The following is a 45591-nucleotide window of genomic DNA, read 5'->3' as shown; positions in this document are numbered from 1 at the left end:
AATTTCGATACACCCTCTTATTGGACGCTTACGAAATTTTATTGCAATAACTTTGATGGAAAATAAGTAATTATATGTGATATCAAAAAGTTTGCATAGAAAAAGAACCACCTCGGTTTGAGATGATCCTTTCATTACTGCCAACTTTCTACTTATTAAGTTTAGGTTTCATAGCGCGACTAGCACGATCTACAATGTTTTGAGGGACACCCGTAAGCACCACCTCAGAAGGCGATTTCCCGCTCGCAAGCATTGTAATTGCTTTTTCAAATAAAGAAAGTCCTTCCTCAACAGCTTTCTGTTCATACTTTTCCATTACTTCACACACGGCATTCAGCCCCCTTTCTTCATGCTTTAAAGCGTTCATTCTTTTCGTAAATGCCGGAAATTTCGAGTTGTTAACTTCCTTTTTAAGGAAACATTCCATATACTCCGAAACTGTAGTTCCGTCTTTTACTTCCGTATTAACAAAAACTCTGTAAAGACCATCATCAACACGATTACCCGTTTCTCGGATTGTACTATCCACATGGTATAGTACACGATCGGCTTTGAAAATATCAAACTGAGAAATGTACACTACAATAATATCTTCAATCTGCTCGAATTTTTCACCTTCCTGAGAATCTTTCACCGCAATACTAGCTGCATTAAATCTCACTCTGCGGAGATGATCATCATTATCCGAGCGTTGTACCTCGACATTACACTTCTTTCCATTTCCCAAGACACATAAAGCATCTAATCGCACCGATCGACCATATAGATTTCTTTCACTGCTTTGCACAACAACGTCTTTAACTACAAGATTCTTATCTTCAAGAAGAATCTGCAGCATTTCCTGACAGAAATTAACGTCATTTGCCAAAACTTCAAAGAATACATCATCTATTGGACGAAGGTCTTTGACTTTTTCCTCTTTTTCTTTGAGGGTAATAACTACCTTTCCTAAATCCATTACCTTCGTTCCTCTCTTTCCCTGCGTAATAGCAGATTTTTAATTATCTATATGAACAGGGAAAGTGATCCAACATTCCCTGATAATTCTCAAGGGAATGTCCCTAATCAAAACAAAGTAACTGAAAGCTACTAATAAATAATTATATCTTTATGATCTTATTATAGCATACGCCGTGAATTTTACAATATACATTCACAGGCAAACAGACTCCAGAGTTCGTAATTTTTTTGCTACAAACTCCACATTTTTCAACTCAAATCTTTACAACTACATTATACAGAAGAACGCTCGTTCGTGCAAGAAGGAGTTAACCTTTAATTTCTCATAAATCAATCTCCATTCAAACCGTATATTTAATTCACACTATAAGTATGAAATAAAAATCATTCCCTGAAGTCGTTTTGCGAAACCACTTCTACAAGATTCCCCTGTTCCGGTTAAAAGATCACCTGACCATTCTGCACCCGGTAATTTACACCGTACCATCCCACATATCCTGTATAGGAGAAATCCAGCATACCACTGCGGATATACCACCAGCCGTATTCATTCTGCGCCAGACCGGTAAAGCCAAAATTCAAAGCACCGTTTTCGATTCTCCACCAGCCATATTCATTCTGCGCAACGCCTGTATAACCGAAATCGACCTGGCCATTTCTGACATACCACCAGCCATATTCACTGTCTACGACACTGTTGCAGCCAAAATCAATCGTTCCGTTGACGATTCTCCACCAGCCATATTCATTCTGCGCCAGACCGGTATAAGTAAAATCAATGCTGCCGTTGCGGATGAACCACCAGCCATACTCACTGTTTACCACACCGTTATAAGCAAAATTCACCATGCCGTTTTCGATTCTCCACCAGCCGCCGGCATTCTGTGCGACTCCGGTATAGGAGAAATCTACCTTACCATTCCGGATACACCACCAGCCACCGGCATTCTGTGCGACCGTATTTCCCATATCCACACGGCCATTTACCACATTCCACCAGCCATATTCACCATTGACAATACCTTCATCCACACTATTTACAGAAAAATCAATCACACCGTTTCGAATCTCCCACCAGCTTCCGCCGTAAGAAACAAAACCACAGTAAGAATCATCTGCGACACCCTCTTCATTAATGTATACCCAGGTGCCATCCTCCTGCATAACAACCGTTTCTTCCTTCTGTACAACACCGTCATTCATATAGTAGCGTACGCCATCTACCTCCACAAGACCGGTATCATGCCGGCGCGTTCCGTCTACATAGTAGACATCCTCGCCATTTTCAGTATAAATACCGGTTTTATAAGCCGGATTCTTCACCTCTGACGTCAGTGCCTTGATGCAGGCATTTCCATATGGATATGCATAAAACTTATTGTGGTACTGATAAAACGTCTTTTCATTTCCCTTGCTGACATCACAGGACCAGATGACCTGGCCTCCATTCTCGATGGACATCTCCAGCTCACACTCTACCGCATTGGTATCCGTCTGGACCACAACAGAAAAAGTCGTTCCCGGCTGCAGCTCCACAGCATTCTCCAGCGGAATGGTATAGATACCGGCATAAGAAGTCTCACCGGTTGTCGTTGCCTTTTCCTGCTTTGTACCGCTGGTCGGATCTTTCGGATCCTTCAGATCTGTATAAACACTGATCGTATAAGATACATTCGCATTGTGCATCATAGATACGTTGACTGCTCTCAGCTCTTCCGCTTCCACACCAGCCTTTGCATCCTGAACCGTAAATACATTCGCAAGCGTATCAAACTCTGTCGGATATGCGTTCAGACCACCATCCAGCTGATAATTATTGTCATACGCATCCGTCGTATCAAAATCAAACGCCCACGCAGCCTCACCGAGTGAAACCGTCTCGTAAGACATCCAGAAATAATCACAGTAAGATCCCCAGCTGTTTCGGATCAGCCACGCACCATTGTGTGCCGGTTTTGCATATCCTGCAAAATTGTCTCTGGAATAATCATCATCCCAGCCAACGATCATAGCCGCATGTCCGTTGCCGCTGGCTTCGGCATCATAGTAGGTATATTCTCCTTTCTGATTCTTCGCCATCGCCTTATCCAGATGATCATACATCACACCTACCGCACCATGATCCATGATCTGTGCCTTCACACCATCCGTATCTTCCTTCAGGCTCATGCAGTATGCATTTTCCAGATGCGCCACATCACGGCTGTAAGCATAACTGTCTTTCAGTCCTGATTGCTCCACTTTCTCAGCATCCGTATACGGAACATCCGCTTCCTTTACCGCGCCGACCCACTGGCTCATTCTCCGGGCTGCCATCTCATAATTACCGCCAAAATTCAGAAAACTGCCTTTCGCCTCTGCACTGTTGTATTCTGCGGTATCCCCTTTTGTGCCGCCCAATGGATCCGTCACAAAATTATAAGTAAAATAAATCAGCTGCAACTCGCTCAGATCAATGTCTTTCTTTGCGATTCCATCACTGATCAGATCAAACTCTGCCAGACCGAGGGAAGAAAATGCCCAGCAGGTACCATATGGATTCTGGTCACGCACTGCCGGATATTCGCGTCTGCATGCATCAATATCTGTCGAATAAGCAGATGGCAGCATCGCATATGCAGCAACGCCTGCTCTGTGTACAGGCACATTCCTATCCAGATCACTTTCTATATATCCCGTGTTTTGTGCCGTTTTCACATTCGTATCATCGGAAACATTTTTCGCCTGTATCTGCATGGTGCTCAGTGGAGACAATGCCAGCACCAAACTTAATAACAGCGCCTCAAATCTTTTTTTTCTCATTTGAACTCCCTCCGTTATCTGTAAAACCATTAATTATTATATTCTTTATCATTCTCATTGTATCAATCTTATCATGGGCAAATCCATGAATCAACATCATCATTGTTTCAAAGCAATGTTATTGTTAATGTTTTACTCCACTTTTCACAAAATTATTCGTAAACAGACATCCTGCCATACACCCCAACCCATTGTGAATCATATCATCCCACTCAAACAGACCACGCATAAAAATCAGCTGACTGAGCTCAATTGTCGCTGACATCAGGATTCCGATCACCAGAGCCTGATACCACTTAATTTTATGATTCGCAATGAGCGGAAGCAGAATCCCTGCCGGCAACAACAAGATAAAATTCAACAGGTTTTCCTTTAACAACTCCCGGTCGTGGTTACAGATTACCTCCCGCCACGACCAGAATGGCAATAATTCATACTGACGGACCGTTCCAATCCTGGTAAATACCGTTGAGCCAAATACAATTCCGAGAAACACCACCAATGCCACGACTGCCAATGCCTGTATGATACGCAGCTTCTTTCTGTATACACACACCGCCATTCCGATGCACACCCCCGTTAATACCAGCCCAAAAGCCAGTATTTCATACCTTGACCATTGCTTATTATACGTTGTCCATATCTGATAAATATCCATCTATACCATAAACTCCTGCACCCTGTTCATTTTTAAACAGTTTCTCCTTTTTTGATTTTTGCTCTTAATATCCAATACGAATTGGGGAACTTTTTCTTAACAAATCACATTGAAATGTTCCCCAATTTATTAAACACAGGAAATACAATCAATGATGACTGCATCATATTGATCTTTGACACCATTGCAGCAGATTTTGTACTGTCTTTTCCTCTTTTCTATCCTCATTATTTCTGTAAACTCATCTTTGCATATGCTGCCAGAGTAAAACCATCCGTAATTTTTCCATCCCGGATCCATTCGCCCAACTGCTCCCAATCCAATGCAATATGTCCTACTATTTCTTCTTCCTGTATCACCTGTGGAGCTTCATTCAACTCTGCCAGAAATACATCTGCCTTTGAACTCATTGCACCACTGTCCGGCACAATTTTTCCGAAACTTTTCCATTTTTCTGCTTGCACACCAAGTTCTTCCCATAATTCTTTTCCCGCATTCTCCTTTGCAGAAATTCCTTCTTCTCCAAAACCTCTTGGGAAACCGTACTGATATTCCCTGAGAGCATGACGATACTGCCGCAGTAAAATATACTTTCCATTATAATATGGAACGATAACAACCGCACCTCTCATAACGCGGTTCATCAGTCTTTCATATGCAAACAGACTTCCATTTTTTGCACGCACAACATCCACAACCATTAAATGGTAATGGCTCTCGTATACAATTCCGATTCTTCTGCCACTTTTTTGTGCAAATGCATACAGTTCCTTCGGGTCAAGTACCAGCGGAAGTTCCTCAGACTGGGCAAAAAGCTCCGTACACGTCCGACTTAATTCCAGATATTTTTCAATCGAATCCATTTCTGTTCCTTTTATTTCCATTCCCTTTCATCCCTATTTCTTACCAACTTCTTGTGAGCAGGTTTTCATTTTTTATTTCAGCCTTTTTCAACTTTCAGGCGTTCCCGACATTTTCTTACGATTTTCAGATCCGCCCACGTTCTTGTCAATTCCTCAATACTGTCTAAAATATCACAACTTGTCCACCAACGGGATATCATACCCGAAATCCACGAACTCAGAATACCAAAAGCTATCACCTGCAAGACCGCCCATCCTATGGTCGCAGCCAATGAAAGCTCCCCTTCTACAGACACAATATCCTGTAGATAGTTCATTCCCAACTCAATTCCTACAAAGATCACCACCCCAATTAGTGCATCTATGATATTTCTTTTTATTCCTTTATGTATACTTTTATCCCACTCTTTCAGCTCTTTCTCCATCCCCACTTCATAACGGCTTCCCGTCTGTAATTTTTCATCTTCAAGAGCCGGTTTCAGTTCCAGCGTTTCCTGCACATTTTTCATCTGCAAAATCCGAATAGCACAACTCCAGTCCGGGAGTTTTCCTTGATAAAGTTCCCACGTTGTACTATCCTTTGCAGGGAAAACATGGCTAGGAGCAATATCCTTCTCCCAGTAATCCTTCAATTTGCTTTTGAACCATTCACGGCAGGATTCTATATCTTCCGGATCATAATGCTTGGAAATTCCATAAATACTGTCTTCCGTTGTAAGATTATAACATAGATCGAGCACCGCTTCTGCATATTCTGCCTTTTCTCCTTTCTCTTTTTCGTGGAGATAAATATGCCAGGCACTCCGATATTCCTGACGATCCTGTGAACTCAAATCTTTCTCAACTCTTTTCAGAATTTCTACTGTATCCTGATCAGTAAGCGGATATGCAATTTCATGAAGATATTCTGTCAGTTTCTTTTGCTTTACCTTTTTAGGTGGATTCAATGAAAATGCATTGACACTCAATGCCAGCAACGTCTTCACATAGCGGATCAAATATTCTATCTTTTCTTCACTATAATTTTCTTCATTATAACCAGATAATTCCCTCAGACACTCCGGGTCACTATAACGCAATGCTGTCAACAACTGTCTCAGCATCACAACATCATCATGTGCAACGGGAACCCCTGAATAAATAAATGCACTCTTTTCAGACTCGGTTTTCTTTGCCTTCTTCAGAAATTCTTCTATCTTTCCCTGAAAATATTGCGACGGAGTACGCAACGCTCCATACTGCGAAATTCGGATCACCCCCATCTGACATAACTCAAAAAATGGTTCAAATGTATTTTCATTTTCAATCGCAGCAAGAAATGCACGAGAATCCGCTAACTGATTCATGGTCAAGATCACCTGGTTCCCATTCAGTATAATTTCCTGGAACATCCGTTCCTGTGCATATTGAATCTCTTCTTTTGAATTTCTTACAGAATCCAGTTCATATAAATAGACACTCTTATTCATTTCAGTTCCACCTTTTGTTTCTCATGCAAATTTAGTTTTTCTTCGATGTATCAATCGGGTTCATGTTTGCAGTTTTGCAAAATACGTTTGTCCTAACGCAATGACCTCTTTTCTTGGATCTCCATGCACAGCCAAAACCATCTAATGCTATGCTTTCTATTCACAGATTCGTTCTTAAAGTATATCACAGGATAATCTCGTAATCTATATTTTTACCTGCTAACTTCTCCTGGCTCTGAATCGCCTTCTGCTTCTGGTGCAGTTGCACTCTCTATTGGAAGTTAACACTGAGACGGCCTTCCACACTACGCGATCCTACCGATTACCATACATCTTCTCATAATAATTCTGGTACTCACCACTAATGATAGTCTCCCACCACTCACGGTTATCCAGATACCACTGAATAGTTTTTTTAATACCATCCTCAAACTTTGTCTCCGGCAGCCAGCCAAGCTCATTATGAATCTTAGTCGGATCAATCGCATAACGCATATCGTGGCCTTTACGATCCGTTACATGTGTAATCAGACTCTCCGGTTTGCCAAGCTCCTTGCAGATAATCTTTACAATGTCGATATTCTTCTTCTCATTGTGTCCACCGACATTATAAACCTCACCAACACGACCGTTATGGATAATCAGATCAATCGCTTTGCAGTGATCCTCCACATACAACCAGTCACGCACATTCAGACCTTCACCATATACCGGCAACGGTTTGTCAGCCAGCGCATTGGCGATCATCAGCGGAATCAGTTTCTCCGGAAAGTGATACGGTCCGTAGTTATTGGAACAACGGCTGATAGAAACCGGTAAACCATAAGTTCTGTGGTATGCAAGTACCAACAGATCTGCTGCTGCCTTGGAAGAAGAATACGGAGAACTTGTATGGATCGGAGTCTCCTCTGTGAAAAACAGATCCGGGCGGTCTAACGGCAGATCACCATACACTTCATCGGTAGAAACCTGATGATAACGCTTGATTCCGTACTTTCTGCAGGCATCCATCAATACAGAAGTTCCTATGATGTTTGTCTCAAGGAAAATTCCCGGATTCTCAATGGAACGATCTACATGACTCTCTGCTGCAAAGTTTACAACCATATCCGGATGTTCTTCTTCGAATAACTGATAAAGCGCATCTCTGTCACAAATATCAGCTTTTACAAAACGGAAATTCGGATTATCCATCACCGGTGCCAGTGTGGACAGATTTCCCGCATAGGTCAATTTATCCAGACAGATGATTCTGTAATCCGGATATTTATTTAGCATATGAAAAACAAAGTTACTTCCGATAAATCCGGCTCCGCCGGTTACTATAATGGTCATTTTATATTCCTCCTGTATCACAACTCCGTTTAGTCTCTCTGGAACAGATCTCTTGTATAAACTTTGCTGCCAAGATTGGCTACAAAATCAATTTCTAACTGATCCTCTTTACTAATATTCCTTGCCATTTATCCTCTTCCTTTCAGAACTTCGCTGATGCAGTTTGCTTTGTATGTGACATGTGCTGCATCGATATCAAATGCGTCTAATATTACTTTCTGTGTATTTGTAACTGCATGATCTAAGCGATATACTTTATCTAATTGTCTGTTCATTTCTATTTTTTCCAATTCCCTGATTGCCGCCGGAACAGTAAGGTAATTCGGCTTCTTTACCAGCTCTTTCGCTTTATTTTTCAAAGCCTGATAAATCTTACAACGTATGATTAGCGCAATAAATCCGATAAATATCTTAGTAGACGCAGATTCTTCAGAAGCTACCCGCAGACAGTTGTTACCAAGATACGATTTATCTGCACGAAATACTTTTTCTGATGCATCTCTGTTCTTATACAGACCAATCGCTTCTTTTGCTTCCATCTTCTCAGATGAGATAATAGCAAAGTATCCACACAAATCCAACTCTTCCCTGATTACCAAAAGGTTAGGTTCTCCATATACAAAATGTCCGGTTTCCTTGTTATAATGCATATGGAAGTATTTATGAAACATCGGTCCGAATTCATGCTCAGTGTCCTGAAATCTTGCAAGATAGTTCTGCATCTCCCGGATATTTTCTTCAAGTCGTGACCGTTCTCCAGCTGCTTTAGCTGCATTGTAGTAAACATGAACATATCTTTTCTTTGTGTCAGCTGCATATACAAATGTTTGGACTGTTTTTCCATACACTCCGAATTCTGATATCTGATGCCCCCAATCGCTTTCAAAACTTCCTTTGTGTTTACGAATCAGGTCACGGATGAATTCCTTACATCCTTTCACCATAATGATGAAACTGAATCCATTATTGTCCATGTATCTCAGATTTTCTTTGCTAAAATATCCTCGATCAAGAATAAATCCAATGTTTCGATAGCCATATCCCTTAACTTTTTCAATCATAAACTGCACCTGAGAAACATCATTAATACTTCCTGGATACTTCTCATACATCAATGGTTCACTATTATTCAGATCATATCCTGCGGCATAGTTAAAGATTGGGAGACCAGCATCCACCTTAGCAGCCCCGTACTCGACCATACTGATATTTCCGGCTTCGCAGTTCTTATTCGTAGAATCATAAGAGACATAAATCCGTTCTCTATGATTTCTTTCTTCATTCCATTTGTCCAGAAATCCTTGCCTTTGATTCTCATTAATACTTCTGAAGAATTCCGAAAGAGTGGAATCACTATAAATTTTCATGTCTTCTGTAAACAACGGATGGTTAAACGCATAGTCCGGATAATACTGTGCTGCATTACTCTCCGTAATGATTGAATATGCTGCAAAATCAAGAATCATACCAGCTGCTTTAGCTCCAAAAACGTCCTCAAGTTTCTGGTTCAATCCAGTATTCTTAACCACCTGATTAATTACCATATATGTACCTGCTTTCAGACAGCTGCTCCTTTCAGAATCCGCTAAAGACTCCGGCACATCCACTTCAGGAAAGTATTTTCTGAAGTTCTCATTCGGTCTCATCTTCGTTTCATCATCATCTGAAATCTTTCCGATTGTCACCCTTTTGACGGTTGTATATTGTTTCGAAGGATCGTAAATTCGATCACATTCATAATAAACATAGCGGGCTTTTCCCTTGTTACGAAATGTAATTTTTCCTTTGATTTTCGGTATATCCACCACGTAATTTAAGTACATAATTTCTTCCTTTTTATAGTTGTATTTGCGACTAAATATAGTGTGTAAAAAAACCTGCACTTTTGCAATAAAAAATGCAGGTTTTTCCTTATTTTTTCAGTATTTTCAGGGTATTCTCAATCCGTATGATTCACTTGAGTTGCACTTTATTATGGAAGTTCACATTTCATGGACGAAGTCCCTTGACGATAGCCTGAAACTCCTGCTCTGTATCCACAAAGTGGTAAGGTGCGTACTCGCCATACGCAGTTGGCCTGCTGATTGTTACAAGCTGTATTCCCTTATACCCAACGGCCTTATTCAATTCCCTCTTTAATTCTACCAGATGCTTTCCATGAGTTGTTTTCAGAGCAAAACAGCCATGTGCATCACGATCTTTCGCTACTAGATAACACATTATTCAGCATCTCCTTAAATTCATGTTCATTCCGAATCAAGCCACTCTCATACTTTTCGCGCATGATTTTTCCTGTCTCTATCGGATAATTTTTCTTATATTTCCACTCAAACCTTCGAATGATACCGATTTCTCGACTCTGAAACAGATATAGCATTGGGGAACAAATTTTGTCATAGACGATAGAATTTTCTCCCCAATATAGATTCGTATTTGATTTACATTGTTTTCCAACAGCGTTCCTTCATAAAGGCGGCGATAAGTCCTGCATCCACCTTTGCTGCTCCGAATTCCACTATATCTATATCTCCGGCCTGACAGTTCTTATTTGTTGAATCATGCGATATATAAATACGTTCGCGTTTGCATCTGTCCGCCTTCCACTGATCCAGAAAATCCTGCCTCTGGTCTTCTTTTATTGACCTCAGAAAATCTGAAATAAACGAATCACTGTAACATTTCATATCCGGAGTAAAAAGCGGGTGATTATAAGCATAATCAGGATAATACTGCGCAGCATTCCCTTCTGTAATAATGGAATGGGCTGCCAGATCAAGCATGATCCCGGCTGCTTTTGCCCCAAATGAATCCTGCAGTTTTATATCCAGTTCAAGATCTTTTGCAGCTTTATTGATGATCATATATGCTCCTGTCTTCAAACAGCTGCTCCTGCATGAAACTGTTTTTTCCTCGGGCTGCTCAACCTCCGGAAAATATTTCCTGAAATTTTCATTAGGTCTCATTTTATTTTCATCTTCCGGCAAAACCTTACCGATAGTAACCCTTTTTACATTTGTATACTGTTTGGATGGATCGTACTCACGGCTGTACTCATAATAAACATAGCGAGCCTGACCTTTGGTTCGAAATGTGATTTTTCCTTTTACATCAGGTATATCAACAACATAATCCAGATACATGAACATCCCTCTTCTTTGTAGTTGTTTTTACGACTAAATATAGTGTAACAATAAAACCTGCATTTCTGCAATAAAAAAATGCAGGTTTTTCCTTATTTTTTCAGTATTTTCAGGGTATTCTCAATCCGTATGATTCACTTGAGTTGCACTTTATTATGGAAGTTCACATACAATAATATATCTAACATATTTCATAGCGTCTTTAACAAAAGTATTTCCAATGCTTTTATTTGATTATACTTATAATATATTATCTTTCACTCAAATTGTCCTTTTCTCATCCCCTGTAAATAATATTGTCACAGTGATATTTCGCTCTCACACTGTCTGTAAAGCCAACCGGGATCGTAGACTTGATAACTATTATCGCATCCGGATTATACTGAATCCTTGTCATATAATTTCTTTAACGCATCCTTTCTCATCATAATAATTCAGGTTCGTCCCTGGAAAAGCCTCTATGAGTGCTAGTCGTATTTCCGGTTCATTACAAAACACCTCCATCCATATCGAAAAAAATCCATCTCCCAAGGCCGTCATAATAATCTGCTTTTTCATATCATTCTGATATTCTTTTGACAGGTCTTTCATATGATTCCAGTTTTCCAGCGAGTTTAATGCTTTTTGATAAGCTATATTTCTTTGTCCAAATCGTCTATCTCTATCTTTTCCCGTAGGAAAATTGCCTAAACCTACAAGTTTATATGTATTACGTGCTCTTTTCAGGTAATCCCCTGTTGAATCCAGTTTTATCAATAACTCTTCATTCACCTTTGGGATACCATTAATGTACGAATATGCGATAGCAGTATTATCTTCATCCGGCCACAAATAGTTTTTTTTATTTTTCGGCATTGTCTGTGCCTTTTTTCGTGTATTACAATATTTACATCCCAGGTTAAGATTATTCCAGTCTGTTAAATCTCCACCTTTGGATTTTGAAACCACATGTTCTACCTCAGGAACATGTGGTATAGAAAATTCACAATAAGAACAATACATTCCTATCCGTCTCTCTAAATATGGCAATGCGTCCTTATATTCATTTATTTTTTTATATGGAGACTCCCCCTTATTTATTGGTCTCATTCTTTTTCACTTTCCATTTCTGTTCCAGATACTGCTGATGTACCCACGCCATATAAGCAGGATTTTCGCTGTATTCAGCCTCCAGTTCCGCCAGTCTTTTTCCCAGTCTGTCTATGTCTTCCTGCGATTTTGCCTGTGTAAGTGCTTCAAAATACAGCTTTGAAGCTTCATATATTTTTCTCTTTTTTTCACTATATTGCGGTAACACAACCCCCATAATATCCTCCGAAATATCTTCAATACTCTCTCCTGAATATTCAGATTCCAGAGGCTGGTCTAATGTGATCAGCTCGCCCTCTTCAAGTGATTGAATAATAAAAGGCGAATGTGTTGCACAGATAAACTGAATTTTAGGAAACAGTTGTTTTAAAATCCCAATAATTCTTTTCTGCCAAGTTGGATGCAAACTTAAATCAATTTCATCAATAAGAACAATACCCGGTGTTTCCTGTAAGGCTTTCTCCTTCAAATATGGATTTAATATACACATTCTTGCTGCAATATCCAAGATTATCTTGATAACGTTTCTATAACCGTCACTCAACATCTGAAATGGAAGAACGGTTCCTTCAGACGTTTTAAGTGCAATAATATCATCCTCATATTTTGTAGAAAATATAATTTTTTCACCTGATTTTAACTCATCTCTAAACGCCTCATTAACCGCCCACAAAATGACCTCATAAGCCGGAAAAATTTTTCCATCATTTTCTTCAACTGCAACAGCTTTAAGCGTATCTATATATCGAAACGCAATATCCAATCCATGCTGCGCATCAAGGCAGTGGCTATATGCGTCTGTTCTGCTCAATACGCCTGTCTTTACTGTTCTTTTATTTCCATCTTTCCAAAGTCGTGCTGAACTAAGGTATAATACCAATGGCAGAATAACCTCTTCATCAGAGTGATCTGCATTTGCGATTTTGCCTTCCCATTCAATTACAGTCTGCTGCATTGGATTTTTTCCACCAAACTTAGTTCTGCCATCCTGTTTCAAAAGAACACGCTGAAAACCAATAGACTCATAATCAATATTCCATGCAGCCTTACAACTAACCTTGCAAGGATACTGTGGGATTGCACCAGCAGTAAGAATTCTGCTATCATCTGAAATCTGAGTCTTTCGTCTTGCATCAGTTGATTTGATATTAAACACAAACCTGGAAGGTACATATCTCTTAAACGCTGCAAGATATGCCCCCAGCACGACATTAGCCGCTTCCAATACTGTTGTTTTACCAGAGCCATTCTTTCCTGCAAAAACATTCATTCTTGAATTTAACACAAATTTCTTATCTTCAAACTGCCTGTAATTAAAAAGTTCTATTTCCTGGATATTAAATTCACACATACAATATGCCGCCTTCCTGAACATTAGTGAATCTGAAAATCTCACTAAATCCACTAATAAAAATCCGCTATACATTGTCTTTAGTATAACGGATTATTATAAAAAAAACAATTTAAAGTTTCATTATTGGCAAAGACTGCTTTCTATATATACACTTTTCTTGAAGTTTATAATCATCAATGATCTTTTTAATTACAAGAAATGCTCCGACACGAATGCAGGAACTCCTCACTTGATAATATAATAACTCCGATTGAGTATGATAGTTTCTGGGAAGTTAGCATTTTTTGATTTTTGCTCTTATCTTGATATTTTCATTGTTTGTTTTAGTTATGCTCCACCGCTCCTTGGATTCCAAGCCGAGTTTTCTCATAATTTCTGATCGCTTCATTTTGAAAAATAGAAAAATCAGCCATAATATTTCCACTTGGATCAAATACATCTACACGATTCGAATCAGTGTCTGTCTGATAAAAAATGCAGCCTTTAAATTTGCCTTCCGTTGCAATAAAATCCGGGTTTTTATCTACCAAAGAATCTATTTCCACAACCATGGCCTCTAGCTTTTTTTGTATTGCATCAAAGAATATTTTATAGATATCAGCAACCGTATAAATATAATTACGCAGCATATTATAATGATCAATATGCCGTATATCCATTCCCTGTTCTTCCATTTCATTTTTCAACAAGGTGAATGTTTTTAATAAATCGGCACTATCTTCTTCATCTGCAGTACGCAACACCGTGCACATCTCTAAAAGATTATAAAAGCTGTCTCCATTTTCAAACTCAACCGCCCAATGTCCATGATCCATGTATATTGCAGCAAGCACCATAAATTCGAATCCAAGATTGTCTCCCATAGAATCCGCTAAAAAGTCTGTTTCGTTCTGCAAACCTAACTTTTGTACAAACGCACCGGCTTTCCTTACTAGCAACATTCCCTCATGCAAGATGTTTTTTGTCATTTTGTTTACAGTAACCTTATCTATGACAGCTCCACTATATTTTTTCACAAGATGGTTGTCTTCATCTAAATCATAATGAATCCATTCTCCAAGTGCTTCCTGATATATCTGATATTGTCTATATATTTCCTGCACCTTATGGCTTACATTTATATAATCAGATATTATATCCGCACACTCACCCGTAACAATTGGAGTTTCTTCTAAATTGAGTTCATCTTTAAGATCAGAAACAGGCATCACATCCATAAGTTTTTTATCTTTTGAAATATCCGTATCTACCATAAACTCAACTCGCACAGAGACACCACCATTTTTCTTATCAGACTCCCATCCATGCTCCTTTCGATTCCAAACAAACTCTCCCGGCATAATATACTCCGCAACAGGTTTGAAGGTGTATCCAAACAAATTCAAACTCATGAGATCTGATCCATCTCCATACCAAACCTCCTCATCCAATGTAAAATGTTTAAAAAGTCCTCGCGACTTCATATTTACAACAGGAAGTCTACGTGCCGGAAGTCCCTCGATAGCATCACTCAAAATCTCAATCGTAACATAGACACTCTCATCTGCTTTTTTCGGAAGATAAAACTTAACACCATAATAATTTTCTATTTTGACGATTCGTTCCATCTGTTCTTTCCATACAGCAGTTTCTTCACGTATCCTGTCAAAACTGCTTCCTGCACCCGGTATAGACATTCTTAATATTCTTTCCTTATCTGCTGCTTCAAACTTAATGATTATTGTTGACGCATTCACAATCTCAGAAATCATATTAAACCAATATAACCTATCAGCAACATTAGAGTATACACTCAGTTCATAGCCAAAAAATAAATTTCCAATTTCAAACTGCTGTATTTCAAGAAACTTAAATTCAAAGCCACCGTTGCGTATTTCATAATATTTTGTACCATAGATATTGTATTCCAAAACCTCTACCTGTGCAGTAGGTGCAATTCTATTATCCACATACAAATACCCACTGCTGATCTCACATGGCATCTGATGAATATCCGCTGCAGCCGACAGTTCTCCGCAAAATGTATCCATTTCCATCTTATCAGGTACTGCAGATAACTCTGCTTCCATCCGAACCGGGCTTTCTGCATTCCGGTGCGATGCACTGACAATCTGGTCAATCATTGTCTTTGTATTTTGTAATTCATAGGCATAATAATCTTCCTTATGAACCCCAACATTCTGCATTTTAAACCAGCCATTATCTGAATCCCATTCATGCACTTCAACAATGCCATTGTATGATGCCGGGTCATACGTTCCAATCATAATTGTACTCCTCGTATACTCCCCTTCGTGCATCAAATTTCCACTTTGAAATTCATAAAAGTAGTCCCATTGTTTTCTCATTAAGACTGTATGCTCATGACCGGCAAGCCACAGTTGAACATGAAAATCTTTCAACAACTGGACAATTTGCATCTGTTCACTTCTCTCTAAAAAATCAAAAGAATAGTGTGTCAATATAATAGATGGTTTATCTTGATTCAATTCTTCAAGCAGATCCATGATATATTCTGTACCGATAAACAGATTATCATTTCTCTGTTTTGTATAAGTAAGAGCTGTATCTATGCATATTACGTTAAAGTCCTTTGTTTCTGTTACAAAATGTGGCTTTTCATCATCGTCATAGCTGGCTGCCTGTTCTTGATTTTCATGATAAATTATATGCATCATCTTCCGAAATTCTGTATGTCCACAATGTACCGCTGCCATTTTATCTGAGGCTAAAGCACCATCCTTCGGAGAATAATCCTTGATACTTTCTAAAATAGCCTCCGCACGTCCCTCCGCATCTCGTTCAATATCATGATTCCCCGGTACAATGAACAACCGATCCACGGTAAGATTTGTTACACTTAAAAGTTTGTTGATATAATCAACAGTATCTGCCGCAAACTCTCCCATCGGAGCATACCGAAGATCTCCGGTAATAAAAATATAATCTATCTGTGTTCCTAACTCTTTCATATAGTCTAATAGCCTGTTACGCATACGCCGACTATCTACATCTCTTTTATTCAAATGTATATCTGATAAATGTAGCCAATGTATTTTATCCACTTTTGTCTCCCCTTATATTTTATTTCATTCTTCACTTTCTTTTAAAAAATGTTATTTTTTATAACATTTATGTTCTATTTTTTATATTAAAAATATTTAGAATATCTTTTTTATTCCTTTTTCTTGACATTTTTACGCTATATATTATAATATAAACAAATTTTGTATTCAATAGTATATGTTATGTTTAATAACATTTTAAGGAGAGTAATTATGAAGAAACTATCACAGTCGCTCATGGCACAAACCATTATTGCCAAGAGAAAAGAAAAGAAAATGACTCAACAACAACTTTCAGATGCGACCGGCATCAATCGTGCTGTTATCAGCCGCATGGAATCCTTAGACTTCATGCCTTCTATCCCGCAGTTAGAGGTACTTGGAGAAGTTTTAGGCTTTGAACTGACTGAACTGTTTGTAAACGGTACTACCGAGGAGAAAAAGCAGCATGAACCGATGAACATCGCTGTTGCCGGTACCGGCTACGTTGGTCTGTCCATTGCCACCCTTCTTGCACAGCACAACCATGTGACTGCAGTGGATATTGTTCCGGAAAAGGTCGAACTCATCAACAATAAGAAATCTCCGATTCAGGATGATTATATTGAGATGTATCTCGCTGAAAAGGATCTGGATCTGACCGCCACACTTGACGGTGAAACTGCTTATAAGAATGCTGATTATGTTGTTATCGCTGCTCCGACCAACTACGACAGCAAGAAGAATTACTTCGACACCTCTGCAGTTGAGGCTGTTATCGAGCTTGTATTGAAGGCGAACCCGGATGCCATCATGGTCATCAAGTCCACGATCCCGGTTGGCTACACAGAAAGTGTCAGAAAGAAGTACAATACAAAGAACATCATCTTCAGCCCGGAATTCCTGCGTGAATCCAAGGCTCTGTATGATAATCTATATCCGTCCCGCATCATCGTTTCCACAGATGAATCCGATGAAAGACTGGTTAAAGCCTCTCACACCTTTGCAGAACTCCTTCAGCAGGGAGCGATCAAAGAAGGCATTGATACTCTGTTCATGGGATTCACAGAGGCAGAGGCCGTTAAGCTATTTGCAAACACTTACCTTGCTCTTCGTGTTTCTTACTTCAACGAGCTGGATACCTACGCAGAAATGAAGGGACTGAACACTCAGGCTATCATCAATGGTGTCTGCCTTGATCCACGAATTGGAACACATTATAATAACCCATCCTTCGGATATGGCGGTTACTGCCTGCCAAAAGATACAAAGCAGCTTCTGGCTAACTATAATGATGTACCTCAGAACATGATGAGTGCTATCGTAGAGAGTAACAGAACACGTAAGGATTTCATTGCGGATCGTGTTCTGCAGATGGCAGGATATTATGCTTACGATGATGACAATCAGTGGGATTCCTCTATGGAAAAAGATGTGACCGTTGGTGTTTACCGTTTAACGATGAAGTCTAATTCTGATAACTTCCGCCAGAGCAGTATTCAGGGTGTTATGAAACGTATTAAAGCGAAAGGTGCTACCGTTGTCATTTATGAGCCGACTCTGGAAGATGGCACATCTTTCTTCGGTTCTAAAGTTATAAATAATCTGGAGAAATTCAAAGAAATGAGCCATGCAATCATCGCCAATCGCTATGACAGCTGTCTGGATGATGTGGCTGATAGAGTTTACACAAGAGATATCTTCAGAAGAGATTAGTTGGTTTTTTCTAACTCACGATTAAAAAATCACCTCCGCCTAGGGCTTTACTCCGGGCGGAGGATTTTAATAGATTATGTTATTCCTCAGTAGCATTTCCCAAGAGAATTTCTTTAATAATTTCTATAAATTTTATTGTATGCATTAATGCAATTGGACAATCATTCTTCTTATAATCATCACATAGCCTGGACAATTTTTCTTTGAAATCCATCAATGATTTTTCTGTAATTTCTATATTGATGTCCTGCATATCCTTATATCGATGCCACATTCCCTCAAACCACATAGAAAAACTATTCTTATTTGCATTTCCACTATTTTTAAATATTTCAAATGATACATCAACCATTTCTTGTGTTAGTGCATTGTATCTTTTATTTCCCAATTCCTGATATGCCTTATTGATATTAGTCTGCAATAATTCTATATATATTCTTTGATTATTTTCATAAATTTGAACATCATTATCTCGAAATTTTTGAATCAAACAATATGATTCCCATTCCTCGTCAGTAAATAGCTCTTTGTTTTTTTCTGAAATCATTCTGTATGAATAACCAATTTCTCTTTTATCGGCAATAAGTCGCTTCATTTGTAACCTAATACCGTTCTGTACTTGACTCCATTCGATAGTTCCTAACGCCACTTTATACTTTCTTGCGTAATAACTGTTTTCAATAAATAAAACATATTCATCTAGCGTCAAATCACCATTATAGACTTGTCGCAGTAGTTCTGGATAGCCATCTTTAATTACAGAATCATCTACCTCAGGTAATAAATAAGACTTCACTATTTCTATCGGTAATTTAGCCTTACTTCTATTTAGTTCAGCACTCAGTTCAAACCGAATTCTGTTTTCATCCCAATCCCCACAGCACACCCAATCTTCAATTCCGGATACCATACAAGAAGTTTCAAAAAATCCTGGATATAATTTTTCCACGTTTAGCTTAGAAAATAAGTTATTATATCTCTGACTCTCTATTATAAGACCCGCTTTGCTTACCATCATGTATGCAACAAAAGAACTGAGCCATATTTCGCAATTCTCAAATTGCAATTCTACTAATATCGTATAGATTCTCTCAAAATCTTGAATTGCACATTTAAGACTTCTGATATTGTGTGGTCTTTGCTCCAAGAGATTTCTCAATCTCTCAGTTTCTTTTTTCAGTTCATCTTGTTTAAGCCTCCGATTATCATTTTTAAAGGATTCGATAATTAATTCATCATCAATTTCACCCGCTAAAATGGCTGTTAAAATACTTTGATTGTTTTCCAAAAAAAGTTTATACTTATCATTTCTCGGTGATAACTCTTTAATAATGTTTTTGACCACACTATCATAATCAGGTGTAAAATGTATAACCCTTTGAACGACCTTTTCCTTTATTTCTTTATAAGAAAATTGTTCTTTGTCATGAACTGTTTTTAATATTTTATCTTCATTTGCAACAATAATAATATTAAAACACTGATTTTCACAATACTCGTTAATACTACCGAGTAATTCAGCAGTTGAAATAGATGATCGTTCTAAATCATCAAACACCAATATGACTTTTTTATCTCCAATTGTATTTTGTAAAGGAACGAGATCTATTAAGGATGCCAGCCCTCGATCAATATTTTGCCAATCATCTGGAAGAAATGCTTTTATTGTACCAAGAATCCCCTTTGAAGTTTCAATGACTTTCTTTATTTTAGGAGTAGTATCTTCCGATATTCCTTTTTCTTCTGATAATGCAGCAAACCATTTTTTCTTTACCTCAGCCTGAATCTCATTTACGGTTCCCAATCCAAATAAGCTAACCCTCAGAACTATACATGTATCGACAATGTCTTCCGGCAAAGTTTTTTCGATAAGATATGTTTTTCCACATCCCCATTCCCCTGAGAGCATTAACGCTCCCACTGGGTTTTGTGTTTCACAATAAAATTTCAATTCTTCAAGTATATTCATATAATAAAATCCTCTTTATGTATAATACGGTCAATGATTGCTTCGCAGGTAGTGGCGTCGCAGTCACTTCCAATATGGCTGTACCAGCCTTTCGGCTCAAACTGTGTACAGAAGATAACAGAACCCTTTACACTGCGGGCTTCAATGATTTCAAGAAGCTCTCGTGTCTGCTCGGTTGATACCGGGCTTAACAGGAATTCGTCCAGAATCAAAAGGTCAATCTTCTGATATGCCTTAATAACCTTTTTCAGTGTTCCATCCCCATGTGCGACAGTCAGCTCATTTAATAGATCCGGCAGGCACACATACCGTACTTTGATAAAGTTTCTGCATGCAGCAGTACCAAGCGCACATGCGATATAGGTCTTTCCATTCCCGGATGCACCTTTCAGAATAATATGATGGTCATCAGAAATATATCTGCAGGTTGAGAATTCAAGCATTTGTCCTTTATCCAGACTGAATATTCCGGATGATATTCCATCAGCTGCAAAAATAGAGAAGGGAGAGCACACATTCATCAACAAATGCTCTTCCTTCTATTTTTTCACCTCTATATGTAAACTCTAGGTACCCTCTTACCTACATCACATACAATTTCATATCCAATTGTTCCTATCATTTGCGCCATATCATCAGCAGAGATAATTTCGTTTCCATTTTTTCCAATTAGCACAACTTCTTCATATTCTCGTGCTTCCGGAATGTCTGTAACATCTACCATAAATTGATCCATACAAATTCGTCCAACAATAGCCGCTTTTTTCCCATGAATCAAAACATGCCCTTTATTTGAAAGACCTCTATTATAACCATCGGCATATCCAGTTGGAATAGTAGCAATTCGCATTTTATTTTTTACTTTATATGAACGTCCATATCCAATTGTTTCTCCTGGAAAAACCGTTTTTATCATAGAAATAACCGATTTCCATTCCATTACTGGTTCAATTCCTGGCGGAAGAATATTCATATAATCCGGTTTCAAACCGTACAACATTATACCAAGACGCGTCAAATTACTTATTCTATCTTGATACCATAATCCCCCTGCCGAATTCATCGAATGAGCATATGGCAAATTCAAATCTTGTACCGACTTAATTATATTCTCAAATTTTGATTGTTGTTCACGAGTAAATTTTTCTTCTGATGGTGTATCCGCAACACATAAATGAGTAAACAATCCTGTTAATATCAAATTATTTGCTACTTTCCTTATACTCTTCTCACATTGACTAATATTGTCCGCATCCAATCCTATTCTATTCATTCCAGTATCTATTGCATACTGACATTTAATTTTATAATTAGATGCAATGATATCAGTTGCATATTTTTCAGAGAGTATTGCTTGTGTAATATCATATTTATAAATTAGTTCTAAATTCTCAATAGGTGTATATCCCAAAACCAGAATTTGCCCTTTAACCCCAGATTGTCGCAATTCCACAGCCTCCATTACGTTAGAAACAGCAAAATTATTGATTCCCTTTTTTTGAAGTGCTTTGGAAATTTCTACAGCACCATGACCATAAGCATCCGCTTTAACTACTGCCATAATTGAGGTAGACTCTTGAATATTGTTTAAATATATTTTTAAATTTTTTAATAAACTATCAATGGAAATAGTCACCCAAGAACGTTTTAAAATTTTATCCTGCATTTTCCATTCACTCCTAATTAACTTTATTCTTCACGTTTTTCCAAATAAAAACAGCAATATACGCACCGAAAGTGTTATTGAAAAGGTCATCCAGTTCAAACAAGCCTGTTCCTGTAATAAATTGTAATGATTCAATAAATAATGAAATCAAACATGTTAAAAATGTGATTTTAACTATTGAATACTGTTTTTTTAAGTACTGTATCATAATACTAACAGGACTAAGCATCATAAGATTTAAAAAATCTTCCACAAGTAATGTGTAATTTTTCTTTTTTATAATTTCTTTATAAGACCAAAACAATTGAAGATTACACTTATATAATCCGCTCTTTTCTCTATTAAATACTAGCGAGAATAAAAGAAATGCAATGTATGTATACATACAGGCCCAAGTAATTCCTCTTTTGAAGTCATTGTGCATAATACAAAGATTTACCATTGCAACCGTCATAAAAATAACAATGCATATTATTATATATATCGGTTTGACAAATAATTGCGTGTAATAATATACATGTTCTCCTATTTTTATCATACTATTCTTACCTGTTAATCAATCTTTTCAGTACAACAGTAATTTTTTTCAATAGCCACATATCACTTATCAAAATAATGACAAACATGAATATCGGAATTAACAATGATATATTGCTTTTTCGGCAAGAAAATAAAACTGCAATAAATAAAGTCAAAAACTGAATCCAAAATCTTGTAAAATCAATTTTTATATTTATAAACCGGCATACATCAACCATTCTTATTACCATTATTACAAAATAACTAAAAGCTGTTGCAATTGCAGCTCCCATTCCACCATACTGCGGTATTAAGAAAAAATTCAAGCCAAAATTTATTATTGCACCTACAATCGTTGAAACCATTAACATTTTATTATTTTTCACCGCATTATAAAATGTCCCAAAATAAGTCGCAATACATCCAAAAGTAGCTGCTAATAGCAATAATGGTACAAACTTCCATGCAGAATAGAAATCTGACTGTAATAAAATTTTACATATTATTTTATTAAGAATCAGAAGACCGCCACAAGCAAGCGCACAAAAATACGCATACCCTCTAAAAATATTCGAAAAAAACGAACTATTATCTTCAGAATCAATCTCTGTTGCAGTAGAATACTGCCATGCTTGTTGGAAAATAGATGTGACTAAGTTTATCATCGCTGGTAATTTACTTGCAGCTGTATATAACCCCGTTATTCCTGATCCCCAAAACAATAATACTATATATCTATCTGACAGACTATTTACCCACCAAGAAAGCATATAGAACCCCGTTATATTCAAACTGCAATATAACGGGATTCTTTCTGTTCTACAATGATGTCAATGGATATATTGTCTGTGTTTTATTTTTTCAGCGGATATTTCGCGGTCAGTTCATCTACGATCGCACGTGCTTTTGTTACGCCCTCATCGCCTTCTTTGATGACGATGGAAATTGCTTCTGCGATCTTGTCCATATCCTCTGTATTCATGCCTCTGGATGTAACAGATGGTGTTCCGAGACGGATACCGCTTGTGACAAACGGAGATTTCGGATCGTTCGGGATCGTATTTTTATTAGCTGTAATATGAGCCTCATCCAGAAGTTTCTCGATGGCTTTTCCGGTCAGGTCAAATGGTGTCAGGTCTACCAGCATCAGATGGTTGTCTGTACCATCGGATACGATTTTGATGCCACGGTTCTTCAGACCGTTGCACAATGCCTGTGCGTTATCTACAATACCCTGCTGATATGTCTTGAAGCTGTCCTGCAATGCCTCTTTGAAGCATACGGCTTTTGCTGCGATGACATGCATCAGCGGTCCACCCTGAATACCCGGGAATACGGCTTTGTTGAAGTTGAAGTTATTTTTCTCCATAGATTCTTTGGATACCAGGATCATACCGCCTCTCGGTCCGCGCAGTGTTTTGTGTGTCGTAGTAGTAACGACGTCTGCATAGTGGATCGGGCTTGGATGAAGTCCTGCTGCCACCAGACCTGCGATATGTGCCATATCTACCATCAGATATGCGCCGCATTTGTCTGCGATTTCACGGAAACGAGGGAAATCAATGGTTCTCGCATAAGCACTTGCACCGGCAATGATCATTTTCGGTTTGCACTCCATCGCGATCTCTTCTACTTTGTCATAATCAATGAATCCTTCATCGTTGACCCCATAAGGTACGATGTGGAAATAAGTACCGGAAAAGTTGACCGGGCTTCCGTGTGTCAGATGTCCGCCGTGATCCAGGTTCATACCCATCACAGTGTCACCCGGCTGAAGCAGTGCAAACTGTACTGCCATATTTGCCTGTGCACCGGAGTGCGGCTGTACGTTGACATACTCTGCGTCAAATAACTCTTTTGCACGCTCGATTGCAAGATTCTCTACAACATCTACACACTGACATCCGCCGTAATAACGTTTTCCCGGATATCCTTCTGCATATTTATTTGTCATGATGCTTCCCTGTGCTTCCATAACTGCATCACTGACCCAGTTCTCGGATGCGATCAGCTCGATATGGCTGTTCTGACGGTCCATCTCCGCTTCGATCGCTGCTGCCACGTCTGCATCAACTACTTTTAACTCTTCTAAATTCATCACTTTTTCCTCCTGCCGCATAGGTCAACTCTGTTGTCTGAGGTTTTTTCTTTCTGTCAGACAACTTAATTGTTATCATAGCTTAGATTATGCATAAATGCAAGAGTAAAAAATTATTCCTCATGCATCTGGTCGTATCCTCGCGGAGCGTTTTTATGTAATAGGAATATTACGTAGTAATTTCCTATTACATAAAAAATCCCACTCACACGGGCAGAGTCCTGCCAGTGCAAGTGAGATTTTCGGGTGGAATGAATTCTAGTTACGTTTGTTCATACGTTACATTATTTTTTATCTTTTGGTTTTTGGTTATAGGATTCAGTTGTTGTTTTTCTTATCTGATTACTATCAGTTTATATGTTATGCATTTGCTGCAAGTGCTTTTCCTGCTGCTTCGCATGCGGCCTGTGCGTCTGCATCCGGAGCTTCGTTTGCAATGATACCTTCGGCTTCGATCATCTCAGCGCCTGCACCTGTCATCTGCTCGACCCAGTTGCGCATCCATTCGCCATCTCCCCAGCCATAGGATCCGAATAACAGGATCTTTTTGCCGGATACGCTGCCAAGGATTTCTTCTACAAACGGCTCCATACTGGATTCTTCCAGCTGCTCTGCCCCCATGGACGGGCAGCCAAGTGCAAATGCTTTTACATCTGCGATATCTGCTGCGCCTGCGTTTTCAACCGGAATGATCTTTGCCTCTGCACCTGCTGCTGCAACACCATCCGCTACGCTCTGAGCCATTGCTGCTGTATTTCCTGTACCACTCCAATAAATAATTTTAACTTCTGCCATTTTTTTGTCTCCTTGATTTTATATTTTTTATTTTTTCTGTATACAGATTCCGCTCTTTCACACTTGTATGACTGCTTTGGAATCGATATACAGTTTAAACCTTTTTTATTCTTTTTTTTCGTTGTATTAGCCACACTTTTCTGTATTTATTCCGATTGTGGCAATTGCGTGAACGCTTTACCTTATTATCAGCAGGCAATCTCACTCATGTGTTTTCCTGCCATATATTCCATCACAGCACATTCTTTGGCATCATCATATGCCTGAAAAATCTGCTTCGCCTGTGTCACATCACCATAGACTTTCCAATATCCGGTATAGCGGCTTTCCTTTCCCTCATGCCGGATAAATCCTCTGACATCCTCCAACGGATAGCCGAGAAATATGCCCATTTCATGTGGATAATGCTCCATCCCCCGGGCCGACAGGGAAACGCGCGCCCCAAGATGATTCAGACAGGCTTCTGCCTGCGTACTTTCATATCCGTACTGCTGTAAAAATACAGCCACCTGCGGATCTTCCAGACACTGCTGCACCTCTGCTTCCCGGTATACATATACCACGGCACGTCCTGCTCCCTGGCACAGACATTTGACCCGGATCCCGGTACCCCGAAATGCGGACCGTACAAATTTCAGGTAAGCCGCCGGAACGGTAAACATACTTGACATTTTTATATCTTTTAAAACCGGTGCACAATGCAGAATGATCTGCATCATGAGGCTTTCTGTGACTTTCCTGCTGGAAAGCTGGTTTAATACGGCTTCAGTTGGCATTTGCTGTCCTCCTCTCTGCTCTTTTTAATATCTCGTTTAATGCGCTGGCGCTGCTGCTGTGGGAACGTTCCACTATGATGTTTTTGCGTTCTGCTTCTGCCACGGCACAATGTACCATCTTATGAGAAACGGTGGAGGTAAAGAGAATCAGCAGATCCGGACTTCCGATTTTGTTTTTCAGATCTGTTTTCATTTTCGTAAATACTTTTGCCTTACATTTGTACTGTTTGCAGATCTGTTTGTACTGTGTTTCCATTCTTTCGTGTCCTCCGATAATTACGATACTCATGTTAGCCTCCTTCATCTATTATTAGCATTTCCTAATCGTAATTTTTAAAAGAAAGCGGATTTCCTGGTTATCCGCTCATTTTTATGCAGTTAGTATAAATTAACCCTCTTGTTTCGTCAAGAGGGTTAATGATTATATTTTTTCATTTTGTTTCTTCGTTTTTATCAACCTCTGATATAATGTCCGGATTTTCCGCCGTCTTTTTCCAGAAGTAAAATATCTTTGATCACCATGCCGCGATCTACTGCTTTGCACATGTCATAGATGGTCAGCAATGCTGCGGATACGGCGTGCAATGCTTCCATCTCGATCCCGGTCTTTCCGGTAGTCCGCACAGATGCGATGGCTTCGATCTCTGCTTTTTCCGGATACAGTTCAAAATGAATATCCACACCGGTCAACAGCAACGGATGGCACATCGGAATGATCTCCCAGGTCTTTTTCGCTGCCATGACACCTGCTACCTGCGCTACGGCGAGCACATCTCCTTTTTTGATTTTGCCGTCTGTGATCAGCGCAAAAGTCTCCGGCTGCATACAGATCCGGCCGGAAGCCACGCCGATCCGCTTGGTATCTGCTTTTTCTGAGACATCCACCATTTTGGCTCTGCCCTGCTCATTGATATGTGTTAATTCTGCCATTTTTTCTCCTTGCATTTTAGTATCATTCGAATCGCTTACGATAATATTATTTTCCAAATCCACAGTTTGGGAACGTACAGACCTCACAGTTCAGGCACAGACCGCCCTCACCCAGTCTTGCAATATCTTCCGCGGTAATCTCATCCTCTGCCATCACTCTTGGCAGCACCAGATCAAAGATTGTGCGTTTTGCATACATGACGCATCCCGGCAGACCGAGGATTGGAATTACTCTTCCGTCTGCTTTATTCGTATAATAAGAAACAAGCATCATCGCTCCCGGAAGCACCGGTGCACCGTAGCTGACAATCCTTGCTCCGGTTGCCATGATGGCACCCGGGGTACAATCGTCCGGATCCACGCTCATGCCACCGGTACAGATGATCAGGTCTGCGCCTGCCGCGATCTGCTTTTGAATAGCTTCCAGAATATGTGTCTTTTCATCGTCCACATAGATCTGACCGATTTCTTCGGATGGAAAAGCTGCCAGTTTCTCCCGGATGACCGGACTGAACGTATCTTTGATGCGTCCTTTGAACACTTCACTGCCGGTGGTCACAATCGCATACTTTTTCTTTTTATATGGTTTGATCGTAAAAATCGGCTCCGTGCCGCCCGCTTCCTTTGCACGTTCCATTTTTTCTTTTTCAATGATCAGTGGAATGATTCTCGTTCCTGCCAGTTTATCCCCGACACGCACCGGGAAATCGCCATGCCGGGAGGCGATCATCATCTCCCCCAGACTGTTGACTGCAACCAGCGCTTCACGGTTGATTTTCAGCAATCCGTCTGTATCCGCAATGAGTTCGATCTTTCCTTCTTTGATATCGGAAGGATGCATATGCTCACCGGCACAGATTTCATACAGAATCTCCGCTGCTTCATTTTCATGCCACATCGTGTCATCCTTTTCCCATACATACAGATGCTCTTTCCCTACGGAAAGCAGCACCGGAATGTCCTCTGCGGTCACAATATGTCCTTTGCGGAATACTGCATCTTTGGTCACCCCCCGGATGATCTGAGTAATATCATGGCAGAGTACATGCCCTACCGCATCTTCTGTTTTTATCAGTTTCATAATATCCTGTCTCTCCTGTCACCTGTTTTTTATCATTCATACATGCCTTTGCTCTGATTCATTACTTTCTTGCGCACTCGGCATCGTTACCAAGCAGAATATCCAGCCCATGCTTTAAGGAGGGCAGAATATAACTCAATGCTTCATCCACAGCCTTCGGACTGCCCGGCAAATTGACAATCAGTGTCTCTCCACGGATGCCCGCCGCCGCTCTAGACAGCATCGCCCGCTCTGTGATCGTCAGCGAATATTGCAGGATTGCCATGGGAATTCCCGGCACTTCCCGCTCGATCACTGCCTTTGTTGCCTCCGGTGTCACATCCCGTTTGGAAAAACCGGTTCCGCCTGTGGTCAGGATCAGCTGGATATCATCATTGCACATGGCGATCATTTCATCCTGCAGCATCTGCTGATCATCCGGCAGGATTACTTTCTTTCTGACGGTATAGCCCTGGGCTTCCATAATCTCTGCGATTCTGGCTCCGCTACGATCTTCCCGCTCTCCCAGATACCCCTTGTCACTGGCTGTAATAATTCCTACATTCATGTATTGTACTCCTCTGTTATCTGAATCCTATATTACATTTCCCTATTTTTCAGTATACCACACGAATACACTTATGTCACGATGTACAAAAAATCTGAATCCACCTGTGCTTCCACAATGGTGGATAAATGACCTTCTGCTATCTGTAACGAAAAAAAGGACCGGAGGCTCAGAAAATCATACAAGCGGACGTTTTCGTCTGCGGTATTCTTTTCTGAGCCTCCGGCCCAACACAACCTTATGGTTTATCTCATGGTGATGTATCCACGATAATTTGCAAGGTTGTTGCTTGGTGTATAATCAGCAACTGCTGCACTGCAAACATTGTGGTATGGTTTCAGGAACGGGAAAGCATCCTGCTGAGCCCATGACGGTTTCTCAAGTGCTTTCATGTCATCTACCATTACTTTGTACCATCCGGACTGATTCTCAAACCAGATTTCAAGTACCCAATCCATTGCGCATCCGTTGATGTCTTTCTTTACGGCACTTGCAAGTACACGTGTACACTCCGGAGCTGCCTGAAGGATCGGAACTACTTTCTCAAATAACCATTTCTCTCCCTCTGCTTTGTCTACGCCTTCCGGGAAACCGATGGTCATATTGAAACGATAGTTTGCGCCATCCTCGATCGTACGTCCTTTTCCTTTCAGGTCTTTCTCCCACCACATCGGAAGGAATGCAAAGATAAATGGATTTCCTTCTGCATTGTTGGATTTACGGGCTGCATTTCCTGCATCTCCGTCAGAATCAATCTGAGCGTCTGTATGAGCTGCTGCCGGGATCTGTCCCTGCCATACAAGTACGTCCATCGGGAATGTCTCAGCGATTGCTTTGATCTCAAGACGAGGATCAAGGTCGCTTACTAACCAGTGATGCTCTGTCAGCTGCATTCTTGCGTATCCGAAACGATCACCCTGTGGTGGAATCGGGAAGGACGGATAAAATGCATATTTGGTAACATACGGCTCAAACTGAGAGATGCTGTCCGGAACATGTACTTTATAAAGCCATCTCTGAAGTTTTGGTCTGTAGTCTTCGCTTACGCAGTCAACGTAGATAAGACTTCTCATTGGTTCGAATTTGAAATCTGCCATTTCTAAATACCCTCTTTTCTCTTATTTCTATAACTTATATCAGACGGGAACCATTTTTTGTCCCCGCCTGTTATAAACTTTATGGAATTTATTTCTGTTTGGATGGAGCTGGTGTCGGCTCGCATACTGCTGTATAATGCTCTTTACGTTTTTTGAACTCAGGATCTTTGTAAAGGTTCATCAGACGACCCTCATTCTCAAAGATATCCTGTCCATGTAAGAATTTACCGGAAAGAATGTCATGTGCATGATGCTCTGTAGCCGGATCATATTTGAATTTGAATGCTCCGTCAACGATCTCCAGTGTTCCCTCAAGACCACACAGCTCACATACGCAGTGTGTTGTACCCGGGTAGATGTAGAAGTTATTACCCTGGCAATGCGGGCAAGCGCCTTCTTTGCCTTTCCAGAGAGAAGTTTTCTCGGATCCTTCGATCTGCATATCTTCATCAATGATCTGCTGTGCAGCATCTGCAAGGTTACGTCCGATTTCTTTCATACGCTCAACTTTGTCATCCTGCATGATAACGTCTTTACACCAGGAGAAGAACTCGTTGTTTACTACTTTCCATCCCGGACTTAAAGCGAACATCGCATGATCTGTCTCACAACGAACTGCCCAGTCAGATCCACCGATTCCTACGAAAGAAAGTGCTTTCTGACGGAAGTATCTTGGGTTCAGACCTTCTTTGCCTGCTTCTTTCAGTTTGCCATCCAGCATCATCATCATACCTGTATCATGTCCCGGTCCCATACGATCTGTGATGGAATGATATAAACCGGTTGCACCGGACTCAAAAATCGGATCTACGAAGAGAACTCCATCTGCCTCGACAACTTTCTCATAGAAAGCTTTGAAATCATCCTGACGGGAGCAGATCATTCCTTTGCCCATTACAAGGCCACGGGAACAGGCAACACAACCGGAGCAGTACTGGATATCCCAGTCAAGAAGGTGGATAAATTCGATCTCTGCACCTTTTTCTTTTGCTGCTTCCAGAGCCACACGACACATTGTGTCATTGTTACCGTTTTTTGTTCCAAGTGAAACACCTAAAATTTTCATACTTGTCCTCCTTTAATTTACCTGCATACATTTGATTTAGATATAATACGTTCTCCCATATTGTAAAAATACGTTTGCATTTTCCTCACGAAGCGGATGTCATATTTCTGCATCATCATGCAACATTACTCTTATTGTCACTCTTATGATGAAACCAAACCTATGTGTCAAAATCCTATCCTATTTCTATATTTCATCGCCTGTTTTCGTGCACAGCAAATGTTTGTAACCGTTCTGGTTTTACCAGCTGACCAGTTACTCGTATTATATCACAATCTTGCTTTTCTTTGTGTATTTTTATTATAAATTTATCTTATTTTTTAGTCAAATGTACATTTTGCATCAAAAAGCCCCGGGAATTCTCCCGGGGCTCTTATAACGCGTATATTTTTTAACAAATTTTCACGAAAAATCAGCTGTATTCCATTTTTGTTATGCAAAAAGTGGATTACTGACTTTTTGTACCTGTTTTAATACATAAGCTGACATATTTATCTCAGAATCACCGCACATCTTCGCGGAGTGTTTATCTCAGGAAACCGTTGACAATCTGCTCTTCTGCCTCTTCCTCTGTCAGACCCAATGTCATAAGTTTGATGATCTGCTCACCGGCGATTTTTCCGATAGCTGCCTCATGGATCAGTGCTGCGTCCAGATCATTGGCCTCCAGCTGCGGAATCGCAAGGATCCGTGCTTTGTCCATAATAATGGCATCACACTCGGTATGACCGCTGCATGGTGCATTTCCGATGATCCTGGAATCAAATTTCTGATAAGAGGTATCTTTTGCCACGGAACGGGAAATGACATCTGCACTGGCTCCCTCACCATTCAGGCTGACGGAATATCCACTGACTGCATGCTGGTCACCATGTGTCATCAGACGCTCACGGACTACCAGCTTGGCACCTGCTGCCAGTTCTGCCTTCGTATCACGCTCCGTAGAATCCACACCTTTGATCTGGACCATTTCCATCTCCATGTAGCTTCCTTCTTCCATATACACTTCCGTGCCCGGATTCAGGATACGTTTTCCTTTTCCGTCACCTGCACCGTAATGCTTTTCCACATATTTTACTTTTGCATTTTTCTCGATGAAGAAACGGTGGATACCATCATGCTCTGCATCCTGATCCCCACAGTTGTCGATACCACAGCCAGCTACGATGACCACGTCACTGCCTTCTCCGATATGGAAATCGTTATAAACCATCTCTTTCATGCCGCTCTGGCTCAATACAACCGGAATGTGTACACTCTCATTTACAGTACCCGGTTTGATATAGATGTCGATACCGCTGACATCTGTCTTGGATACAATATCAATATTTGCCGTTGTATTTCTGGCTGCCATCTGACCGTTTGCACGGATGTTGTAAGCTCCCTCCGGAACTCCATGCAGATCAGCGACTTCCGCCAGAAGTCTTTTCTGAATCTCATCCATCATATCTATCTAATCCTCGTTCTTTCCTATATATTCATAGATTGGCTAAATTTCAACTAACACCATTCGTTATTCATTTTTGATCACTTCTTATTCCTAATACCATTAAGGTTTCTCTTTTCAACTAACAGTGTTAGTCCTTTATTCACAATATAGATTTTTACTTGTTAAATTTATCACACATATTCACTGCGGAAGATGTTCCCAGCAACTGCGGAAGTATCTCATCCTTCGGACCGTGATTGATGATCTGTCCTGCAGAGATCACTACAATCTCATCTGCAATATCAAGGATACGCTCCTGATGAGAAATGATCAGGATAGAACCGTCTTTTGTTTTTTCCTGCATACGCTCAAATACCTGGATCAGATTCTGGAAGCTCCACAGGTCGATACCGGCCTCCGGCTCATCAAATACGGAAAGCTGTGTACCTCTTGCCAGTACCGTAGCAATTTCGATACGTTTTAACTCACCGCCGGAAAGGCTCGCATTTACTTCACGGTTGATGTAATCTTTCGCACAGAGTCCTACTTCAGACAGATACTGACAGGCATCTGCTGCGCTCATTCTGCGTCCTGCTGCCATACGGATCAGATCCAGCACCTGAATTCCTTTGAATCGTACCGGCTGCTGAAAAGCAAAACTGATACCCATTTTTGCTCGTTCCGTAATACTTTTTTCTGTAATGTCCTCACCGTTAAATAAAATCTGACCGGAAGTTGGTTTCTCGATACCAACAATTAATTTTGCCAGGGTGGATTTTCCACCGCCGTTCGGTCCTGTAATGACTACAAACTTGTTGTCGTCAATTTTCAGATTAATTCCTCTGATAATCTCTTTTTGTGCTTTTTCGTCTGATACTTCAAAAGACACATTTTTCAATTCCAGCATCTTGTTTCTCTCTTTCTGTTTTTTTAATCATTCCATTCCGTCTTTTTCGGAATTTTTTATTCCCATATCGGATTTTGGTTTTTATATCCTAGCGTTTTTCTTGGTTTTCCAATAAACGCAAAGAGCAGTGAAAAGACTTTTGTCCTCTCACTGCTCATATTTTTTAATTTTCATACACTTTTCATGCATGTTGCCTGCTATTTTTTCTGCAGCATCATCATATCAATGCACGAACGAAAACAGCATATCTTAGTCCAGTGGTCTTCTCGGAATAATGACCGCTGCCAGAAGATAGATCAGTAATCCGCTTCCTGCTGCAAATGCAAGTACCACCCAGATCAGTCGGATGATCGTCGGATCGATACCAAGAAACTCTCCAAGACCGCCGCATACGCCACACAATACTTTATTGTCCTCTGATTTGTATAATTTTTTATTCATTCTTTATCCCTCTTCTGATTTACCTTCATACAGAAAATTACTGTATGTCTCCTGCGCATTTCTGATATATTTTACTATATAAGTATTTTTTTCGCAAGAAGATTCTGTGCTTCTGACTTCACTTAACCATCTGGTGAATCTGAATTTACTGTTCTTCCATGCAGATCTATTGCAATTCTCCGGTTTCAAAAAATTCCGGCCTGTGAAAATCCGGTTCTGGCACATCTACCGGCGAATAACTTGCATAATGAATCTGTTCGGCATTACCGCCTTCACACACTTTGTAAAAGTTACAGGCAATTTTTGTACCCGCAATTTGCGGAATCGGACCACCAATTTCTTCCAGAAGTTCTAACGGCAGAAAGAAACAGATTTTCCAGCAATTCTTTTCAATGACCGCCTGCGGCTGACAAATTCTGATCTGCTCTTCTGTGAAAAATGTTCGATCCGTACGCTCTGTCCCAGACTGTATCAATGTGGCTCCGTTTGCATTCATCTCAACATTGACATACAAAGGTGTCTCTTCTGACCAGAAACCAAGAAATGCCTCCATTCCACTGTCCCGACTCACCGGATCGTTCATTTTGATATAGGTCCGGAGCGGATCTGCTTCTTCACAGATCATTTCCACCAGAAATCCATGCTCTTTCCAACAGGCAATTTTTCCATATGTTTTTGGAATTGCTTTTGTCCCCCATAAAAGATGTGTGATTTCAAATGTTTCACACTGTGCAAATTGTTCTTTTTCGTCTATGATTTTTATATTCATTCTTTATCGTCCCCCGATCAATACTATTTTTCCCTCAAATGCAAATCCATAATGATGAATCTGCTCCGGTTTTATATGAAGCTCCAACAGCTCCGCATCATACTGTTTTTCCTGAATCTGCATTAATGCCGCCTGTACTGTTTCCTGCAAAAAACCAGCTTTTAAACATTCCGGTAAACATTCCAAGTGTTTCCAGATTTGTGATTTTCAGATGATACCACGGTTCCAGCAAAATGCCACGTTGTTCCACTTCCAACACTTTCAGATATCCACTGGCAAGCAGCAGACTCCAAATTGCATTTTTATCCTGCTGTAACTGTTCGAAAACAATCTGTTCATCAAAGGTAACCAAAATCTCTTTTTCCTGCAAAAGAATTTCCATTTTTTCTTTCATATCGGTTGCTGATTGCTGAATCAGGCTGTTGATCAGCGTGTTGGAACTGGTCGCTGCCCAGTACGCCCCGATTTTCTTTTTATCCAGATAATTTGTGATTGACCATGGATTATAAATATCCGTATGATTACCAAATGTAAATCCATCATACCACTGTTTCACCAGTTCTTTTTTATCTGCCAGGCCAAATTCTTCCAATGCCTGAAATACTTCCTGTTCTGTGAAACCAAAATAAGTGGCATATTCATCCGACGTTGTCGTGATCACATTCAAATTATTCAGATCAGAAAAAATAGACTGCTTTGATACCCGTGTAATTCCTGTCAAAACTGCACGTTCCAGATATGGATTTGATTTGAATGTCGCATTGAAAAGACTTCTTAAAAAAGAGGTAAACGTATCCCAATAACCGTGTACATATGCCTCCTGCATGGGCGTATCATATTCATCTAACAGCACAATCACTTTTTTCCCGTAATAGCGATACAGATACTGGCACAATAAATTGATTGAAAATGAACTTTCCGCATCTTCCATATACATCGATACGTTTCGATACATTGCTTTCTCATTTTCACTAAGCAAATTTCCATCCAGAAGATAGCGGTGTTCCTCATATAACCGTGCAATCTGCATATTGATCTGTTTTTTCACCTCTGATAACTGATCTGCTTTCACTGCCGCAAAACTCAAGAAAAGTACAGGATACGTGCCCTGCAATCCCCTCCATTTTTCTTCGGTCCAGATAGAAAGACCTTCAAACAAATCTCCTCTGTCAGCATACTGATTTGAAAAAAAACATTTTAGCATATCCATATTCAGAGTTTTTCCAAAACGTCGCGGACGTGTGATCAATGTAATATCATCCTGTGATTCCCACCATGCCCGGATCAAGTCTGTTTTATCAATATAAAAACTGTTCTGTTCTCTCAGACTCGCAAAATCCTGTTTTCCTATACTGACTGTTTTTGTCATCTCAGTGCTGCACCTGCCTTTCTGTATTGTTATCAGTATAACATTGCGTTTCCAGAAACACAACGGCACATAGCAAAATATGTCCCATAGTAAAATATCAAAATGTGCTATCATAACTTTCATAAGAAAAGCTATAAATAGCACATTTTTCAGCTATTTCAAGGGCTGTAGACGATACATTTCTTTCAAAATAATCTTGCTCCGGATGTATTTTCTACATTTTGCACATATACAATAATATGAAAGTACGGAGCAATCCGTATAATCAAGATTTGGGTGTTTTGACACCCAAATCATATGATTACAGTTTTTAAAACTTTCAGGAAAGGAATCTGCTATCATGAATAATGAAAAATTAGAAAATCTCCTGAATCTGGCATTGAACGCCACACCGGAAGAACGCGAAAAATCTTTAGAACTGAATGTTGGATATGATACTGCTTCCCGCAGCTGGGAAGTGATTGTAAAAGCCTCCGGTGGCTTTGATCTGCTTCCGGAGCTGTTTCCACAGATCACGATCCATCCGTTATTAAATGGATATGGCATTCTGACAGTACCTGCCGATCTTCTGGATGCCTTATCAGAACGCCCGGAAATTGAATACATGGAAAAACCGAAACGGCTTTTTTTTGCTGTCAATAGCGGGCGATCGGCTTCCTGTATCACGCCACTTCAGATAACACCTGCTCCAGAACGAAACAATCTCTATGGTTCCGGTATCATCACTGCCATCATCGACTCCGGCATTGACTACGCCCACCCGGATTTCTGCAACACAGACGGCACCACCCGGATCCTTGAACTCTGGGATCAGAGTCTTGACCGCATTTTCACGCAAGCTGAAATCAACGAAGCCCTGCAGGCGCCCTCGTCTCAGGAACGATACCAACTTGTCCCAAGCCGGGACTTATCCGGCCACGGCACACATGTAGCCGGAATTGCTGCCGGAAACGGACGTGCATCGGACGGCCAGTACCGCGGTGTTGCCCCGCTAAGTTCCCTTTTGATCGTAAAACTTGGCATTTCCGATCCGGATGGTTTTCCCCGCACTACGGAACTGATGCGTGCGGTAGATTATGTCCTACAAAAAGCGTTTTCATGGCAGATGCCCGTGGCCATTAACTTAAGTTTTGGCAATAATTATGGTTCCCATGACGGTGCAACCCTGCTGGAAACTTACCTTGATAATGTATCTTCTTATTGGAAGTCCTGCATTGTCACCGGCACCGGAAACGAAGGTGCTTCCCGGATTCACACTTCCGGATCATTTCTCCCAAATAGTTCCCCCGTCACCATTCCATTTTCGGTCAGTGATTATGAATCCGGTCTGAATCTCCAGCTCTGGAAATCTTACGCGGATGAAATTGAAGTAACCCTGCGCCATCCGAACGGCACGATTGTCGGGCCATTTCAGGAACGGCTTGGCACCTATCGATTTAGCGCCGGAATGACCGAACTTCTGGTGTATTACGGAAAACCAAGTCCCTACAGCATCAGCCAGGAAATCTATCTGGATTTTATTTCCCAGGGAAGCTACATAGATGCTGGTATCTGGGAACTGACGCTTAATCCCCGCCGCATCACCGCCGGTTCCTATGACCTGTGGCTTCCGGGAGAGTCCGTAATCGGCAGCGGCACCGGATTCTTATATCCGACAGAAACCACTACGCTCACGATTCCCTCTACTGCTGCCAAAGTCATTTCGGTAGGTGCCTATAATGCTGCTTTCAACAGTTATGCCGCCTTTTCCGGGCGTGGATTTACCCGGATGGAACACCGGATCAAACCGGATCTGGCAGCTCCCGGCGTCAATATCATTTCTGCCGCTCCCGGCGGTGGCTATACATCCAAAAGCGGTACTTCCATGGCCGCTCCTTTTGTCACAGGAAGCTGTGCCCTGCTGATGGAATGGGGGATTGTGCGAGGCAATGATCCCTACCTGTACAGTGAAAAAGTAAAAGCTTACCTGATTCGGGGCACAAAAAAACTGCCTGCCTTCACGGAATACCCCAATCCCTATATCGGGTGGGGCACTCTGTGTACGGCAGACAGTATACCAACTTAAAATGCACAGTGATTCTAATAAGAATACATCAGCTTACACCGATCAGAATCACGCGCCAAGTTTCACCTACGTTCAACTCGAATTTACTGCTCTGTTACAGTTACTTTTACTTTATCAAGATGCCAGATATCATCTACGTACTCCTGAATGGTTCTGTCAGAAGAGAATTTTCCAACATGTGCCACATTCAGCATAACGAGTTTTGCCCAGCCTTTCTCGTCTCTGTAAGCTTTCTCCACACGCTCCTGAGCTTCTGCGTAAGAACGGAAGTCTTTCAGGCAGAAGTAAGTATCAGCGAACTGTGTGCACTGTGTATTGAGCAGTGAATTGTACAGATCACGGAACAGCTCTGTATCATTTCCGGAATAGAATCCGTTGATGAGCTGCATCAATACCTGACGGATTTCCTGATCCTGATTAAAGATATCCATCGGATTGTAATCGCGGTTCTGCTCATGCGCGATGACTTCATCGGAACTCATACCAAAGATAAACATATTCTCTTTGCCGACTTCCTCAGCCATCTCTACGTTTGCACCGTCCATTGTTCCAATTGTTGCAGCACCGTTTAACATAAATTTCATGTTACCGGTTCCGGATGCTTCTTTACTTGCAGTAGAAATCTGCTCGCTGACATCTGCTGCTGCAAAGATCCACTCAGCATTGGATACTTTATAATCTTCGATAAATACAACTTTCAGCTTGTTGTCAATACTTGCATCATGGTTGATCACATCAGCTACGGCGTTGATCAGCTTAATCGTCAGTTTTGCATTTTTGTAACCGGCAGCTGCTTTTGCACCAAAGATGAAGGTTCTTGGATAGAATTCCATATCCGGATGCTCTTTGATCTTGTTGTACAGATACATAACATGCAGAATGTTCATCAGCTGACGTTTGTACTCATGCAGACGTTTTACCTGTACATCAAAGATAGAACGCGGATCTACTTCAATGCCGTTGTGCTCCTGGATGTATTTTGCAAGACGCAGCTTGTTCTGATATTTGATCTGCATGAATTCCTGCTGTGCTTTTGGATCATCTACATAGACAGCAAGTTTTTCCATGTGGCTTAAATCTGTGATCCAGTCGTTTCCGATCTTGTTGGATACCCACTCAGCCAGCAGCGGATTTCCGTGATACAGGAAACGACGCTGTGTGATACCGTTTGTCTTGTTGTTAAATTTCTGCGGGAATAACTCGTAGAAATCTTTTAACTCCTGTTTTTTCAGGATTTCTGTATGCAGTCTCGCTACACCGTTTACAGAGTAACCTGCAACGATGGCAAGGTGTGCCATTTTGACCTGTCCGTCATGAATGATCGCCATTTTATCTTTTTTATACTGATTTCCCGGATATTCCTCTTCTACTTCCAGAAGGAATCTGCGGTTGATCTCCTCAACGATCTGATAAATACGCGGAAGCAGACGGGAGAAGATTTCAATCGGCCATTTTTCCAATGCTTCTGCCATGATGGTATGGTTGGTGTATGCACAGGTCTTTGTTGTGATCGCCCATGCCTCATCCCAGGTCAGACCTTCCTCATCCAGAAGGATTCTCATCAGCTCTGCAACTGCTACGGTTGGGTGTGTATCGTTCATCTGGATGGTTACTTTCTCAGAAAGTTTGTGGATATCCGGATGATATTTTTTATAACGGGCTACGGCACGCTGTACACTGGCAGATACGAAGAAATACTGCTGTTTCAGACGCAGCTCTTTACCCTGGATATGGTTGTCGTTTGGATACAGAACTTCTACCAGGTTTCTTGCAAGGTTTTCCTGCTCAACGGCTTTTCTGTAATCACCTTTGTCAAAGGAATCCAGCTCAAAACATTCCATCGGCTCAGCATCCCAGATCATCAGTGTGTTTACCATATTGTTGTTGTATCCAACGATCGGCATATCATACGGAACAGCCAGTACGGACTGATAATTTTTCTGAACGAATTTTGTACGTCCGTTCTCAGCCGGCTCAGCCTGTACATAACCACCGAATTTGACTTCAAAAGAATGCTCCGGTCTGCGCAGCTCAAAAGGATAACCGTTTTTCAGCCAGTTATCCGGTACTTCCACCTGATAACCGTCTTTGATCTTCTGTTTGAACATACCGTAACGATAACGGATACCACATCCATAAGCAGCGTAACCAAGCGTAGCAAGGGAATCCATAAAACATGCAGCCAGACGGCCCAGACCACCGTTTCCGAGTGCCGGATCCGGCTCCTGATCTTCGATCATATTCAGATCAAATCCGATTTCATCCAGTGCTTCTTTTACTTCTTTGTATGCGGTCAGATTGATCAGGTTGTTACCGAGGGCACGCCCCATCAGAAACTCCATAGACATGTAATATACCATCTTCGGATCTTCTTTGTCGAACGTCTGCTGGGTAGCAAGCCAGTTGTCAATGATAACATCTTTTACAGCATAAGACACCGCCTGGAAGACTTCCTGTTCGGAAGCCTCCTCCATGGTTTTGCGGTAAAGTGTTTTCACATTGTCTTTTACACATTTAATGAATTCTTTTTTGTCAAATAAAATATTTTTCATTACTGTTTTTCCACTCCTAACTCAACCTTGTGGCCGTTGATATTCCACTCTTTCTGGTAGCCTTCTAATGCGCCTTCTTTGATATCTACCGCAAGTACTTCACTCTGAATTTCTTCTTTGTGTGCTGCAAATACTTCACAGATTGTTTTCTCTGCTTTGAAGGAAAGGACGATCTTATCCATTACTTCAAATCCTGCCTCTTTACGCATTGTCTGTACCTTACTGATGATCTCGCGGACAAAGCCTTCCTCAATCAGCTCCGGTGTCAGTTTTGTATTCAGTACAACAGTGATGTCATTTCCGGTCTCAGTAGCAAATCCTTCTGTCTGAGCTACGGAAATCAGTAAGTCTTCTTCTGTTAAAACGATGCTCTCGTCCACTTCAGATAAAGTGATGGAACCTTCTTTTTTTAGCTGTGCCATTGCTGCGTGTCCGTCAATGTTTTCCAGGGCAGCTTTGATCTTGCCCAGGAATTTACCATATTTCGGTCCTACGGTACGAAGCTGCGGTTTGAAGCTGTAATTCGTATATGCACTGACATCCTCGATGAAGCTTACTTTCTTGATATTCAGCTCATCCTCGATGATCTCCACAAAGAACTCCGGTACTTCAAACGGTGCTTTTACATACATATCGCCGATTGGCTGTCTGTTTTTGATATTTGCACTGTTTCTTGCCGCACGGCCAAGTACAACGATTTTCAGTACTTCTGCCATATTTTTCTCAAGTTCCGGATTGATCATTGCCTCGTCAACAACCGGGAAGTCACACAGATGGATACTTTCCGGAGCATCTTTATCAATGCTTCTTACCAGGTTCTGGTAAATATCTTCTGTCATGAACGGAATCATCGGAGCAGCTGTCTTGCAGATCGTTACCAGTGCGGTATACAGTGTCATATACGCATTGATCTTATCCTGCTCCATGCCTTTTGCCCAGAAACGCTCACGGCTTCTTCTTACATACCAGTTACTCATATCATCTACGAAATCCTGCAGTGCTCTTGCAGCTTCCGGGATTCTGTAATTTCCAAGGTTGTCATCGACTGCCTTTACCGTAGAATTCAGTCTGGACAGCAGCCATTTATCCATAACGGATAATTTATCATATTCCAGATTGTATTTTGTTGCATCAAATGCATCAATGTTTGCATACAGAACGAAGAATGCGTAAGTATTCCACAGTGTACCCATGAATTTACGCTGTCCTTCCATAACGGCTTTTCCGTGGAAACGGTTTGGCAGCCATGGGGCAGAATTGATATAGAAATACCAGCGGATGGCATCTGCGCCATATTTCTGCAGTGCGTCAAACGGATCAACTGCATTTCCTTTGGATTTACTCATCTTCTGTCCGTTCTCATCCTGTACATGTCCCAGAACGATAACGTTCTCGTATGGTGCTTTGTTGAATAACAGTGTGGACTCTGCCATCAGGGAATAGAACCATCCTCGTGTCTGGTCTACTGCCTCTGAAATGAACTGAGCCGGGAACTGCTGCTCAAATACTTCTTTATTTTCAAACGGATAATGATGCTGTGCAAATGGCATTGCTCCGGAGTCGAACCAGCAGTCGATTACTTCCGGTACACGGTGCATGTCTTTGCCACAGTGTGGACACTTGATGGTGACAGCATCGATATACGGACGGTGAAGTTCTACTTCTGCTGCTTTCGGATCCCCACTCTTCTCAGCCAGCTCTGCACGGCTTCCGATGGATTCCATATGACCGCACTCACACTGCCATACGTTCAGCGGAGTTCCCCAGTAACGGTTACGGGAAATACCCCAGTCCTGGATATTCTCCAGCCAGTCACCGAAACGTCCTTTACCGATGGATTCCGGAATCCAGTTTACTGTAGCATTGTTGCGCACCAGATCGTCTTTGACTGCTGTCATCTTGATAAACCAGGATTCTCTTGCGTAATAGATCAATGGTGTATCACATCTCCAGCAGTGCGGATAACTGTGCTCGAATTTCGGGGCATCAAAGAGCAGTCCTTTTTCTTCCAGATCTTTTAATACCATCGGATCTGCTTTTTTTACAAATACACCCTCATACGGTGTCTCTTTTGTCATCTCACCTTTACCATTTACTAACTGAACAAATGGAAGGTCATATCTGCGTCCTACCTGGGCATCGTCCTCACCAAATGCCGGAGCGATATGAACCACACCGGTACCATCCGTCAGTGTAACGTAATCAGCGCATGTGACAAAGTAGCCTTTTTTGTGCTGTTTCTTGCAGATGTCTACGGCACAGTCAAATAATGGCTCATATTCTTTGTACTCAAGGTCTTTTCCTTTGTATGTCTCAAGTACGTCGTATGCTTTTGTGTCTGTCTCTTCATCTGCCAGTTTGCCAAGAACCGTGTCGCACAGTGCCTCTGCCATATAATAAGTATATCCATCAGCAGCTTTTACTTTCACATAAGTCTCTTCCGGGTTTACACAAAGAGCTACGTTGGACGGCAGAGTCCATGGTGTTGTGGTCCATGCAAGGAAATATGCATCCTCATCTTTTACTTTGAAACGAACCACTGCAGAACGTTCTTTGACATCTTTGTATCCCTGTGCTACCTCATGGGAAGACAGCGGAGTACCGCAGCGCGGGCAGTAAGGAACGATCTTAAAACCTTTGTATAACAGGCCTTTGTCCCAGATTTTTTTCAGTGCCCACCACTCAGACTCAATAAAGTTATTGTCATAAGTAACATATGGGTTGTCCATATCTGCCCAGAAACCAACGGTTCCGGAGAAATCTTCCCACATGCCTTTGTATTTCCATACAGACTCTTTACATTTTTTGATAAATGGGTCAAGACCGTATTCTTCAATCTGCTCTTTACCGTCAAGGCCAAGTAATTTCTCTACCTCCAGCTCAACCGGAAGTCCATGCGTATCCCATCCTGCTTTTCTCGGAACCATTTTTCCTTTCATAGTCTGGTAACGCGGAATCATATCTTTGATAACACGGGTTAATACATGACCGATATGCGGTTTTCCATTTGCAGTAGGCGGTCCGTCATAGAAAGTGTATGTCTCACCTTCTTTACGATTTTCCATACTTTTGCGGAAAATGTCATTTTCTTTCCAGAATTCTTCTGTCTTTTTCTCACGATCCACAAAATTCAGATTTGTTGAAACTTTTTCGTACATTCTGTTCTCCTCATTTCATGTTATATTTCTTTCCTATTTCTTTGCAGATTGTCTCTGCTCATTTATGATTCTCCCAGGAACGCATTTATTATAGAAAAATCAGACTTTCCTTTTTCTATAATTCACAGAAAATTGTATAAAATTTCCTGCAAAATAAAAAGCCTTCGTCCCGAAAAGGACGAAAGCTTTTAACAATCGTTTTAACCACCTGTTCGAAGTACGCGACATATTTGCCGGATACCAGTTCCCTGTAACGGTGGAAACACCGTCAGCTCCTACTCTCTGAAAACAGCTATGATATCTGTATCATTTCATAGAATCATGATTCAGATCTACTCTGCTTTTTGTTTCAGAACTGCAACTCAGAAGTGATTTTCCACTGAGCGGTACTGATACCGGCTTCCACCGTCCCGGCTCGCTGTAATGCTCCCAGTCAGCGTACTCTCTTCATCATAGTTTTTGCATTTGAATATTTTTTAACAATGCAATTATAAGTATTCGCTTACTGGTTGTCAACCTTGTTTCAGGAAAAATGCTTCTTATTACATAGAATTTCAGTATTTTTTACTTGTTTTATAACTTTTTAGACAGACCAGCTTTGGCTTGTCGATATAATTTCTTTTCCAGGATTCTTCACTGCCTCATCCATCAGAAAAGACAGATAGGCATCCTGAAGTCCTTCACGAAGTGGATAAAACTCTTTTCCTGTCTCTACATATTGTTTCATGTGAGCCAGAAGATCGGTCACTGCAATCTCATCATCATTTATCCGTGCACCCGGAAATGGATTTTCATAAATTCGTTCTCCACGGAAACTGATATATCTGTGACTCCAACCGTCTATATTATAAACTCCATCATCTTCTCTGTGCATCTGCTCGCTTACCGGACGATTCTGATGATCCATGTAACAGATCTGATCTCCCCGAACCTCTCCTCTTGCTCCCTGTATCACCCAGGAACGACTTCGTATTGGAGAAAAATACTGTTCATCATCAAAATCATAAAATGCAGCTTTTCCATTTTCAAAAATAATATCAATCCGTGCCCGATTTCCGGTTAAGATTTCTCCGGACGTATGCCACCCTGCCCGATCTCTTGTTTTTGTCACTGGAAATTGATACGTTTTTCCACTGATTTTACAATTTTCCATTCCAATTCCAAGGAATTTCCGAAAAATACTAATGGCATGATACCCATGAATGGCTGACATCGATACATTTGAAATCTCTCCAAGAATCCCACTGTCGATCACATTCTGAACCGCTGCATAATACGGTTGCAGAAAATATTGCTCTGTAACCTGAACTTTTCCATGCAAGATTTGAACTTCTTTCCAAAGATTATTTAATTCTTCTATATCTTGCCCAGGCGGAGTCTCACAAAGTACGGGAATCTGCAACTTGCATAGTCGCAAAATCCATTCTTTCATAACACTTCTCGGTACACACAACAAAGCAAATTCCGGCTTTGTATCTAATGCAGTTTCCAAATCAGTCGTTGTTAATATCCCTGTCTCTTGCTGGATCTCTTGCGCACGTTTTTCCGAATGCATTACAATCGCTGATACTTCCAGCCTGTCTGAAAGTATTTCAGCTGCGCGAAGAAAATACTGTGCCCGCCAGCCACAACCAATCATTATAAATTTCATACTCATAAGCGAAAACTTCCTCTCCTTTTTCTACATCTTTTACTGTATCAAAATCTGTTCTTTCTTATCATACATCAATTTTTTTCTCTTGGGAAGTTAGAGCCTATACAAGAAAATAAAAAACACTGAAAAACATTTCTGCTTTTCAGTGTCTGCTACAGGGACAGAAGGACTCGAACCCTCGACATTTGGTTTTGGAGACCAACGTTCTACCAACTGAACTATATCCCTATATTTTATTGAAGATATATACCTTCAAAACTTCATACAGAACCA

35 protein-coding genes, 1 tRNA gene and 1 pseudogene are annotated in these 45591 nt (G+C 40.7%); 2 read left to right on the top strand and 35 right to left on the bottom strand.

Features of this window, described 5'->3' with window-relative positions; all coding sequences use genetic code 11:
* Window positions 1–148: 148 nt before the first annotated feature.
* The 12 genes and pseudogenes from HMPREF0373_RS04490 to HMPREF0373_RS04435 form a co-directional block, all read right to left on the bottom strand.
* Window positions 149–958, bottom strand: coding sequence for a PD-(D/E)XK nuclease family transposase (locus tag HMPREF0373_RS04490; RefSeq protein ID WP_021738444.1), 810 nt, complete (start codon window positions 956–958; stop codon window positions 149–151).
* A gap of 440 nt (window positions 959–1398) precedes the next feature.
* Window positions 1399–3762 carry a C1 family peptidase gene (locus tag HMPREF0373_RS15960; protein ID WP_021738443.1) on the bottom strand — a complete coding sequence of 788 codons (2364 nt, stop codon included), beginning with the start codon at window positions 3760–3762 and terminating at the stop codon, window positions 1399–1401.
* A 124-nt stretch (window positions 3763–3886) separates the two neighbouring features.
* A complete protein-coding gene (locus HMPREF0373_RS04480) occupies window positions 3887–4420 on the bottom strand; it encodes a VanZ family protein (protein ID WP_021738441.1) in 534 nt (177 codons plus the stop codon).
* Window positions 4421–4647: 227 nt separating this feature from the next.
* Window positions 4648–5304 (bottom strand): NUDIX hydrolase, encoded by a 657-nt coding sequence (locus HMPREF0373_RS04475; protein WP_021738440.1) that lies wholly within the window; start codon window positions 5302–5304, stop codon window positions 4648–4650.
* Window positions 5305–5360: 56 nt separating this feature from the next.
* The gene (locus HMPREF0373_RS04470) at window positions 5361–6752 is read right to left on the bottom strand and encodes a hypothetical protein (RefSeq protein ID WP_021738439.1); all 1392 of its coding nucleotides are present in this window, start codon (window positions 6750–6752) and stop codon (window positions 5361–5363) included.
* Between the two features lie 315 nt (window positions 6753–7067).
* Entirely contained in the window at window positions 7068–8087 is a 1020-nt protein-coding gene (gene rfbB, locus HMPREF0373_RS04465; protein WP_022036208.1) for a dTDP-glucose 4,6-dehydratase, read from the bottom strand.
* 128 nt (window positions 8088–8215) lie between these two features.
* Window positions 8216–9910, bottom strand: a complete 1695-nt coding sequence (locus HMPREF0373_RS04460; protein ID WP_044962928.1) for an IS1634 family transposase — start codon at window positions 9908–9910, stop codon at window positions 8216–8218.
* 166 nt (window positions 9911–10076) lie between these two features.
* On the bottom strand, window positions 10077–10307 hold the full coding sequence (locus tag HMPREF0373_RS04455) for a DUF6718 family protein (protein ID WP_021738436.1): 231 nt from the start codon (window positions 10305–10307) through the stop codon (window positions 10077–10079).
* 260 nt (window positions 10308–10567) lie between these two features.
* Window positions 10568–11227: pseudogene (locus tag HMPREF0373_RS04450) on the bottom strand (IS1634 family transposase); the annotation flags it as partial.
* A gap of 393 nt (window positions 11228–11620) precedes the next feature.
* Entirely contained in the window at window positions 11621–12316 is a 696-nt protein-coding gene (locus tag HMPREF0373_RS04445) for an HNH endonuclease (RefSeq protein ID WP_021738432.1), read from the bottom strand.
* Window positions 12300–13667: an AAA family ATPase gene (locus tag HMPREF0373_RS04440; protein WP_044962926.1), complete on the bottom strand. Its 1368-nt coding sequence runs from the start codon at window positions 13665–13667 to the stop codon at window positions 12300–12302. The genes HMPREF0373_RS04445 and HMPREF0373_RS04440 overlap by 17 nt, the downstream gene beginning before the upstream one ends.
* A 326-nt stretch (window positions 13668–13993) precedes the next feature.
* The gene (locus HMPREF0373_RS04435) at window positions 13994–16735 is read right to left on the bottom strand and encodes a metallophosphoesterase family protein (protein ID WP_081695205.1); all 2742 of its coding nucleotides are present in this window, start codon (window positions 16733–16735) and stop codon (window positions 13994–13996) included.
* Window positions 16736–16948: 213 nt separating this feature from the next.
* On the opposite strand from HMPREF0373_RS04435, the gene HMPREF0373_RS04430 reads away from it, so the two are divergent.
* Window positions 16949–18430: a nucleotide sugar dehydrogenase gene (locus tag HMPREF0373_RS04430; RefSeq protein ID WP_044962924.1), complete on the top strand. Its 1482-nt coding sequence runs from the start codon at window positions 16949–16951 to the stop codon at window positions 18428–18430.
* Window positions 18431–18509: 79 nt separating this feature from the next.
* On the opposite strand, the gene HMPREF0373_RS04425 is transcribed toward HMPREF0373_RS04430, so the two are convergent.
* The 19 genes from HMPREF0373_RS04425 to HMPREF0373_RS04330 form a co-directional block, all read right to left on the bottom strand.
* A complete protein-coding gene (locus tag HMPREF0373_RS04425) occupies window positions 18510–20399 on the bottom strand; it encodes a P-loop NTPase fold protein (RefSeq protein WP_021738427.1) in 1890 nt (629 codons plus the stop codon).
* Window positions 20396–20920, bottom strand: coding sequence for an ATP-binding protein (locus HMPREF0373_RS04420; RefSeq protein WP_021738426.1), 525 nt, complete (start codon window positions 20918–20920; stop codon window positions 20396–20398). Before HMPREF0373_RS04420 ends, HMPREF0373_RS04425 begins: the two co-directional genes overlap by 4 nt.
* 32 nt (window positions 20921–20952) lie before the next feature.
* The gene (gene alr / locus HMPREF0373_RS04415; protein ID WP_021738425.1) at window positions 20953–22065 is read right to left on the bottom strand and encodes an alanine racemase; all 1113 of its coding nucleotides are present in this window, start codon (window positions 22063–22065) and stop codon (window positions 20953–20955) included.
* Window positions 22066–22078: 13 nt separating this feature from the next.
* Window positions 22079–22603, bottom strand: a complete 525-nt coding sequence (locus HMPREF0373_RS04410; RefSeq protein WP_021738424.1) for a VanZ family protein — start codon at window positions 22601–22603, stop codon at window positions 22079–22081.
* Between the two features lie 7 nt (window positions 22604–22610).
* Window positions 22611–23354, bottom strand: a complete 744-nt coding sequence (locus HMPREF0373_RS04405; protein ID WP_021738423.1) for a lipopolysaccharide biosynthesis protein — start codon at window positions 23352–23354, stop codon at window positions 22611–22613.
* Window positions 23355–23437: 83 nt separating this feature from the next.
* A complete protein-coding gene (gene glyA, locus HMPREF0373_RS04400; RefSeq protein WP_242831183.1) occupies window positions 23438–24682 on the bottom strand; it encodes a serine hydroxymethyltransferase in 1245 nt (414 codons plus the stop codon).
* Window positions 24683–25042: 360 nt separating this feature from the next.
* Complete coding sequence (locus HMPREF0373_RS04395; RefSeq protein ID WP_021738421.1) at window positions 25043–25477, bottom strand: flavodoxin; 435 nt, start codon at window positions 25475–25477, stop codon at window positions 25043–25045.
* Window positions 25478–25665: 188 nt separating this feature from the next.
* Window positions 25666–26253, bottom strand: a complete 588-nt coding sequence (locus HMPREF0373_RS04390; RefSeq protein ID WP_021738420.1) for a DUF3793 family protein — start codon at window positions 26251–26253, stop codon at window positions 25666–25668.
* Window positions 26243–26542 carry a DUF2325 domain-containing protein gene (locus tag HMPREF0373_RS04385; protein WP_044962922.1) on the bottom strand — a complete coding sequence of 100 codons (300 nt, stop codon included), beginning with the start codon at window positions 26540–26542 and terminating at the stop codon, window positions 26243–26245. Before HMPREF0373_RS04385 ends, HMPREF0373_RS04390 begins: the two co-directional genes overlap by 11 nt.
* 164 nt (window positions 26543–26706) lie before the next feature.
* Window positions 26707–27183, bottom strand: a complete 477-nt coding sequence (moaC, locus tag HMPREF0373_RS04380; protein WP_044962920.1) for a cyclic pyranopterin monophosphate synthase MoaC — start codon at window positions 27181–27183, stop codon at window positions 26707–26709.
* A gap of 46 nt (window positions 27184–27229) precedes the next feature.
* A complete protein-coding gene (locus HMPREF0373_RS04375) occupies window positions 27230–28264 on the bottom strand; it encodes a molybdopterin-binding protein (protein WP_021738417.1) in 1035 nt (344 codons plus the stop codon).
* A 61-nt stretch (window positions 28265–28325) separates the two neighbouring features.
* On the bottom strand, window positions 28326–28811 hold the full coding sequence (locus tag HMPREF0373_RS04370; protein WP_021738416.1) for a MogA/MoaB family molybdenum cofactor biosynthesis protein: 486 nt from the start codon (window positions 28809–28811) through the stop codon (window positions 28326–28328).
* Between the two features lie 245 nt (window positions 28812–29056).
* Window positions 29057–29908 (bottom strand): hypothetical protein, encoded by an 852-nt coding sequence (locus HMPREF0373_RS04365; RefSeq protein WP_021738414.1) that lies wholly within the window; start codon window positions 29906–29908, stop codon window positions 29057–29059.
* Between the two features lie 88 nt (window positions 29909–29996).
* Window positions 29997–30974: a flavodoxin family protein gene (locus HMPREF0373_RS04360; protein WP_021738413.1), complete on the bottom strand. Its 978-nt coding sequence runs from the start codon at window positions 30972–30974 to the stop codon at window positions 29997–29999.
* Window positions 30975–31500: 526 nt separating this feature from the next.
* Entirely contained in the window at window positions 31501–32418 is a 918-nt protein-coding gene (locus HMPREF0373_RS04355; protein ID WP_336302551.1) for a SufB/SufD family protein, read from the bottom strand.
* 160 nt (window positions 32419–32578) lie between these two features.
* On the bottom strand, window positions 32579–33310 hold the full coding sequence (locus tag HMPREF0373_RS04350) for an ABC transporter ATP-binding protein (RefSeq protein WP_021738410.1): 732 nt from the start codon (window positions 33308–33310) through the stop codon (window positions 32579–32581).
* A gap of 249 nt (window positions 33311–33559) precedes the next feature.
* Window positions 33560–33751: a PspC domain-containing protein gene (locus tag HMPREF0373_RS04345; protein ID WP_021738409.1), complete on the bottom strand. Its 192-nt coding sequence runs from the start codon at window positions 33749–33751 to the stop codon at window positions 33560–33562.
* Between the two features lie 166 nt (window positions 33752–33917).
* On the bottom strand, window positions 33918–34520 hold the full coding sequence (locus HMPREF0373_RS04335; RefSeq protein WP_021738407.1) for a carbohydrate-binding family 9-like protein: 603 nt from the start codon (window positions 34518–34520) through the stop codon (window positions 33918–33920).
* Window positions 34521–34617: 97 nt separating this feature from the next.
* On the bottom strand, window positions 34618–35889 hold the full coding sequence (locus tag HMPREF0373_RS04330) for an AAA family ATPase (RefSeq protein WP_341348891.1): 1272 nt from the start codon (window positions 35887–35889) through the stop codon (window positions 34618–34620).
* Window positions 35890–36229: 340 nt separating this feature from the next.
* On the opposite strand from HMPREF0373_RS04330, the gene HMPREF0373_RS04325 reads away from it, so the two are divergent.
* Window positions 36230–37954 carry a S8 family peptidase gene (locus HMPREF0373_RS04325; RefSeq protein WP_021738404.1) on the top strand — a complete coding sequence of 575 codons (1725 nt, stop codon included), beginning with the start codon at window positions 36230–36232 and terminating at the stop codon, window positions 37952–37954.
* Between the two features lie 83 nt (window positions 37955–38037).
* On the opposite strand, the gene HMPREF0373_RS04320 is transcribed toward HMPREF0373_RS04325, so the two are convergent.
* From HMPREF0373_RS04320 to HMPREF0373_RS04305, 4 genes are all read right to left on the bottom strand, one after another.
* Complete coding sequence (locus HMPREF0373_RS04320) at window positions 38038–40506, bottom strand: glycogen/starch/alpha-glucan phosphorylase (RefSeq protein WP_021738403.1); 2469 nt, start codon at window positions 40504–40506, stop codon at window positions 38038–38040.
* The gene (gene ileS, locus HMPREF0373_RS04315; protein ID WP_021738402.1) at window positions 40506–43664 is read right to left on the bottom strand and encodes an isoleucine--tRNA ligase; all 3159 of its coding nucleotides are present in this window, start codon (window positions 43662–43664) and stop codon (window positions 40506–40508) included. The genes HMPREF0373_RS04320 and ileS overlap by 1 nt, the downstream gene beginning before the upstream one ends.
* A gap of 583 nt (window positions 43665–44247) precedes the next feature.
* Window positions 44248–45321, bottom strand: a complete 1074-nt coding sequence (locus HMPREF0373_RS04310; RefSeq protein WP_044962916.1) for a Gfo/Idh/MocA family protein — start codon at window positions 45319–45321, stop codon at window positions 44248–44250.
* Between the two features lie 152 nt (window positions 45322–45473).
* Window positions 45474–45546, bottom strand: a tRNA-Trp gene (locus HMPREF0373_RS04305).
* Between the last annotated feature and the right edge of the window lie 45 nt (window positions 45547–45591).

Origin of the sequence: Eubacterium ramulus ATCC 29099, assembly GCF_000469345.1 — a bacterium.
Lineage (GTDB): Bacteria > Bacillota > Clostridia > Lachnospirales > Lachnospiraceae > Eubacterium_I > Eubacterium_I ramulus.
This window is presented reverse-complemented; position numbering and strand designations above follow the sequence as displayed.

Coding starts and splice junctions, on each gene's coding strand:
- HMPREF0373_RS04460 (WP_044962928.1), bottom strand. CDS start 9,910: ATGTACTTAAATTACGTGGTGGATATACCGAAAATCAAAGGAAAAATT.
- HMPREF0373_RS04370 (WP_021738416.1), bottom strand. CDS start 28,811: ATGAATGTAGGAATTATTACAGCCAGTGACAAGGGGTATCTGGGAGAG.
- HMPREF0373_RS04445 (WP_021738432.1), bottom strand. CDS start 12,316: ATGAGACCAATAAATAAGGGGGAGTCTCCATATAAAAAAATAAATGAA.
- HMPREF0373_RS04360 (WP_021738413.1), bottom strand. CDS start 30,974: ATGAAAATTTTAGGTGTTTCACTTGGAACAAAAAACGGTAACAATGAC.
- HMPREF0373_RS04455 (WP_021738436.1), bottom strand. CDS start 10,307: ATGTGTTATCTAGTAGCGAAAGATCGTGATGCACATGGCTGTTTTGCT.
- HMPREF0373_RS04490 (WP_021738444.1), bottom strand. CDS start 958: ATGGATTTAGGAAAGGTAGTTATTACCCTCAAAGAAAAAGAGGAAAAA.
- HMPREF0373_RS04330 (WP_341348891.1), bottom strand. CDS start 35,889: ATGACAAAAACAGTCAGTATAGGAAAACAGGATTTTGCGAGTCTGAGA.
- HMPREF0373_RS04470 (WP_021738439.1), bottom strand. CDS start 6,752: ATGAATAAGAGTGTCTATTTATATGAACTGGATTCTGTAAGAAATTCA.
- HMPREF0373_RS04385 (WP_044962922.1), bottom strand. CDS start 26,542: ATGAGTATCGTAATTATCGGAGGACACGAAAGAATGGAAACACAGTAC.
- HMPREF0373_RS04395 (WP_021738421.1), bottom strand. CDS start 25,477: ATGGCAGAAGTTAAAATTATTTATTGGAGTGGTACAGGAAATACAGCA.
- HMPREF0373_RS04390 (WP_021738420.1), bottom strand. CDS start 26,253: ATGCCAACTGAAGCCGTATTAAACCAGCTTTCCAGCAGGAAAGTCACA.
- rfbB (WP_022036208.1), bottom strand. CDS start 8,087: ATGACCATTATAGTAACCGGCGGAGCCGGATTTATCGGAAGTAACTTT.
- HMPREF0373_RS04375 (WP_021738417.1), bottom strand. CDS start 28,264: ATGAAACTGATAAAAACAGAAGATGCGGTAGGGCATGTACTCTGCCAT.
- HMPREF0373_RS15960 (WP_021738443.1), bottom strand. CDS start 3,762: ATGAGAAAAAAAAGATTTGAGGCGCTGTTATTAAGTTTGGTGCTGGCA.
- glyA (WP_242831183.1), bottom strand. CDS start 24,682: ATGAATTTAGAAGAGTTAAAAGTAGTTGATGCAGACGTGGCAGCAGCG.
- HMPREF0373_RS04355 (WP_336302551.1), bottom strand. CDS start 32,418: ATGGATGAGATTCAGAAAAGACTTCTGGCGGAAGTCGCTGATCTGCAT.
- HMPREF0373_RS04420 (WP_021738426.1), bottom strand. CDS start 20,920: ATGAATGTGTGCTCTCCCTTCTCTATTTTTGCAGCTGATGGAATATCA.
- HMPREF0373_RS04325 (WP_021738404.1), top strand. CDS start 36,230: ATGAATAATGAAAAATTAGAAAATCTCCTGAATCTGGCATTGAACGCC.
- HMPREF0373_RS04345 (WP_021738409.1), bottom strand. CDS start 33,751: ATGAATAAAAAATTATACAAATCAGAGGACAATAAAGTATTGTGTGGC.
- ileS (WP_021738402.1), bottom strand. CDS start 43,664: ATGTACGAAAAAGTTTCAACAAATCTGAATTTTGTGGATCGTGAGAAA.
- HMPREF0373_RS04365 (WP_021738414.1), bottom strand. CDS start 29,908: ATGGCAGATTTCAAATTCGAACCAATGAGAAGTCTTATCTACGTTGAC.
- HMPREF0373_RS04320 (WP_021738403.1), bottom strand. CDS start 40,506: ATGAAAAATATTTTATTTGACAAAAAAGAATTCATTAAATGTGTAAAA.
- HMPREF0373_RS04405 (WP_021738423.1), bottom strand. CDS start 23,354: ATGCTTTCTTGGTGGGTAAATAGTCTGTCAGATAGATATATAGTATTA.
- alr (WP_021738425.1), bottom strand. CDS start 22,065: ATGCAGGATAAAATTTTAAAACGTTCTTGGGTGACTATTTCCATTGAT.
- HMPREF0373_RS04425 (WP_021738427.1), bottom strand. CDS start 20,399: ATGAATATACTTGAAGAATTGAAATTTTATTGTGAAACACAAAACCCA.
- HMPREF0373_RS04430 (WP_044962924.1), top strand. CDS start 16,949: ATGAAGAAACTATCACAGTCGCTCATGGCACAAACCATTATTGCCAAG.
- HMPREF0373_RS04480 (WP_021738441.1), bottom strand. CDS start 4,420: ATGGATATTTATCAGATATGGACAACGTATAATAAGCAATGGTCAAGG.
- HMPREF0373_RS04350 (WP_021738410.1), bottom strand. CDS start 33,310: ATGCTGGAATTGAAAAATGTGTCTTTTGAAGTATCAGACGAAAAAGCA.
- moaC (WP_044962920.1), bottom strand. CDS start 27,183: ATGGCAGAATTAACACATATCAATGAGCAGGGCAGAGCCAAAATGGTG.
- HMPREF0373_RS04310 (WP_044962916.1), bottom strand. CDS start 45,321: ATGAGTATGAAATTTATAATGATTGGTTGTGGCTGGCGGGCACAGTAT.
- HMPREF0373_RS04410 (WP_021738424.1), bottom strand. CDS start 22,603: ATGATAAAAATAGGAGAACATGTATATTATTACACGCAATTATTTGTC.
- HMPREF0373_RS04335 (WP_021738407.1), bottom strand. CDS start 34,520: ATGAATATAAAAATCATAGACGAAAAAGAACAATTTGCACAGTGTGAA.
- HMPREF0373_RS04475 (WP_021738440.1), bottom strand. CDS start 5,304: ATGGAAATAAAAGGAACAGAAATGGATTCGATTGAAAAATATCTGGAA.
- HMPREF0373_RS04440 (WP_044962926.1), bottom strand. CDS start 13,667: ATGTGTGAATTTAATATCCAGGAAATAGAACTTTTTAATTACAGGCAG.